The sequence below is a fragment of the Streptococcus sp. oral taxon 061 genome (assembly GCF_964211575.1).
Taxonomy (GTDB): domain Bacteria; phylum Bacillota; class Bacilli; order Lactobacillales; family Streptococcaceae; genus Streptococcus.
This window is the reverse complement of sequence record NZ_CAXOQQ010000009.1, coordinates 1-57,671: the sequence shown is the minus strand read 5'-3', so window position 1 is coordinate 57,671 and position 57,671 is coordinate 1. Positions and strand designations below refer to the sequence as shown.

The following is a 57,671-nucleotide window of genomic DNA, read 5'->3' as shown; positions in this document are numbered from 1 at the left end:
AAATACTTCTGAGAAGCTTTTGCTAATAGTTTCAAGCAAAACTTCTACTTCTTCTCGAGTTTGGTTGTTCTTGACCGTAACTTGTCCGCTTTCGACCTCGCTCTCTCCAAGAGTGATAAGAGTCTTAGCAGCAAAAACATCGGCTGACTTAAACTGAGCTTTGAGCTTGCGATTGAGGTAATCACGCTCGGCTTTGAAGCCTTGCTGACGGAGAGCTTGTACCAACTCCAAGGCTTTCAGATTAGCCTCTTCACCAAGGACAGCAATATAGACATCTAGGGCATTTTCGATAGGAAGTGCCACGCCTTGTTTTTCAAGGACTAGAAGAAGACGCTCTACACCAAGTCCAAAACCAAAGCCAGCAGTCTCAGGACCCCCGAAGTAAGCAACCAAGCCATCGTAGCGACCACCTGCACAGACTGTCAAGTCATTGCCATCAATCTCTGTGATAAACTCAAAGATGGTGTGGTTGTAGTAGTCCAGACCACGCACCATGTTGGTATCGATGATATAGTCTACTCCGAGATTTTCCAACATCTGACGAACAGTATCAAAGTGGGCTTGGCTTTCTGCATCCAGGTAATCCAAGATAGAAGGTGCATTCTCCACTGCTACCTTATCTTCCTTTTCCTTAGAGTCCAAGACACGAAGAGGATTTTCTTCCAAACGACGTTGACTATCCTTAGACAAGGTCTCCTTGAGCGGTGTCAAGTAGTCAATCAAGGCCTGACGGTAAGCCGCACGACTCTCAGGATTTCCAAGAGTATTTAGATGCAGTTTGACACCTTGAACACCGATTGCTTTCAAGAAGTGGGCTGCCATAGCGATCGTTTCTACATCGGTAGCTGGATTGCTAGAGCCAAAGCACTCCACACCAATCTGGTGGAATTGACGCAAACGGCCTGCTTGTGGACGCTCATAGCGGAACATAGGGCCCATGTAGTAGAACTTACTTGGCTTTTGAACTTCTGGTGCGAAGAGTTTGTTTTCCACATAGGAACGAACAACAGGCGCAGTTCCTTCTGGACGGAGGGTAATATGGCGGTCACCCTTGTCATAGAAATCATACATTTCCTTGGTTACGATATCGGTTGTGTCTCCAACAGAACGACTGATGACTTCGTAGTGCTCGAAAATAGGGGTACGTACTTCTGCGTAGTTGTAGCGTTTGAAAATTTCACGCGCAAAGCCTTCAACGTACTGCCACTTGGCAGACTCAGCAGGTAAAATATCCTGCGTTCCTTTTGGTTTTTGTAATTTCATAGGGAATCCTCTTTAAACTTAATAGTCCTATTTTACCATAAATAAAGGGATTGGGACAGTCGGAGGAGTAAAGAAATAGCTTTGGTCTATTCCTTTTTCATCTAGTTCCCGGACAAATAGCAAATGTAGGCCAGCATTTACAATCTGCCACAAGCATGGTACAATGAAAACCATCAGATATACGAAGGAGAATTTATGAAAAAGAATATCTTGACAACTCTTGTGGCTGCCCTTGTCTACTTTCTCTGTATCGGAGTGGGGGTTCTACTAGGAAACCTTGTCGACCACACTGGAAATATGTTTTACGCCCCTGCCTTTTCTGCTCTTGTTGGTGGTAGCGTCTATATGATCCTTTTAGCAAAAGTGCCTCGTTTTGGAGCGATTACTACGATTGGACTTGTGATTTCTCTATTTTTCCTCGGGAGCAAGCATGGTGCTGGAGCCTTTCTGCCAGGAATTATCTGCGGTCTTGCAGCAGATGGCATCGCTCACCTAGGCCACTACAAAGATAAGGTCAAGAACCTTCTTTCCTTCCTAGTTTTTGCCTTTGGTACTACTGGTCCCATCCTACTCATGTGGTTGACCCCTCAAGCCTATATCGCAACTCTAGTCGCTCGTGGAAAATCTCAGGACTATATCGATCGCATTATGGTTGCACCGAATCCTGCTAATATCCTCCTCTTTATCACAAGTGTTCTCATCGGCGCTTTACTTGGTGCCCTGATTGGACAAGCACTTAGTAAGAAATTAGCACATAAAACATCATAAAAAAGAGCCAGATGGCTCTTTTTTATTTATGACTTAATTTCTTGGTCAAGAAATCTCCCAAAAATTGGATAGAAAAGATAATCAAGATAATGATGAGGGTTGCAAGAATAGTCACATCGTGATTGTAACGGTTAAAACCATAAGCGATAGCTACGTTACCGATACCTCCAGCCCCAACTGCTCCCGCCATAGCTGTTTCACCGACTAGTGAAATCAAGGTTACAGTCGTCACGCGGATCAAATCTGGAAGTCCTTCTGATAGGTAAACACCCACAATGTCCCAGAATGTTGCTCCGCTAGCTTGAGCCGCTTCAATGACACCACCATCAAGCTCTGATAAAACTACTTGAACCTGACGAGCAAAGAAGGCAAAAACTGCAAAAGATAGAGGTACGATAGCTGCATTTGGCCCAATACTTGTCTTCACAATCAAGTGAGAAAGTGGTGACAAGATAGCCAAAAGGATGATAAATGGAACTGCACGGAAAATTGACGTGATCTTGTCTAAAATCCAGAAAACAACTTTATTTTCCAAGACACCACCTGGAGCTGTCAAGACAAGGAAAAGCCCTGCAACCAGTCCTAAGAAACCTCCGATGATAAAGGAAAGAACCGTCATATAAAGGGTCAAGTAGATAGCTGTCCCCCAGCCAGCTTGACCAGACCAACCCATCTTGTAGACGTTTGGTAAGTATGCTTTAATCAATTCTGCCATCTTACTGTCCTCCCTTCAATACTTTTAGTTGCACACCAGCCTGACGAATGGCCTCTTGAGCGCTTGCCAAGGCTTCTTTTTCCCCTGACAAGACAACAACAAGCTCACCCACAGGAGTACCATCCAAAATTTCAATGTTCCCATAGAGAATATTGGCTGTTACTTGGTAGTGTTTGTATAATTCATTCAAAAGTGGCTCATCTGTAGAAGCGCCTGCATACTTGAGTTGTACCAAAATGCTATTTTCAGATAAGTGCTCCACGATTTCTTGCTTTTCAATCTTGACCATAGCTTCATCGATACCAGTAGCCGTTGAGATAAAATCCTGGGTCAATGGCTGCTTAGGATCTGAGAAGATTTCAAGAACGCTACCTTCTTCAATCAAGCGGCCATCCTGCATAACTGCCACACGATTAGCAATGTCTTTGACAATCTGCATCTCATGCGTAATCAAGACAATAGTCAAGCCTAGTTTACGATTCAATTCTTGCAAGAGTGACAAGATTTGTTTTGTCGTCTTTGGATCAAGAGCTGAAGTTGACTCGTCCGAAATCAAGATTTTTGGATCATTAGCTAAGGCACGCGCAATGGCTACACGCTGTTTTTGACCTCCAGATAATTGTGAGGGATAGTTTTCGGCACGGTCTGCAAGACCAACCAAGTCCAACAACTTAGCCACTTTAGCCTTCTTATCTTTCTCACTGAGTCCAGAGTGTTTGAGGGCAAAGGCTACGTTTTCCTCTGCTGTCTTCTGACTCATAAGGTTAAAGTGTTGGAAAATCATCCCAATATCCTGACGTTTGCGACGTAATTGCCCGGCAGTTAAGGTTTCTTTACCATCGAAAATCACATCATCATCTACAGTAATTCGACCTGCAGATGGTTTTTGTAATAGGTTAATAACACGAACCAGGGTTGACTTTCCTGCTCCAGAATATCCAACGATTCCGTAGATATCTCCTTCTTGGATGTGAATGGTCACATCCTTAACCGCTGTGACAGTTCTTTTCTTTTGATGAAAAGTCACATCGATTTGATCTAACTTGATAATATCTCTACTCATAGCTCCTAATCAGCTCCTCTACTAATTCAATATGGGTATAATAATCTGCGATTCGCACATTTTCATCTCCACCATGGTCTCGGCTATTGGCATTTCCCAAACCGAAAGCGACCATGGGGACTTCTAAGGCATCAAAGACTGTATGCATGGGACCTGTCCCAGCCGTTGTCGGCAATACAGAAACTCCCTGTGGATAGAATTTCTTGGCCAGCTCAATCACGTTGAGAATGGACGGCGCACTCATATCACTTCGATAGCTCATCTCACCCAAAGTATAGTACAATTCTACCTTATCAAAGCCGTTTTTGTCTAGTTGTTTCCGAATTTTCTCTAAAACATCATGTGGGTCTAAGCCAGGAACCAAGCGGACTTCTAGCTTAGCGCTAGCTTCTGCTGGTAGAATCGTTTTAACTCCTTGACCTTGATAGCCTGACTGGATCCCTTCGATATTAAGCGCTGGCTCAAAAAAGAAACGTTTTAGAAAGGCTGTGCGTTCCTCTTGTAACAGTGGTAATTCCAAACCATAAATCTGGCTGATCTCCTCTGGGTTTCGTTGGGCATAGGTTTCAACCAAGGCTAACTCACGTCCGTTCGGCTCCTGCACATCATCGTACAAGCCCTCAACTAAAATACGCCCATCTGCAGCTCGCAAACTGGTCAATGCTTGAATGAGATACCATGGAGCAGACTCCACAATACCACCATAGCTGGAGTGGATATCCACGTCTGCACTCTTAACCTTGGCATCAAAGGTCACAATCCCCTTATTTCCGCCTGAGATTTCTAGCTGCTCTAAGGCATTTTTTGTCCCTTGTTCCCAGACCAATAAATCTGCACCACGAAGTTTGTCAGCATGCTTTTCTAGATATTTATCCAAATCCATAGAGGCCGATTCCTCAGCCCCTTCCATGATGAAGCTAATATTGACAGGAAGATCATCATGGTGCTGCATATACTTTCTCAGTGCACTCAGTCTAGCTGTGATATGTCCTTTATCATCATCAACGCCACGTCCATACATAATCCCATCACGGACAGAAAGAGTAAACGGTTCCTCCGTCCACACTTGATCACCATCTGCCGGTACCGTATCGTAGTGGTTGTAGAAAATGATAGTCTTGGCATCTGGGCGTGAACTTTTAAAATGGGCCATAACAAAAGGTGCTGTATAACTTTCATCAATCTCAACCTCTGCACCTACACGCTTAAAAATCTCACCTAGATAACGGGCAACTTCTTTAAGACCAACTTGCTGAGCAAAAACTGATTTTTTGGAAATCAAAGTACGCAAAACCTCAAAATAATGTTGTGCTACATGATCCTTTTCAAATTTATCAATTTGTTCTTGTGGGCTAGAAAAAACCATTTTCTCTCTACCTTTCTACTAGGGCTTGTACCTTTGAGTAAGTACAAGTGAATGTTCATTTTGCTTAAATCTCAATATAAAAGCAAGAGGTGGAAAATCTCTCTCCCACCTCTTTATGTTTTATTACCAAACTGGTTGATCCAAGCCGTCTGAAGTTTCTTCGATGACTTTTTTCACTTCATCTGTATGGTAAGCTGCGATAACTTTCTTGATTGCATCAGCTTTAGGTGATGTTTCCCAATCTTTTTTCGCAACGATGATGTTATACCATTGTTTTGAGTTTTCGTCAGCTTGCTCTTTAAAGAGTGCTTTCTTGTAGTCCAATTTTGCTTCTGTAACGAACGTGTTGTTTACAACAGCTGCATCAACTGATGACAATGAACGAGCTGTTTGGCTAGCGTCCAATTCAGTGATTTTCAAGTTCTTTGGATTTTCTGTGATGTTTGCGATTGTCGCAAGTGCAGTTCCTGAAACATCCAACTTAATCAAACCAGCTGATTGAAGCAAGTAAAGAGCACGGCTTTCGTTTGTAGCATCGTTAGGTACTGCGATTTCACCGTTTGCTGGGATGTCTTCGACTTTAGTGTACTTGTTTTCACTTCCGTTTAAACCTGAGTAAAGACGGATTGGTGAGATGTAAGTATCTGCAATCGCAACAAGGTCTTTACCGTTTTCTTTGTTCCAGTTATTCAAAAAGTTGTAGTGTTGGAAAGCGTTCAAGTCAACTTCCCCATCAGCAGTTGCTTTATTTGGTTGTGAGTAGTCTGTAAACTCTGTGAATTCCAATTTAATTCCGTCTTTTTCAACCAATTCTTGGATTTTATCCCAACGCGCTTCTTCTGAACCGCTACGGTTTACAGTTGCGATTTTAATTGTTGTTCCCTCAGCTGCTTTTTGACCTGAAGATGCACAAGCTGCAAGTGTAAAACCTGCTACTGTAGCGACTGTCGCTACGCCTAACCATTTTTTAATGTTCATTGTTTTTTTCTCCTTATAAATAATTCTGTAATAGTATCTCATACTTTATTTGAATAAGCAAATTGTTATTAGATAGGCAGACATATAGCTTGAAACTATATGTCGAAAGAGTGCAAAATCATCCATTTACTAAAGAATGGATGATTGCTAAACACTATTTAATATCAGCTTCTGCTGGCAGGTAAGAGCCACCAAAGAACTGTTGAGATAGTTTTTCAAGAGTTCCGTCTTTATATAGTTCTTGGATACGTTTGTCAACAAATGATTTCAACTCATCTTGACCTTTTGCAAGAAGTGGATAAACGTAAGGTTGTTGGTCGCTTGGAAGTTCGATGACTTTCAAGTTATCCAAACCTTGGTTTTTGATAACTGTTTCTACACCGATTTTGTCAAAAATCTTGTAGTCAAATTGTCCATCGCTCAAGCGAGACATGATTTGTTGGAAATCTGCCTTAGTATAATTAAGGATAGTTGGATTGTCCGCATGTTCTTTGTTGTATGCTTCCAATTGTTTAGCTGAGGTTGTTCCTTGAACGACTTCAGTAGATTTTCCACCGATATCATCAAGAGACTTGATGCTAGTGTCGTCCTTCTTCACAACAAGAACGTTAGGGTTTTTAGCAGTTGGCGCTGCGTATAGGTATTTCTCTGCACGTTCTTTGGTATAACTGAGGTTGTTAACGGCCATTTGGTAACGATCGCTATCAAGGCCTGGGAAAATCCCTGACCACTCTGTCTTTTCAAACTTGACAGTATACTTGTCTGAGTCTTTAAAGATAGCACGAATAAGCTCAATCTCGTAACCTGTCAATTCACCATTTTCCTCATAGATAAATGGTTTTGGTGATCCATTAGTTGCTACAACGATTTCTTTCTTACCAGATGTTGCTTCACCAGATGCAGCATCTTTCTTCTCACCACCTGAGCAAGCTGCTAATACACCTGCAGCAACAAGCCCTAGGGCAGCAAGTGATGAATATTTAACGATTTTTTTCATGTCATTTCCTCCAAAATAGAATACTGTATTATCTTAACAGAAAAAAGGAATTTACGCCATTATATGATATCTATCTCTGTGATAAGTTTTCTTTATGACTGATTTAAAAGACCAAACGGAGGACTGCTATCAAGGCTACTCCAAAGATAACCGTCCCCACCAGATTGCGGTAACGAAAGGCTACAAAGGCTGTTGGAAAAACTGCTAAAAAGTCTAACCACTTTATCTGTGGGAAACTTCCAACTTTTCCTGTTACTACACTTGAAAGAATCAAGGCGAAGATAATAGATACAGGTAAAAATTTCAAAAAACGCTCTACGATTGCTGGCAATCCTTTGTACTTAGCAAGGATGAAAGGAATCATTCTCGGAATCCAAGTCACCAAGCCAGACAAGATAATTGCCATTAAAATATACTTACTGACCATCCAAAATCACCCCCATCGTACAACCTAGCAAGGTCGCAAACAGTACAGCTAGTGACTGGGACACCACTGTCAAAAGCATAAAGAAGGAAAGGGCAACAACTCCTAAAATGATGAAGAGGTTGCGCAAGGGAATCCGTTTTTGCATAATTTGAAACTGAGATACAAAAATTCCAATAAACATTCCGACCAAGGCAAAGTCAAGACCGAAAATCTCCGGATTTGGCAAAAGTCCACCTAGAGCAGTCCCGACAACAGTTCCGATAAACCAAGCTAGATAGCTGTTAAGGTTGTTTCCATGCATCCACATAGGATTAACCTTGTCCGTATGGACCAGCTCGCCCATCAAAACACCATAGGTCTCATCGGTCAAGATACTAGACATACCGATATTGTGACCTAGGCTAGTATGGCGAAAATAGGTCGACGCAGCAAGCTCAATAAAAAGAGACGGAGATTGATCAAAAAAACCGTCATAGCAATGGCTGCCACAGGTGCTTGAACTGCTATCAAGGCTATCATGGCAAACTGGGCACTCCCAGCATAGACAAAGAGGCTCATCAAGCCCATTTCCACAGGTGTTACATAGGGAGATCCGATAATACCGCAAGCAAGGCCGATGCTGATATAACCTAAAGCCGTCGGCACAGCAGCCTGTACACCTTCCCAAAATCCTTTTTCTTTCATAAACCTCCTCACTATTCATTCCTTCATCAACTGCTTTCTAAACAGTCATAGCAAAAATTATTATAACACATTCATAAAATAGAAAAAAGTTTAGAATTTGAAGTTAATAAAACACTGTTTGTTTTTGTCATCAAATAGCTGCTATCTTAATAAGCTCTCTCATTTGTCCAAACAAAAAAGCCAGCCTCAAGCTGACTCTTTATTTTATGGTATCAAAAGCGAGGCTGGGTTTGGCATTTAGCTCCAAGCCTGCAAAGTTTTCTTTGTTCCACTCGCTGACGCTAGCATAGGCAATCATACCCGCATTGTCTCCGCAAAGACGTAGAGGTGGAATGATAACCTTGACATCGGTGATTTCAGCTGCTAGGCGTTCTCTGAGACCTTTGTTAGCTGCCACACCACCAGCCACAACTAGAGTTTTAACAGGATATTTCTCCAAGGCTTTCTTGGTTTTTGCCATGAGAATATCCATAACTGCTGCTTGGAAGGAAGCGCACAAATCCTCTGTGGACAAGTTTTCTCCCTTTTGCTCGGCATTGTGGTGCAAATTGATAAAGGCAGACTTCAATCCAGAGAATGAAAACTCCAGATTGTCCTCCTTGATCATGGCACGAGGGAAGTCATATATATCCTGACCTTTATGAGCCAACTCATCAATCTCACGACCTGCTGGATAGGTCAAGCCCATGACACGACCGACCTTATCATAGGCCTCACCAACTGCATCATCACGTGTTTCGCCAACAATCTTGTAATCACCAGCCTCAGACACATAGACTAACTCTGTGTGGCCACCACTAACCAAGAGGGCTAGCAAGGGAAACTCCAAAGTCTCGACACTTTGAGCTGCCATGAGATGACCAGCCATGTGATTCACAGGAATCAGAGGAAGTCCATGAGCCCAAGCAAAGGCCTTGGCAGCTGACAAACCAACAAGCAAGGCTCCGACCAAGCCTGGTCCGTAAGTAACCGCCACAGCTGTCACATCGTTTTCAGTAATTCCTGCTTCTGCTAACGCCTCCTCGATACAAGCTGTAATGACCTCGACGTGGTGACGACTAGCCACTTCTGGCACTACGCCACCAAAACGTTTATGACTCTCAATTTGACTAGCAATGACATTGGACAAGAGCTCGTCATCATTTTTCAAAACGGCGACACTGGTCTCATCACAGGATGTCTCAAATGCTAAAATATATCTATCCTTCATCTATTTCTCTCTTCATGATAATGGCGTCCTCGACTGGATCATGGTAATAGGCCTTTCTCTCAGCGATGACAGCCATTTTTTCTTTCTTGTAAAATGCTTGCGCTCGGTGGTTGGACTTTCTAACTTCGAGGAAAATCTCCTTATCTGTCGGCAATGTTGCAAACAAGGCTGAGGCTATCCCCTGACCTTGATAGGCTTTTTTGACAGCAATTTGCAAGACTTCTGCTTCAAAAAGATTATCCTGAATTGCTAGAAAACCTATCACTTCTTCCCCATCATAAGCTAGAGCATACCAAGCCTGGTCTTGAGACAGGTCTGCTCGGATTTGTTCCAACGTCCAAGGACTAACGGGATAAACATCCGTCATCACTTCGTAGATAGCTTGTGCTACGTTAGGCTGCTGTTGGATTCGTTTAATCTCTATCATAGGCGTTTAATGTAGGAGTCGCCAGACTCGGCGTGGTTCTTGAGCCAATTTTCCTCAGCTTCGACACGTTTGAGATAATTCGGCACAAAATCGTGTAAGGAGTCTGCTTCCTTGTCCCAAGCCCAAAGAGCTAGATTCGCTACGTTTGGTAAGGTTTCTTGGTAGCTAGCCTGCGACAATTGTTCTTGAATCTGCTCCACAAAGGCTCCAACTTCTCCGACAAAGGTTACCTGATCAGCATCCTTAACTTTCTCTAAAACTTCTGCAAAAGACAAATGAGCTTCAGGAAAAACGGGATGGGTATTTTCATAAAATCCTGCATAAACATTGTTGCGACGCGCATCCATCAAAGGAACAACCAAACCTTGCTGCTGGCTCGGTACCAGAGCTAAAAGGCTAGACATCCCAACTAACTCAATGTTCAGGGTATGAGCCAAGGTCTTGGCAGTTGCTACTGCGATTCGCAAGCCAGTATAACTACCAGGCCCCTCTGCTACTACGATTCGATCCAAATCCTTTGGCGTCAAATCTAGACTGGCCATCAAAAAATCGATGGCAGGCATGAGGGTAATACTGTGATTTTTCTTGATATTAATCGTCGTCTCGGCAAGAAGCTGCTTATCCTCTAAAATAGCGAGAGAAAGAGCCTTGCTGGACGTATCAAAAGCTAATACTTTCATAACACATTCCTATCTTTTTGTCTGTTTACTATTATACTACAAAAGCTGACACATGGGAATTTTCTTTGTTTTAAAACAAAATTGTCCTGCCAAACAGACAGGACAAGCACTCAAGAATTCAAACCAAAGTAAAATACGAACCAGACCACATAGGTCACCATGAGAAGGAAAAACGAATACAGAGTCACGAAGCCAATCTTCCAAATGAGTTTGGCTTTCCTATACTCTAGCCGAGTATACAAAACATTTCCTCCGTAAACACAGGCAACGAATACCGCAAAGGCCAGAAGACGAATGATAATAGCTAGTTGAAACATATCCTGCCCTCCTTCATAAGGAAAAACCTCTTTTCTAACTTTATTATAGCACTTGATTCCAAAGTCTTCAAATACTTGTATCGGGCACAATGAAACACATTTCAAGCTCCTTACTTTCATGTTTCCTGCTTTTACTAATTCCCCTTTTTATGTTATAATTGAAATAATTGTAACGAATCAAGGTCAATACAGGCAGAAAATGAAATAGAAACAAACAGCTTCAAGCTGGTAATTTTTTGAATACAGCTGACCTGAAAACAGAAAGGAAACACATGATTTACAAAGTTTTTTATCAAGAAACAAAAGACCGTAGCCCACGTCGTGAAACAACACGCTCACTTTACTTAGACATTGATGCTAACTCAGAACTTGAGGGACGTATCATTGCCCGTGAACTTGTTGAAAAAAACCGTCCAGAATTCAACGTTGAATATATCGAGCTCTTGTCAGACAAATTGCTAGACTACGAAAAAGAAACTGGCGCATTCGAAATTACGGAGTTCTAATATGGCCTATACTCTTAAACCAGAAGAAGTGGGCGTTTTTGCCATTGGTGGTCTAGGAGAAATCGGTAAAAATACATACGGAATCGAATACCAAGACGAAATTATCATCGTTGATGCAGGGATTAAATTCCCCGAGGATGATCTTCTTGGTATCGACTACGTTATCCCTGATTACTCTTACATTGTCGAAAATATCGACCGCGTCAAGGCTCTCTTGATTACCCACGGACACGAGGACCATATCGGTGGGATTCCGTTCTTGCTCAAGCAAGCAAATATCCCTATCTATGCAGGTCCGCTAGCCCTTGCTTTGATCCGTGGAAAACTCGAAGAACACGGACTTTTGCGCAATGCTACACTTCACGAAATCAACCACAACACTGAGTTGACCTTTAAAAATCTTAAAGCAACTTTCTTTAGAACAACTCACTCGATCCCAGAACCTTTGGGAATTGTTATCCACACACCTCAAGGAAAAATCGTCTGTACCGGTGACTTTAAGTTTGACTTTACACCAGTTGGTGAACCTGCAGACTTGCACCGTATGGCAGCCCTAGGTGAAGACGGAGTGCTTTGCTTACTCTCTGACTCGACAAATGCTGAAGTGCCAACCTTTACAAACTCTGAGAAGGTTGTCGGCCAATCTATCATGAAGATTATCCAAGGTATCGAGGGACGTATCATCTTTGCATCCTTTGCCTCAAATATCTTCCGTCTCCAGCAAGCGACTGATGCTGCTGTTAAAACAGGTCGTAAGATTGCTGTCTTCGGACGCTCTATGGAGAAAGCCATTGTCAATGGGATTGAACTTGGTTACATCAAGGCCCCTAAGGGAACCTTTATCGAGCCAAATGAAATCAAAGACTACCCTGCGGGTGAAATTCTTATCCTCTGTACGGGTAGCCAGGGTGAACCTATGGCCGCTCTCTCTCGTATTGCTAACGGAACTCACCGTCAGGTGCAACTCCAACCTGGTGATACGGTTATCTTCTCATCTAGTCCAATCCCAGGAAACACCACTAGCGTTAACAAGCTGATTAACATCATTTCTGAAGCTGGTGTTGAAGTTATCCATGGTAAGATTAACAACATCCATACATCTGGACACGGTGGTCAGCAGGAACAAAAACTCATGCTCCGCCTCATCAAACCAAAATACTTCATGCCTGTCCACGGTGAATATCGTATGCAGAAAGTTCACGCTGGACTTGCCGTAGATACTGGAGTTGAGAAGGACAATATCTTTATCATGAGCAATGGTGATGTCCTTGCCCTTACTGCAAACTCTGCTCGTATCGCTGGTCATTTCAATGCTCAAGATATCTACGTCGATGGAAATCGTATCGGTGAAATCGGTGCGGCAGTCCTAAAAGACCGCCGAGACCTATCCGAAGATGGTGTCGTACTTGCTGTTGCAACGGTAGACTTTGAGTCTCAGATGATTATTTCTGGACCAGATATCCTTAGTCGTGGTTTCGTCTACATGCGCGAATCTGGCGACTTGATCCGTCAGAGTCAACGCATCCTTTTCAATGCTATTCGTATCGCTTTGAAAAACAAAGATGCCAGCGTCCAATCAGTCAATGGTGCTATCGTAAACGCCATTCGACCATTCCTTTACGAAAATACTGAACGTGAACCAATCATCATTCCGATGATTCTCACGCCAGATGAAGAATAATAAAATAAAACTCTCTGAAGCTTAAAAGCTTCAGAGAGTTTTTCTTATTTAACAATAAGCTCGTAACGAGTTTTGCTGGTGAAAGTTTCACCTGCTTTGAGAATCACCTGATCTTTAAGGTCGCTGTGAATGGCATCTGGTAGAGCCTGTGCTTCAAGAGCAACCCCATTATGCTGAATCATTGGTTGACCAGCGATGATGACACTCTCATCCACAAAGTTTGCTGTATAAACCACAAAGCATGGAGCTTCAGTCTTAAAGAGCAAGAATCGACCTGAATTTTGGTCATACAAGAAACCAGCATTGTCATGTCCTTTAGGAAGAGCAAATGGGTGATCCAAGCCAGATACGATTTGGATTTGCTCATCTTCTTCTGCAAATATATCTTTCAACAAGGCACCATTGTAGATATGTTTGACCACATCACGATTAGCATCTGGAGTTTTAGTTGGTACTCCATCAGGAGCGATTGGATAGATACCCTCAGTGTTCAATTGGAAAACATGGCGGTCAACCGTCTGAGTGAAATCGCCAGACAAGTTAAAGTAGCTATGGTTGGTCGGATTGACCAAGGTATCCTGGTCCGTCGTCACCTTGTAGCTAACTTCGTAAGCACCAGTTTCTTCCAAGTGGTAGCTAATCCAAATTTTAAGGTTTCCAGGGAAACCTCCTGTACCGTCTGTTCTTTCTGTGTAAAGAGTCAAACCATGGTCGCTCACCTCGACTAGCTCAAACAAACTAGAATCCCAACCTGTTGAACCGCTGTGGTTACAGTTGCTTGCGTTATTGACTTCGAGTTCATAGGTTTTCCCATTCAATTCGAATGTCGCACCTGCGATACGACCTGCAACTGGACCTACACTCGCTCCATGTTTAGGACTGTTACCTACATAGCTGTCAAGATCATCAAAGCCTAGGATAACATTGGCAAAATTACCAGCCTTATCAGGAGTTACATAGCGTAGAATCGTTGCACCATAGGTCATGATTTCTAGTTGATAGCCTGCTTCTGTTTCAAAGCGATAAGCGACAACATCCTTGCCATCAACTTTCCCAAATACACGTTCTGTGTATGCTTTCATCCTTTTCTCCTTATTATTTGAATTCGTGAATAATAACACCTTGAACGACGCGGTTTACTGTACCTGTAGGTGATGGTGTATCTGGTCTATTTCCAACCTTAAGCGAAGTCAAGAGAGCAAATAATTGACCATAAACAATATAAGGGAATACACGGTAAACGTCATTCAAGACACCGCCACAGCCAAGTGCTACTTCCTTAACGTTCTCAAGACCAAAGGCTTGATCGCTCAAGAGAACAACACGACGAGCAATTTGGTCACCTGCAACTTCACGAACCAAGTCTAAGTCATACTTACGAGTATAGTCTGTTGTAGTACCAAAGACTAGAACTACAGTATCTTCATTGATAAGAGATTTTGGACCATGACGGAAGCCAACTGGGCTTTCATACATAGTTGCAACCTGACCAGCAGTCAATTCCAAAATTTTCAGTTGTGCTTCATGAGCAAGTCCGAAGAATGGACCTGCACCTAAGTAAATCACTCGGTTAAAGTCTAGGTCAACTAACTCTTTCACATCTGCCACATTGTCAAGAACTTTACGAGCAAGACTAGAAAGCACTTCAAAACGTTCAGCTTTAACAGCAAATTCAGTTGGATCGAAAACCAAAAGCGCTGTCAACATCATTGAAGTAAAGCTTGATGTCATAGCAAAGCCAGCATCGTTAGAAGCTGCCGGTTGCAAGAGCAAGAGGTTGCGATCGTCACCGTGGGCTTGAAGTGCTAATTTCCCTTCAGCCGCACATGTGATTGTTACTTGATAAAGCTCATCAACTAAGGCTTTTGCCAAGTCAACTGTTGCTACACTCTCAGGTGAGTTTCCACTACGTGCGAATGATACCAAAACAGTTGCCACGTTTTTTTTCAAATAAGTTTGTGGGTTTGCAACGATATCAGTTGTCGCAATAGCATTGAAATTCCATTTACGTTCGTCATAGACTTCCTTGAAGTATGGAACCAAGGTATCACCTACATAAGCTGAAGTTCCAGCACCAGTCAGGATAACCTTGATGTAGTCATGTTTATCTGCAATTCCTTGCAAGAAGGCTGCAATTTCATCACGGCGGGCTTGATAGGATTCAAAAGCTTCCTTCCAAACATCTGGTTGTTGGTAAATTTCGCGTGTGGTGATCTCTGATCCCAACTCAAGCAAATCTTCTTTTGTATAATCTAGCATTGAAAACCTCTAATCTAATATTGTTTCATGATTAAAAACATGGGAATGGGAGTCGCTCCCATTCCCATGTATATTCTCTATAAGATAGTTTGTTACATCTTATTCATCTTCATCGTCGTCGAAGCTAGCCAATAAATCATTAACTTTCACAATGCTTTCTGAAGCACGACTCTTATAGTCCGCATCCATGCCAGTTAGGCTTGCATTGATAAATTCAATGACCATCGGAAGGTTCATTCCTGCATAAAGTTCAATGTCACGACCTTCCATAATCAAACGGCTCACCACGTTACATGGAGTTCCACCAAGAAGATCCGCAAAGACTAGGAAATCATCCAATCCTTCAACAGCAGCTTCAAATTTAGCAGTAAATTCTTCTGGTCCATCTTCTGGAAGAAGAGCAACCGCATGAATGTTGTCTTGTGGTCCCATAATCATTTCTGTGCTACCTTTAAGTTCTTCACAGAAACGACCGTGGCTCACTAAAATCAATGATTTAGTCATAAATTATGCGCCCATTCCAAGTGCAAATTTACCAAAGGCAGAAAGAGCCAAGGCAAGCACGATAATGATACCGATAGCTTTTGTAGAGTTCATACCTTTCTTACCAAGCAACCAGAAGATAAATGCAGTGAAGATTGCTGGAAGCAAACGTGGGAAGATTGAGTTCAAGATGTCTTGGAAGTCAATCATCTTTTCACCGATTGGTAATTTGTATGAAATTTCAAAGTTGATCATTGTTGCTACAAGAGCACCCATCATGAATACACCAAGTACAGATGCAGCTTCAATCAAAGCTGTCAAAGTACTTTGCATGTTGTTGATAAGGTTAACCCCTTCTTTGTATGCAAATTCCAACTGTTTCCAACGGAAGATGTCATACGCTACTGCAACTGCAATCCAAAGGAAGATACCCCAAGGTTGACCAGCAATAGCCATTGTTGCAGCGATAGATCCCATGATAGCAGGTACAAGTGAACCAAAGATAGTATCTCCAAGAGGAGCGAATGGTCCCATCAAACCTGTCTTGATACCGTTAACCGCATCTTTTGAACCAACGCCATCTTTTTCTTCCATAGCAAGGTCAAAACCAGCGATAATTGTGTGGAAGAATGGTGAAGTGTTGAAGAATTGAGTATGAACTTTCATCATTTCTTTCAACTCAGGAGTTCCATCTCCATACATTTTACGCAATTGTGGCAAGATCATGTAAAGGTAACCTGATGCTTGCATACGTTCGTAGTTCCATCCCAATTGGAAAGTGAACAAGCTACGTTTGTTAATTTGATTAAAATCTTCTTTTGTTAATTTGTAATTAGAATTCGTCATCTTCAATTTCCCCACTTTCTGATGGTGTAGAAGGTGCTGCTACAGCAACTTTTTGGCTGTTCTTGAAGTGAACAACCGCAAGGAAGATACCTACGATAGAGATACCGATCATAGACAATCCTTTGAAGTTGTTAACAAAGCCAATTTTTTCAGCAACTTCAGCAGGAAGAGTGCCAATGATTCCAGCAACTGCTCCACCAAGACTTGTTACGTTTGAGTAAAGAACAGTCAACATAGCTGTCAAACCGAATCCCATAGCAAGGTAGTGAAGGTTACGTTTAACTGGAAGGTAACGAAGCAAGATAGCGAATCCAAGACCTGGAAGCATACGACCTGCAAGAGTCAAACCGTCTGCAACCCATTGGTATTCTTTAACAAGGTTTACAACACCTTGTACGAATTCTCCACCGAAAGCAAGGGCGAAGAATACTGGAAGGGCACGAGATAGAGCCCAAGGAAGCGCACCAAGAAGATAGTTACGTTCGATTCCTTTGTAGTCAAAGCGTTCAATCGCAGCGTCAATACGGTGTGCGAAGAATGTAGTAGTCATACGACCAAGTACGTCGAAGTAAGTCAAAAGTGCTGCTACTGGTACAGCGATTGTAGTGATCGCAAGGTCTGTTTCTATACCTTGTGAAACTGAGAAAGCTGTCGCAAGAACCGCACCAGAAGTTGCGTCGATACGAGAAGCACCACCGAAGGTACCTACCCCAAGTACGAACAACTGCAAGCTACCACCGATAAACAAACCAGTTGTCAAATCTCCCATAACTAAACCAGTAATGAAACCAGCGAATACAGGGGAACCTGCAGAAGAAACGATCGTCAACTCATCACAGATTTGATAAGCTGAGTACAAAGTGAGAAGTAAAATTTGCCACCATTGTATCATAACAATGACCTCCTAAAAATTTTTTCCTATTTTAATAAGCTCAAAAAGTCTGAAACTGGATCATTTGGAACCATTTGAGCAGTAAGTTTTACACCTTTTTCCGCCAATTTGTGGAAATCTTCTACGTCTTTATCTACAACGTTGATTGAACGTGTGATCGCACGTGTTTCTGGTGTTTGAGACATATTGCCGACATTGACAGTTTCAAGTGGCACACCTGCTTCTACCAAACCGAGGAAACGGTCAGGTTTGCGTGCTACAATCAAAAGACGTTGGCTATCGTATTTACCAGCAAGGATATTCGCTGCTGCTTTATCAACTGGCAAAATACTAAGTTTTACACCTGGTGGTGTTGCAAGTTTCAAGCCGCTTTTTTCAACGTCGTTGTTCACAACATCATTGTCAACGACCATGATACGTGAAACATTAAGTTTAGCAGACCAAAGGTTTGCTACTTGTCCGTGAATTAAGCGCCCATCTATACGGCATCCTACAATTGTCATAAGTTTTCCCCCTTTATAAGTTTTAGTGTAGGTTTACAAGTTAAATGTATGTGTTCCTTATACTCCCCTTCTGTTTCAAAGATAATGATGCGGTTGGCACCTTCTTTGAGATAGCTATGTGGAATATAAAGAGATAAGGTTGGACCGACATTCCAGAAACGACCTAGATGATGTCCGTTGATATAAGCAATCCCTTTACCAAACTCAGATAAGTCTAAGTAGGTATCCTTTGGCGCCTCAATTTCAAAGTCATAAGCGTAAAAGGCAGGTTGCCCTTCTGTCCATCCCTTAGAGAAATCAATATTCTCTGGGTTATCAAGAGGAAGTGGATATTGCTTCCAGTTGAGCAAGAAATGCAAATCTTTACAAACACCTGTGCGAATTCCTTTTCGCTGTGTATCTGCTAAGAATTTGTGTCCATAGTTGACACGCCCCATATTTTCAATGAGGATGTCAAATCTAGAGAGCGCTTTCTTTTTACCTTGATAAAAAATATCTTCACCGATTTCTGTTTGGTACTGTGTTGCCACTCGTTTACCATCGATAAAGAGTTGAGCTCTATCACGTCCGTCAATAATTCGAATGCGTTCTTCATCCGCATCCCAACTTGCTTCCGTACGATAGAGTAGGTAGCCGTAACCTTGTCCTAGCTCTTCCATTTTCTTAGGGTAGAGACTTTCAATCGGACTGGATAGGCTATCCAAGGTTTCGAAAAGAGAAACTTTCTCGACCAGTGGAATGTTTTCTACTTCCATACTCTCTTTGTAAAGCGGTTCAGATTGCGGATACTCAGGATAGTAAGTCGCCATCATTTCTTTCACTGCGAAATATTTAGCAGTTGGGTTTCCAGCTTCATCAAGAAGAGCGTCGTAATCATAAGATGTTACTTGTGGTAAATCAATGGTTCCTCGAGCTGAACAACCATTCATAAAACCAAAGTTGGTTCCGCCGTGGAACATGTAAAGGTTAATAGAGCCTTGCTCTAAAACCTCGTGGACAGCTTCTGCTAATTCCTCAGGTTCACGCTTGATGATTGGTTCTTTCCATCGATTGAACCAGCCATCCCAGAATTCCATACACATGAGTGGCCATTTCTTGCCGTGCTCATCAAAGAATTCTTGCATCTGTGAGAAATTATAATCAGCCTTGGAACCAAAGTTCCCTGTCACAAAGAGATCATCCTCAATTAAGGTTCCAGCCTTAAGAGTTGCTCGCCATGGTCCATCTGATGTGAAAAGCGGACATGTAACTGCTCGTTCTTCCATCAAACGTCGAATTTCCCTCAAGTAGGTCTTGTCCTCGCCATAGGATCCGTACTCATTTTCGACTTGCATCATGAGAATGTTTCCACCGTTTTCCAATAATCTCGGAACTAGACGTGGAAGCAACTGATCATAGTAGCGACCAACCGTGTCAATGAAAGCTGGGTCAGATGACCGTATTCTCATATCCTTGGTCAAGAGCCATGCTGGTAAACCACCGAATTCCCATTCTGCACAGATAAATGGAGAAGGACGTACTATTGCATATAAGCCCAAATCTTGTGCAGTTTGAAGAAATCTCTCTAAATCAAGATTGCCTTCAAAGTTAAAGTTATCTTCAGAAGGTTCATGCATGTTCCAAGCAACATAAGTCTCAACCGTATTGAAACCTAGTGCCTTGAGGTTATACAATGAATGATGCCAATCTTCCGCAGGAACTCTAAAATAGTGAATGGCGCCAGACAAAATCTTGAATGGTTTCCCATCCAGATAGAAATCATCTTTAATTTCAAATCTTGCCATTCTTCCTCCCCTAAAAGCGAAAAGTTTGCGCTTTCATGTATTGTTATATCAACTATAAACTAATCGGGGATTAATGTCAATACTTTTTGAAATTTTCTTTAAAATTTTTCTATTTTTTTACTGAATCTTTTCTAAAACTCTTCTCAAATCCTATAAAATCAACATTCTGAAAAACTAATGAAATTAAGGAGGAAAACACGAATTATTTATATCTATCCTAAATTCTTATTCCGATATTTTAATTTTTTTAAGTGCTTTTCAGCTATTTTTAAGAATTTATGTTAAAATGATAAGTGGAGAAGGAAAAAAATGAGGTGAAAATATGGCAATTCCAAAGTATCAATACATTAAAGACGAATTGAAAAATAAGATCATTTCTGGTCAATTTGCTAGTGGAGATAAGTTCTACACTGAAGCAGAATTGATTTCCATGTATGATGTTAGTTCAATCACAGTAGTTCGCGCCTTGAACGACCTTGCCAAAGATGGATATATTGTCCGCCAACAAGGGAAAGGAACTTTCGTAGCTCGTGCACGTAAACACAAACTCGTTGAATTTTCTGATGTGGAAATCTTCGAAACCAAAGATGATAAAGTAACTGTTCTTTCTATCGAACGTGGGAACGATCTTAAATATTTAGAAAAACTTGGCCTACGCGGCGATCAATTCTATTATAAGATTGAACGTGTTCGTGAAACAAATGGTGTTACCTATATCTATCACAATTCATACATTCCTGAACAATACATCAATGCCAACTATCCAAATCTTGAATACTATAGTTCTATCTATACTCGTTTCAAATTGGACTACCACATTCACATGAATGACGAGCATTTTGAAGAAATTAACGAAATTGTATTTCCAACTCCAAAACATGCCGCTTCTATTTTAGGAATCGACACTAAATTCCCAACTGTTTTCCAAACTAAGACAACTCAGCTTGAAGCAACCGGTCAAGTTTTGGAATACATCGAAACTTATAAACGTTCTGATTTCTACAAAATTAAATTCATTTCTTGTGACCGTGGTCACTAATTTATAAAAATCCTGAGGCAACTGTCTCAGGGTTTTTATATACCCATTATAGCATCAGCTCCCTTCCCTGAGAATAGCATTTCAAGCAATTCTATAATTAGTAACCTTTTTACTAAAAAATAGTCAAAATTAGAAAAATATATCTTAATTTATAAATTATTCTATTTTTTATAGTAATTTCCTCAAAAACTTGACTTTATTTTAGTTAGAACATAAAATAGAGTTAGTATGTGAAAACGCTATCAAAAATATTAAAGGGGAGGTTTTTTAATGAAACCAGAAAATAAACAGCGCTTCTCTATTCGTAAATATGCAATCGGAGCAGCTTCTGTATTGATCGGCTTTGCCTTTCAGGCTCAAGCCGTTGCTGCCGACGGAGTCGTACCTGCTCCAACAGAAAATCAGCCTGCTATCCAAACTACTGGAGAAGTCACTCCACCAACGAGTGAAGAAAAACTCGAAACTGCTCCAACAACAGAAAATGCTACTCCAGCTGCTCCAGTAGCAACTACTGAAGCTCCAAAAGTTGAAGGTGCTCCTGCACCTGCCGTAGCAGAACCAGTCACAGCAGAAGAAACTCCAGCTAAACCAGAAATTACTGAAGAAGTTAAGAAGACAGAATCTGAAAAAGAAAAAGAAAAAGAAGAAAACAAAGAAGTTGCTAAGGTCGAAGCACCTGCAGTCGCTACAGAACGAGCAGCTCAAGTGAATGAAAAACTGGCTAAAAAGAAAATTGTTTCTATCGATGCTGGACGTAAATACTTTTCTCCAGACCAACTGAAAGAAATCATCGACAAAGCCAAACACTATGGCTATACTGATCTTCACCTTTTAGTCGGAAATGATGGCTTGCGCTTCATGCTTGATGATATGTCTCTAACTGTAGGTGACAAAACTTACGCAAGCGATGATGTCAAACGTGCTGTTGAAAATGGAACCAATGCCTACTACAATGATCCAAATGGTAATCATCTAACTGAAAGTGAAATGACCGACTTGATTGGTTATGCTAAGGATAAAGGAATTGGACTTATCCCAACAGTCAATAGCCCAGGTCATATGGATGCTATCCTCAATGCCATGAAAGAACTTGGCATTGAAAAACCTAACTTCAACTACTTTGGTAAAGAATCAGAACGTACTGTTGACCTTGACAACGAAAAGGCTGTTGCCTTTACAAAAGCTTTGATTGATAAATACGCTGCTTACTTTGCTGGCAAGTCTGAAATCTTTAACATCGGTTTGGATGAGTATGCTAATGATGCTACTAATGCCAAAGGATGGAGTGTTCTTCAAGCCTATAAATGGTATCCAGAAGATGGTTTCCCAGACAAGGGTTATGATAAATTCATCGCCTATGCTAATGACCTAGCTCGTATCGTCAAATCTCACGGTCTGAAACCAATGGCCTTCAATGACGGTATCTACTATAATAGCGATACTACTTTTGGTACCTTTGATAAAGACATCATCGTGTCTATGTGGACTGGTGGCTGGGGCGGTTACGATGTCGCTTCTTCTAAACTACTTGTTGAAAAAGGGCACGAAATCCTCAATACTAACGATGCTTGGTACTACGTTCTCGGCCGTAATGCTGATGGACAGGGTTGGTACAACCTTGATCAAGGTTTGAACGGTATTAAGAACACACCGATTACTTCTGTTCCAAAAACTGAAGGTGCCGATATCCCTATCATCGGTGGTATGGTAGCTGCTTGGGCCGACACTCCATCTGCCCGCTACTCTCCATCTCGCCTCTTCAAACTCATGCGTCAATTTGCAAATTCAAATGCTGAATATTTCGCTGCTGACTACGAGTCTGCTGAACAAGCTCTTAAAGAAGTGCCAACTGACCTTAGTCGCTATACTGCAGAAAGTATTGCTGCCGTTAAAGAAGCTGAAAAGGCTATTCGTTCTCTTGATAGCAACCTTAGCCGTGCTGAACAAGATAGCATTGACCAAGCGATTGCAAAACTCCAAGAAGCTGTTAGCAACTTAACCTTCACACCAGAAGCTCAAAAAGAAGAAGATGCCAAACGTGAAGTTGAAAAACTTGCCAAAAACAAGGTTATCTCAATCGATGCTGGACGTAAATACTTCACTCTAGACCAACTCAAACGTATCGTAGATAAAGCCAGCGAACTTGGTTACTCTGACCTTCATCTCCTCCTTGGAAATGATGGACTTCGCTTCCTCTTGGATGACATGACAATCACTGCAAACGGCAAGACCTATGCAAGTGACGATGTAAAAAATGCCATCATTGAAGGAACAAAATCTTACTACGACGATCCAAATGGAACAACTTTGAACCAGGCTGAAATCACTGAGCTTATCCAATATGCTAAGGATAGAGGCATTGGAATTATCCCTGCTATCAACAGTCCTGGCCACATGGATGCTATGCTTGTCGCTATGGAAAAATTGGGCATTGCAAACCCTCAAGCTAACTTTGACAAGGTTTCAAAAACAACCATGGACCTTGAAAACGAAGAAGCAATGAACTTTACAAAAGCCCTTATCGGCAAATACATGGACTTCTTTGCAGGCAAGACTAAGATCTTTAACTATGGTACAGATGAGTATGCCAACGACGCTACTAACGCTCAAGGTTGGTACTACCTCAAGTGGTATGGACTCTATGGTAAGTTTGCAGATTATGCTAATGGTCTAGCTGCCATGGCTAAAGAAAAAGGTCTGCAACCAATGGCCTTTAACGATGGTTTCTACTATGAAGATAAGGACGATGTTGAGTTTGATAAAGATGTTATCATCTCTTACTGGTCTAAAGGTTGGTGGGGTTATAACCTTGCGTCTCCTCAATATCTAGCAAGCAAGGGCTATAAGTTCCTTAACACTAACGGAGACTGGTACTATATCCTCGGTCAAAAACCTGAAGATGGTGGAGGCTTCCTCAAGAAAGCTATCGAAAACACTGAAAAAACTCCATTCAACCAGCTAGCTTCAACTAAATATCCTGAGGTTGATCTACCTACTGTTGGTAGTATGGTAGCTATCTGGGCGGATAGACCAAGCGCTGAGTACAAAGAAGAAGAAATCTTTGAGCTCATGACTGCATTTGCAGATCACAACAAGGACTACTTCCGTGCTGACTACAAAGCGCTACGCGAAGAACTTGCTCAAGTCCCTGAAAACTTAGAAGGATATAGCACAGAAAGTCTAGATGCTCTCAAGTCTGCTAAAGATGCTCTTAACTACAACCTCAATCGTAATAAACAAGCTGAATTGAACACACTTGTAGCTAATCTCAAAGCTGCTAGACTCGGTCTCAAACCAGCTGCAACTCACTCAGGAAGTCTTGATGAGAGTGAAACTTCTGCTGCAGTTGAAAACCGACCAGAACTTATCACAAGAACGGAAGAAATCCTGTTTGAAACTGTCAAGAAGGAAAATCCTAACCTTCCAGCAGGACAAGAAAAAGTTGTAACTGAAGGTGCCAAAGGCGAACGTACAATCTACGTCTCAGTTACTACTGAAAATGGTAAGGAAACTGAAACAGTTCTTGAAGAAAAAGTCACAAAAGAAGCTGTTAACCAAGTGGTTGAAGTTGGAACTCCTGTCACTCACGTAGGAGACGAAAAAGGAGTTGCTCCTGTTGCAGATGCCAAACCACGTGTTGTCATCGAGGACGAAGAAATTCCATTTACAACAATCACTCGTGAAACGGATGCCTTACCTAAGGGAGAAACTCGTGTCGTAACTGAAGGCGTCAAGGGTCGTCGTAGTCATTTCTACTCTGTGTCTACTGCTACTGACGGAAGCGAAGTGAAAACACTGGTTACTAGTGTTGTCGCTCAAGAACCAGTTACTCAAATCATCGAAGTTGGGACTCCTGTAACACATGTAGGAGACGAAGAAGGAGTTGCTCCTGTTGCAGATGCCAAACCACGTGTTGTCATCGAGGACGAAGAAATTCCGTTTACAACTATCACTCGTGAAACGGATGCATTACCTAAGGGAGAAACTCGTGTCGTAACTGAAGGTGTTAAGGGACGTCGTAGTCATTTCTATTCTGTGTCTACTGCTGCTGACGGAAGCGAAGTGAAAACATTGGTTACTAGTGTTGTCGCTCAAGAACCAGTTACTCAAATCATCGAAATTGGTACTCCTGTAACACATGTGGGAGATGAAAAAGGTCTAGCTCCTGTTGCGGAAGAAAAACCAGCACTAGAGATTCCAAATATACCGGCTCCTGTTGCAGAAGAAAAACCTAAATTAGAAATTCCAAGTAAACCAGCTCCAGCAACTGTTCCTGCCGAGGAAAACAAAGCTCTTCCTCAAGCCCCAACTCCTGTGGCAAAAGAAAATAAACTTCCTGAGACAGGAAGCCAAGGTTCAGAATGGTTGATTGCTACAGGTCTCATGGCTGCACTCACAGCTTATGGACTTAGCAAGAAAAAAGATTAAGCATAAATAAAAAGCGAGATACAATCTCGCTTTTTTGTTTTATGATTAGTCACCCAAACCAATACGTTCGAAGATTTCATCCACTCGTTTGGTGTAGTAAGTTGGGTTGAAGATTTCGTCGATTTCTTCTTGAGTGAGACGTGAAGTCACTTCTGGATCTGCTTCAAGAAGTGGTTTGAAGTCGACTTGGTTATCCCATGATTGGGCTGTCTTCGGTTGAACAAGGTCGTAAGCTTGTTCACGCGTCATACCTTTTTCAATCAAAGCCAACATAGCACGTTGGCTAAAGATAAGACCGAACGTTGAGTTCATGTTGCGAATCATGTTTTCTGGGAAGACCGTCAAGTTCTTGACGATATTTCCAAAACGGTTGAGCATGTAGTCAATCAAGATGGTCGTATCTGGTGTGATGATACGCTCAGCAGACGAGTGAGAGATATCACGCTCGTGCCAGAGAGCCACGTTCTCATAAGCTGTAATCATGTGCCCACGGATAACACGCGCAAGACCTGTCATGTTTTCAGAACCGATAGGGTTGCGTTTGTGAGGCATTGCTGATGAACCTTTTTGCCCCTTAGCAAAGAACTCTTCCACTTCACGTTGTTCAGATTTTTGCAGACCACGGATTTCAGTAGCCATACGCTCGATAGAAGTTGCGATGCTAGCAAGAACTGCAAAGTACTCAGCGTGAAGGTCACGAGGAAGCACCTGTGTAGAGATTTCTTGAGCACGGATACCAAGCTTGTCGCAGACGTATTGCTCCACAAATGGTGGGATGTTGGCAAAGTTACCAACCGCACCAGAAATCTTACCAGCTTCGACTCCAGCAGCCGCATGCTCGAAACGCTCGATGTTCCGTTTCATTTCGCTGTACCAAGTAGCCAATTTAAGACCAAAAGTTGTAGGCTCAGCGTGCACACCGTGAGTACGACCCATCATGATGGTGAACTTGTGCTCCTTAGCCTTATCAGCGATGATGTTGGTGAAGTTTTCAAGGTCACGACGGATGATGTCGTTGGCTTGCTTGTAAAGGTAACCGTAGGCAGTATCGACTACGTCAGTAGAAGTCAAACCATAGTGGACCCACTTGCGCTCTTCACCAAGAGTCTCAGAAACCGCACGTGTGAAGGCAACCACATCGTGACGAGTCTCTTGCTCGATTTCCAAAATACGGTCGATGTCAAAGTCCGCCTTTTCACGAATCAAAGCCACATCTTCCTTAGGGATTTCTCCCAACTCAGCCCATGCCTCATCAGCCAAGATTTCCACCTCAAGCCAAGCACGGTATTTATTTTCTTCACTCCAAATATTCGCCATCTCAGGGCGAGAGTAACGTTCAATCATGGTTAAGATATTAAGGCAACAAGAAGCAACTAAGTTTTAGGAAACCAACAACGTATATCTGCGTCTGAGACGGATTATATAAATTCCGGGTTTTCCTCTCGAATTCAGTTGTACTTGCTTGTGCCAATCCTTTCTATAAAAATTTTTAATTATTTTTTCCTAGTAGTAATCATAACGGTCTTCTTCATAAAAGGCATCTTCCCATGAACTTTCGTAGAAATCTCGACGATCTTCAATAATTTCCAAATATAGTTCTTCTTCATCCTCAATATCAGGATAAAAGTCTTCACCAAATTCAACTCTAATTTCTCGCTTAATTTTTACTAACAGTTCACCTGAAGCACCAATATTACTTCCTGGAGATGTTACTGCTTCCTTAGTATCATCATCTCGCCCCCAGTATTCAAAGTAATCATATTCAATATTACAGTCAAATATAGCCAAGTATTCAACTCGATATGAACCTCCACCTAGATCATTCAAACTAATTTCATCAATAGAAAAGAGATTAGCAACATTATATATTTCATAAAATTCATATGCATCTTCTGGCTTTATTCCATTACCCTGTGTGCTTTCAACCTCTTTCTCTAATGCTCTAACAAAATTGAATGCTTCATCTTCAATGGCTTCTTTCAAAGATTTATATTTAATTTCCGAAATAGTTGAGCTACCAAACTTAGTTTCTAGCTGTCCATTTAATTCATATAAAAAGTCAGATAATTTTAGCTTTTTTATCTTTTCCCCTACTATATCTTTAAATTCCAACAAAATCTCATACCTTGGTCTTTTGGAATCTGTACGCTTCTGTTTCTTATTTGCTTCTTCCCCCTCTATAATTTCATTCCAATCCTCTTTAGTATCGTCTGAAACAAATATAACTGGTTTAGACTGAGATTGAGCATGTTTTAATATTTGTTTCCAAATTATTAAATCCCCGTATACCTGGATACTTTGTTTTTCTTCTGTATCCATATAACCTGGTGGAATAGAGGCCGAATATCTTAATTCCCCCTCACGAATTATGTCCATAAGTTCGGGAAATGAATAACCATCGCCGATTGTAAAATTATTCTCAATAAATTCTTTCAGAGTATCTTGTTCAATTTGATTGGTTATTTCAGTAATACGGGCTTCTTTCTCATCCTTAAGCTTATCTTCAAAATCACTAAAAATTTTAGAATTTTCTATATCAGTAAGTTTCAAAGTAAAATTGTTAACCTCTGTTTTAAATTCTTCAATAAACGTGGACGAAAAGTACGGATGGGTTTGTCTGTTCCCAAATTGTTGTTCAAAGTTCTTAATCGCATTGTTAGTATCTGTTATCGTCTTTTTTATCATTTCTTTTTGATAAATTATCTTTGCAAAGAATCCAATACTTTCATTCTTATTAAAAACATTTTGATAACCTAATGTTTGTTTTTTTATTATGATTTCACGATTTTTATCATATTCAAACTTAACATGATTGGGTAAAAATATCCTGTCCTTAAAATGATAATTACATTTTTCAAGAATTTCAACAGCTGAATCTGTGCTGTAAAAATATAATTTTAAAAGTGACGATGTGTCAAAAACAAGAATTGCATTCTCATACATGAAATCTTCATCTGTTTCATATAGCTCACTTATTTCATTCCAGTTCATATCCTTCCTCCTAAAACTCCTCTACCTTATCCGGTACATCACTAAACAATGTCACATGTCCCATCTTGCGGTTGTGCTTTGCTTCTAGTTTACCATATAAGTGGAGGTGAGCGCTTGGATTTTCTGTGACATATTTTTCAGCAGCCTCGACATGCTGGCCGAGGACATTGAGCATGACGGCAGGCGCATGTAGTTGGATAGCAGGCAACGGTGCTCCGAGAACACCCAAAATATGCGTGTCAAACTGGGAGAAATCACAAGCTTCAATCGAATAGTGCCCTGAGTTGTGGGGGCGTGGGGCAATCTCATTAACGATAATATCATCAGCTGTCGCAAACATTTCCACACAAAGAGTTCCAGATAGGTTGAGCTGTTCTGCGATTCGCACTGCCATAGCTTTGGCTTTGTCTGCTAGACTCTCAGAAATGCGAGCTGGAACAATGGTTTTAGACAGGATATTATTGCGGTGGATATTTTCCTGAACCGGGAAAACTGTCACGTCCTTGCCATTTCCTGATACAATGACAGAAATTTCAAGGTCAAAGTTGACAAATTCCTCTAAAACACAGTCTGCTGAGTCTGCTAACGCATATGCTTCTACCAAGTCTGCTTCTGAGCGAATGACCTTTTGTCCATGCCCATCATAGCCACCAGTCGCAGTCTTGAGAACATAGTTTTTCGATAGGTCAATATCTGCCAAATCTTGGCTTGAAGTCACGACCTTGTATGGGGCCACAGTGACTTTGGCCTTGTTTGAGAGAAAGTCCTTTTCGAAAATACGATTTTGAGAAATACGGAGCAAGTCCGTTCCTTGAGGGAGTTGTCCATCCTTGATGACAGCATCTAAACCATCTGCATCAACATTTTCGAATTCATAAGTGAGAACATCACAGCGCTCTGCCAATTGACGAAGTGCGTCAACATCATTATAAGGCGCTACGATGATTTCCGCCACGCGAGAGGCCGGGCAATCAGCCGCAGGATCCAGCGCGATAACCTTGTGCCCCATGTAGATAGCAGAAATGGCCATCATCTGACCCAGCTGACCACCACCGATAATTCCGATTGTTTTAGATGAGCTCATTCGTCGACTCCTCTGCGATTTTTCCTTGTTCTTCTGCGAAATCTGCCAATGCTGTCGCAATAGCCTGATCCTCTACTGAAAGGAGACGGAGGGCAAAGAGGGCCGCATTGGTCGCACCTGCTTCACCAATAGCCATTGTCGCAACAGGCACGCCACCCGGCATCTGAACAATCGAGTAAAGAGAATCCACGCCACTAAGAGCACGTGATTTGACGGGTACACCGATGACAGGAAGGGTTGTTTTGGCAGCTACCATACCTGGCAAATGGGCTGCGCCACCCGCACCTGCGATGATAACCTTGATGCCACGGCTACGGGCTCCCTCCGCATGTCTAAACATGAGGTCTGGTGTACGGTGAGCGGAAACAACTTTCTTTTCGTAGACTACACCGAAGCGGTCTAGGACTTCTGCTGTTTTTTGCATGGTTGCCCAGTCGGATTTTGAACCCATGATGATGGAAATAATTGGTTTAGTCATAATTTTTCCTTTTTCTTCTTTTTTGATAATGGTCTTAGGTGGTGGGAACGGAAGCAAACCTTCGGTTTCATTCCTAAAATTTGAGCCTAAGGTCTCAAATTTTCCCTAGACCAGAACAGATACTGTTCTGGTATTTTCACCATGGCGACCATTGTCGTGTTTGGCGACTGCGTCGCCTTTTCTTATATCTTTATCTTATTGCCTTGCTTCCGATATCCGTACGATAGAAAAGGCCTTCTGTGTTTTGTTTGTTGAGTTGGTTGTAGATAATGTTTTGCCCGTCTTTGACAGTATCTGCTGTGGTGACTAACATATAGACACGTCCACCGTTTGAGAGGAGGTCTTCCTCATTTTCAGCAAATTTAGCTCCGGCATAGTAAGTGATGATGTCGCCTTCTGTCTTGGTAGGAAGCTTGACACCTTTCTCATAAGCGAGTGGGTAGCCGTTTGATGCTACAACCACGCCCAGTGTCACACCCTTGTTCGTCCAAGTAATAGCTGGCTCTTTGCCATCCAAAATGTCAGTGATATTTTGTGCAAAATCGGATGTTAAACGAGGAAGGATAATTTGCGTTTCAGGATCTCCAAAACGAGCGTTAAACTCGATAACTTTGGGTCCATCAGCTGTTAAAATAAGCCCTGCGTAAAGGACACCAAGGTAAGGACGCCCTTCGTGGATCATCCCCTCAAGGACTGGCTTAACAATAGTCTCCACTGCCGTGTCAACCACACTCTGTGGTAAGTGTGGAACTGGCGCATAGGCACCCATCCCACCAGTGTTAGGCCCCTTGTCGCCATCATAGGCACGTTTGTGGTCCTGAGCCGTTGGCATGATGTAGAACTTGTCACCATTGACAAAGGCAAAAAGTGAAAATTCCTCTCCTGCAAGAAACTCCTCGATAACCACACGCGCACCTGAGTCGCCGAATTTATTGTCCAAAAGCATCTCGTGAGCAGCTTCGACTGCTTGCTCAACTGTCTCAGCAACGACGACACCTTTCCCAAGGGCCAAACCGTCTGCCTTGACGACGATTGGAGCACCTTTTTCTTCGATGTAGGCCTTGGCTTCCTCAAAGTCTGAGAATGTGCCATAGGCTGCTGTCGGAACATCGTATTTGACCATGATTTCCTTAGCAAAATCCTTAGACCACTCCAGCTCAGCCGCAGCTTTAGTCGGACCAAAGGCTTTGAGACCAGCTGCATTGAAATCATCCACGATTCCAGCAGCAAGAGCGTCATCTGGACCAATGAAGGACCAATCAATATCGTTGGCTTTTGCAAACTCAATCAATTTAGAATGTTCGGAAATAGAGATATTTACCAATTCCAGACCATCCAGAGTCATCCCGTCATTCCCAGGAGCTACAAAGACTTTTTCAACATCTTTTGACTCAAGCAACTTCTTAGCAATGGCATGTTCACGACCACCCGAGCCGACAACTAACAGCTTCATCTTTCAACCTCTTTTGCGAATTATTTACTAATATTATACCATAAACGTTCGTTTTAATCTTGTTTCGTTTCGCTTTTAAAGCAAAAAAAGGAAAGAAACTGTTTTCTTCCCTTTTATTTTCTTAATGTCTAAAATGTCTCACGCCTGTGAAGACCATAGTCAAGCCGTATTTATCAGCCGCTTCGATTGACTCTTGGTCACGGACAGAGCCCCCTGGCTGGATGATAGCCTTGATACCTGCTTTAGCGATTTCTTCCACGTTATCCGCAAATGGGAAGAAGGCATCCGAAGCAAGGACAGCACCGTCAAGGTGATCTTTAGCTTGATCAATGGCGATACGGACTGAAGCCACACGGTTGGTTTGACCAGGACCGACACCCAATGTCATGTGGTCATTAGTCACGATGATTCCGTTTGATTTGACATACTTGATAGCTTTCCAAGCAAACTCAAGGGCAGTCGCTTCTGTCTCAGTTGGTTGGCGTTTGGTTACCACTTGCCAGTCAGCTGGGCTTTCTTTGATCACGTCTTGGTTTTGAATGAGGAGTCCACCGACAACACCTGTGTATTCTGCTTCCACTTCACTAGCATCTTGTGCGTCAAATGGCAAGGCAAGAATGCGCAAATTTTTCTTTTTGTTGGTCAAAATAGCTAGTGCTTCATCCGTATAGCTTGGTGCGATGATGATTTCAAGGAAAACACCGTGCATCTTCTCAGCTGTCGCAGCATCTACCTCGCGGTTAAGAACAACGATTCCACCGAAAATCGATACTGGGTCAGACTCATAAGCGTAATCCCAAGCTGTTTCGATGTCATCAGCCTGACCGATACCGCACGGGTTCATGTGTTTCAAAGCAACAACGGTTGGACGATCTTTGAAATCGCGAATGATACGGATCGCTGCATCAGCGTCACGGATATTGTTGAAGGACAATTCCTTACCGTTGAGTTGTTTAGCTGAAGCAATGGAGTAATCCGTTGGCAAGGCTTTTTGGTAGAAGTCTGCGTCTTGTTGAGGGTTTTCACCGTAACGCATTGGTTGCTTGAGGTCATAGGTCAAAGTGAGTTTTTCAGGTTTTGCTTCACCCACTTGAGCTGTGAAGTATTCTGCAATCAAAGCATCGTAAGCTGCTGTGTGACGGAAAACCTTAGCTGCCAAACGTTGACGAGTTTCGTAAGTGGTTTCGCCTTTCGCTGCCAATTCGTCAAGCACAACAGCATAGTCAGCAGGGTCTACAACAACTGTTACGCTAGCGTGGTTCTTCGCTGCTGAACGAAGCATTGATGGACCACCGATATCGATGTTTTCAACGGCATCCGCATAAGTCACGTCTGGTTTAAGAATGGTTTCCTTGAATGGGTAAAGATTGACCACAACAAGGTCAATCAATTCGATTTTGTTATCCTTGGCTGCTTCTAAGTGACTATCCAGGTCGCGACGAGCGAGGAGACCGCCATGGATATTGGGGTGGAGGGTCTTGACACGACCGTCCATCATTTCCGGGAAACCAGTCACATCATCGATAGCAATGGTATCAACACCGGCATTATCAAGGGCAACTTTGGTACCACCTGTTGAGATGATATCCCAACCAAGTTTTTTAAGTTCTTGGGCAAATTCAACAATGCCCGCTTTATCTGAGACTGAAATAAGTGCTCGTTTTGTCATGTTCTTTCTTTTCCTTTTTAAAAAAGTTCTTTCTTTGCTACAGTAGAAAATTTTTTTCAGCTCGTGGGCTTTCTTATTTTCGTGCAGCCCCCAAACTATCCAAGACTTCTGGATAGAGCTTGTACTCTGTTTCGTGGATGCGAGTTTCGAAAGTATCAAGGGTATCCCCTTCAAGGCGTGGCACACGGACTTGTTTAATTACCTTACCGGTATCCACACCAGAGTCCACCCAGTGAATGGTCACACCAGACTGGTCAACGCCTGCATTCCAAGCATCCTCAATGCCATGAGCACCTGGAAATTCTGGCAGGTAAGCCGGGTGAATATTGATGATACGGCCTTCATAAGCTGCTAGTAAAGTTGGACCGACGATTTTCATATAACCCGCCAAACAGACTAGGTCAATCTCGTGCTCATCCAAGAGCTCGACAATAGCTCCTTCGTAGTCTGCCTTGCTCTCAAACTCCTTGAGTTCGAAGGCATAGGATAAAACTCCAAGATTTTCGGCACGTTCTAAAACGTAGGCATCCCGGTGATCTGAAAAGACAAATTCTACTGGAAATTGTTCCGCAATGACCTGAAAGTTTGAACCATTCCCAGAAGCAAAAACAGCAATCTTTTTAGCCATTATTTAATCACCACACTTGCATCTGTCTTCTTGACAATCCGACCGATTTCATAAACAGGTTCGTCGAGAAGTTCTTTGACACGTTCCACATTTTCTGGTTTTACTGCAAGCATGAGACCAATACCCATGTTGAAGATTTCAAACATTTCTTCGTGTTTGATTTGGCCATATTTTTCAAGGGCTTTGAAAATTGGAAGGACTGGTACTTTACTTTCGTCAATTTCAGCAGCCAAATCATCTGAGAACATACGTGGCACATTTTCGATGAAACCACCACCTGTGATGTGGGCAATTCCATTCACCAATTCTTCTTTGATGAGTGGCAAAGCCGCTTTGACGTAGATGCGAGTTGGCTCAAGAAGAACGTCCTTAAGTTTTTTGCCTTCCAATTCTGGGAGGACTTCTTCACCTGTGTAGTCAGCAAAGACACGACGGACGAGCGAGTAACCATTTGAGTGGATTCCGCTTGAGGCAAGTCCAAGAAGCACATCACCTTCAGCCACTTTTGAACCGTCGATGATTTGAGATTTTTCAGCCACACCGACCGCAAAACCTGCCAAGTCATAGTCGTCTTCGCCATACATACCAGGCATTTCAGCCGTTTCACCACCGATGAGGGCCGCACCTGCTTGTACACAACCTTCAGCCACACCAGCAACCACTTGTTCTAGCTTAGCTGGTTCATTTTTCCCAGTCGCCACATAGTCTAGGAAGTAAAGGGGCTCTGCACCTGCAGCGATGATATCGTTGACACACATAGCCACACAGTCTTGTCCGATAGTATCGTGTTTGTCGTACTTGATAGCAAGCATAAGTTTAGTACCAACACCATCTGTTCCTGAGATCAAGACGGGCTCTTTGACACCAGTTTTTGAAAGGTCGAACATACCACCGAAGCCACCGAGAGCTCCCATAACACCTGCACGCTCCGTACGTGCCACGTGTTTTTTGATCCGTTCAACAACTTCATAACCCGCTTCAACGTCCACACCAGACTGCGCATAAGCATTTTTATTCGTCATTTGTTTATTCCTTTTCCTTTCCTTCAATGGGGAATTTTATTTGTAAAAACTCGTTTTTTCTTCCAAACTTCTACGATATTCTTCTTCATAATCATAGAGAGGAGTTGGATAGTTCCCATCAAAGTAAGCCACACATAGACCGCCATTTGGCGCGTCTGTTTCAATTCCAATAGAGTTAATCAAGCCATCAATCGAAAGATAAGTCAGGCTATCCGCACCAATGATTTGGCAAGTTTCCTCAACGGTATGATTAGCCGCAATCAACTCCTGACGTGTCTGGATATCAATCCCGTAGAAACATGGATAGGCAAGAGCAGGACTACCAATGGCAACATGCACTTCTGACGCTCCCGCTTCTTTCAAGAGTTGGACAATGCGACGAGATGTTGTTCCACGTACAATTGAGTCATCAATCATGACCACACGTTTGCCTTTCACGACACCAGAAACGGCAGAGAGTTTCATACGAACTCCTTGCTCGCGCAATTCTTGAGTCGGTTGGATAAATGTCCTTTGCGTGTATTGGTTCTTGATGAGCCCCATTTCATTTGGCAAACCTGATTCTTCCGCAAATCCCATAGCTGCGCTGAGTGAGGAATTTGGTACCCCAACTACGATATCAGCTTCATGCTTGAACTCACGCGCCAATTGCGCTCCCATTCTCTTACGAGCCGTATGGACATTGACACCATGGATATTGGAGTCAGGACGGGCAAAATAGATATACTCCATAGAGCAAATCGCCAACTGAGTATCGTTTGTATAACTGTCATACTGGATACCACTGTCATCAACAATGACAATCTCGCCTGGTTTTACATCGCGAATCCACTCAGCACCGATTACTTCGAAGGCACAGGTTTCAGATGAAACCACTACTGCTCCATTGGCCAATTTCCCTATAGAAAGTGGACGGAAACCGTTTGGATCTAAAGCTGCAATCAGCTTGTCTTCAAACATTAAGAGATAGGCAAATCCACCTTTGACAAGGCTGAGCGCTTCTTTGACTTTCCCCAGCAGGCTAGGATTGTGGCTTCGGCGAATAAGGTGAGCCAAGATTTCAGAGTCAGAGGTTGAGCTAAAAATTGCTCCTCTTTGTTCTAGTTCTGTCTTAAGAGATGTAGCATTGGTCAAATTCCCATTGTGGGCAAGACCAAACTGCATATCATGAAAGCGAAAGAAGAAGGGTTGAATATTGTCAACAGACGCTTCCCCAGCAGTCGCATAGCGCACATGTCCAATAGCTCCTGCTCCTGTCAGTTTATCCAATTTCGCTGGATTTCTAAAAACTTCTGATAGAAGCCCCATATCACGATGACGCTTCAATTTCCCTTGGTCATTGGAGAGGATTCCTGCCCCCTCCTGACCACGGTGCTGAAGACTATGGAGTCCAAAATAGGTTAATTTGGCAGCGTCTGGGTGGCCCCAGATACCAAAAACACCACATTCTTCATTAAGAGATTTTACTTCGTATGTCATTTTTTATACCTAATTTTTATTTGTGTATCATTCCTTAACGATACTAGAGCGGAATGATACGGCAGAAGCTCGTTTCACTCGCAACAATAAATCATTTGCAATTGTCGTAAGTTAGATCTACTTGATTTTACATTTACTGATGGTTATCTATTAGAAAATCTGCAAAGCCTATTTTCCAGTAAAGTATTTAACCGCTGATGCAAAGAGATATTGGTCTTTATTCCCTGGAATATTTTGGAAAAGACCGTCTTCGAAACGTTCTGAGTGACCCATCTTACCAATAATTTGACCGTTCTTGCTTGTGATACCTTCAATCGCATTGACAGAACCATTTGGATTGTATTTAGAGTCCATGCTTGGTTTGCCTTCGAAGTCAACATATTGGGTAAAGATTTGACCATTGTCACGAAGTTCTGCAAATTCCTCAGCTGTCACGACAAACTTACCTTCACCGTGTGATACTGGGATGGCATGGATGTCACCAACTTTCACGCCAGCAAGCCATGGTGAGTTCGTGTTAGCAATCCGTGTTTCAACCATCTTAGCCACGTGTTGGTTGGCATCATTGTAGAAGAGAGTTGGACTAGTACTGTTTGCATCTTCAAAGTTACCATATGGAAGAAGACCAGATTTGACAAGAGCTTGGAATCCGTTACAGATACCGATAATCAAACCACCACCTTCGATGAAGCTATCGATAACTGCACGTACTTTTTCGTTAAGCAAGATATTAACGATGAATTTAGCTGATCCATCAGGTTCGTCAGCGGCTGAGAAGCCACCTGCAAAGAAGATAATGTTGGCTTTTCCGATATTGTCAACCATTGTGTCAACAGACTTGACAATAGCCTCTTCGTTGAGTGTGACAAATGGTACTAAGTTGACTTTTGCACCTTCTTTTTCAAAGGCCTTAGCTGAATCGTACTCAGAGTTAGTACCTGGGAACACTGGGATGTAAACCACTGGTGTCTCAACTGTTTCTTTAGCTTTGATGACAGCATCTGATGTCACCGCAGGTACTTCTTCCAACTCAGTTGCTTGTGCAAATTCCGTTGGGTAGACCTCTTCCAATTTACCTTGGAAGGCACTGTCAAGTTTATGTCCATCAAGCGTTACACCATTGACAGTAAGTGTAAAGTCAGCTGCTGTTTGTCCAATCTTCTTAACTCCCGCAATTTCTTCAGGAGATGTGAAGATGAATCCACCCAATTGAGCTGTCAGGACAGTCTCAAGATTTTCAAGGGTTACAGTGGCACCGATATGGTTACCAAATGTTGCAAGGGCAAGAGCTTCAAGGATACCACCATATTTGACCGCTGATGCAGCTGTCACTTTGTGGTCAGCTTGGATGGCTTCAAACTTAGCAAAGTTAGACTTGATAAGATCAAAGTCAATTTCTTGTGCCAAAGCTTGACCTGGGATGTAATAGATATTTTCACCAGCAGCTTTAAATTCTGGAGAAAGGACCTTACGACTATCTGCAGTTGTGACACCAAAAGCAACCAAGGTTGGTGGTACTGTCAATTCTTCAAAGGTACCAGACATGGAGTCCTTACCACCGATAGATGGCAAACCAAGTTGAATCTGAGCTTCAATGGACCCAAGAAGAGCTGCTACTGGTTGACCAAAACGCTCTGCTTGTTTATCCATACGCTCGAAGTACTCTTGATAAGAGAAACGAGCCTTAGACCAGTTTGCACCAGCAGCAACCAAACGAGCGGTTGCTTCGATGACCGCATAAGCAGCACCATGATATGGAGACCATTCTGCTACATAAGGATTGAACCCTTGCGCCATAACAGAAGCAGTTGTTGTCACACCATGTTGGACTGGCAATTTCTGTACAGAAGCTTCAGTTGGTGTGATTTGGTAGCGACCACCGAGTGGGTGATTAACAGTTGAACGACCAACTGAGCTATCAAAGATGGTTTGCAAGCCTTTTTGACTAGCATGGTTAAGATCAGCCAAGACTGCAAGAGTATCCGCTTCAAGGGTTTCGGCAGATGTTTGGCGTTCTTCTGGAAGATTAACATCTTTGTCAACTACCTTAGCATCCACAACTACACGCACACCGTTTGTATCAAGGAAACGACGTTCCAAATCAACAATCGTTTCACCATTCCAGTGCATGACAAGATTTGGTTTTTCCGTCACTGTCGCGACGACAACCGCGTCAATATTTTCTTTATTACATGCTGCAATGAAGGCAGCTACATCTTCTGGACGAACTACCACAGCCATACGCTCTTGAGATTCAGAGATGGCAATTTCGGTACCATTCAAACCTTGGTATTTCAATGGCACTTTGTCTAGATCAATTTCAAGACCATCTGCCAATTCACCGATAGCCACACAGACACCACCAGCACCAAAGTCATTTGATTTCTTGATCAGACGTGTCACTTCCCCATTACGGAAAAGACGTTGAATCTTCCGTTCTTCGATGGCATTCCCTTTTTGAACCTCAGCACCAGCCGTTTCAACAGATTCAACCGTTTGAACTTTAGATGAACCTGTCGCACCACCGACACCATCACGTCCAGTCTTACCTCCGAGCAAGATAATCACATCACCTGCTTCAGGTTTTTCACGGACAACATTTTCCTTAGGAGCCGCACCGACAACGGCACCTAGCTCCATACGTTTCGCAACGAAACCAGGGTGGAAGTATTCACGAACATAAGTTGTTGCAAGACCAATTTGGTTCCCATATGAAGAATAACCGTGAGCCGCTGTTTTAGAAATTACTTGTTGTGGCAATTTACCAGCACGAGTCGCTGAAATTGGAGCTGTAATATCGCCAGCACCTGAAATACGCATGGCTTGGTAAACGTAAGAACGCCCTGACAATGGGTCACGAATGGCCCCACCGATACAAGTAGCCGCTCCACCAAATGGTTCGATTTCCGTTGGGTGGTTATGGGTTTCGTTCTTGAACATGAGAAGCCATGGTTCTTTGACACCATTGACATCCACTTCAATTTCAACAGAGCAGGCATTGATTTCATCAGATACTTCCATGTCATCCAAACGGCCATTGGCACGCTCATAACGGCCAAAAATAGTGGCCATATCCATCAAGGTTTGAGGTTTTTCTGTACGTCCCAACTCATCACGCATGGCAATATACTTGTCATAAGTCGCTTGCAATTGTTTTTGGAATTTAGAAGCTGAGAAGTCGATGTTTTTCAACTCAGTCTCGAATGTTGTATGACGGCAGTGGTCAGACCAATAAGTATCCAAAACCTTCAACTCAGTCTCAGTTGGCACACGTCCAATTGACTTGAAATAGTCTTGAATGAAGAGGAGGTCATCCACTTCCATGGCCAATCCTTGCTCTGCCTTATACTGTGCAAAATCTTCTGCCGTATAGCTTTCAAAGAAATCCAAGCTTGGAATGGTCTTGTCAGACTCAGAGAAATCCTGTTTCGCAATGCCAAGAGTGATATCTTTGAAACGAGAATCCACTGGGTTCAAGAGGTAGTTTTTGACAGCTTCCAATTCATTCGCATCAATATCCTTATTGACCAAGTATAATTGTGCTGTATTCACCGTTACATCATTTGAACTACCAAGTAAAAGCAAAGCTTCCTGTGAAGATGCTGCACGTTGGTCAAATTGACCAGGCAAACTTTCAATAGCAAAGAAAGCATAATTCTCAAGATCAGCCTTAACCGCAGCTTCATCCAAAACAGTATCGGTCACTTGCTCAGAGAAGATGTGTTTTTCCGCACGCGCAAACAAGTTCTCTGCCAAATTAAAGACATCGTAAACCTGAACAATACGAAGATCATTCAACGTTTTCAACTGAAGATTATGCTGTAATTCTTTTACTAAAGACTGAGATTTTACACGAAAATCAGCTTTTTTCTCAACGAAAATACGTTTATCCATTTTATTTCCTTTATTTCTATTCAAATAGGTTATCGAAGACGAAGGTTTTGCCTTTCAAACAAGTTACTTCAAGCCCTGCAATTTCTCCAACACAATCTTATATACATCCGTTAAACTGCCTAAATCTCTACGGAACACATCCTTATCCATATGGTGCCCTTCCGCATCCCAAAGGCGGCAGTTGTCTGGTGAGAATTCGTCTGCCAAGATAATCTTGCCATCCTTATCAAAACCAAATTCCAATTTGAAGTCAATCAATCGAAGACCAATTTGTGCAAACCAATCTTTCAGCAATTCATTGATACGACGCGTTTCTTCCTTGATATAAGCAATTTGTTCATCATTGGCAATATCCAAGAACTTCACATGCTCATCATTGATAAATGGATCATCCAACTCATCATTTTTGTAGTAAAATTCAACGATTGGAGTTTTCAAGTCCAAACCTTCTTCAACACCGAACCGTTTTGAGAAAGAACCTGCCGTCACGTTACGAAGCACAACCTCCAAAGGAATGATGGTAACCTTCTTGTTCAATTGTTCGGTATCAGAGATACGTTCGATAAAGTGAGTAGCCACACCCGCAACATTCAATTTTTCAAAAATAAGAGACGAAATCTGATTATTGAGCACACCTTTGCCTTCGATGGTCTCTTTACGAGCACCATTCAGCATGGTAGCCTGGTCCTTATAAACGGACCTAATCACATGTTCGTCTTCTGTAGTATAGATGTCTTTAGCTTTTCCCGTATAAATAAGTTTACTGGACATTTTCTTGTTCGCCTTTCGTATTACTTGAGCTCATTTTATCACAACGATAAGTAAAAATCAAATATTTCACGAACGAAAACGCATTCCATCCTGAGTTTTATAAAAACTGTAAATCGTTTTAGGATTACAGTTTTTAAATATTATTTAAGAAAAAGTGATCATTATTCCCAATTCAAGAAATCATCCAAATAATAGCGTAAATAACTTTTCTTGCCTGTAATTATCTGTAAACGGCCTTCTAAACCATACCTAAGCTTTTCAGCTTGTTCTTGAGTTATTTTTGTTTCCGCTTCTATTTTAAAGAAATTTCCTTGGTCAGTTCTCGTTGCAATTGTATCAATACTAGTGATAGTAGAAATAAGTCTCACTTGACCATTAGCGTCATTAGTCGTGGTAAAGCGTACAGAATCTCCAATCTTGATTCTCACAATATCTTTTGAACTAAGATAGGCCGTCAATTTTGTTTTCCCTTCTCTATCTAATAGTGGATATAATTTAGCCAGTAATGTTCCTTCTGTGACTACCGCAGATTGATTCCTTTCAGGATTGAGATAAAGAACTCCGTCTTCCTGGGCTCTTATTGTTCCTGTTTCGAGTAAGCTAGTTTGATTTTTTTTGCCTATTTCTCCTTCTAAATCATCTTGCTCTAAAGCTATCTGCTCTTGTACAGTCGAAGAATTCTGAGAAAAGAGACCTATATTGGGTTGTGTAGTACTGTTCTTAAGGTTACTTGTTTTACTTTGATGATTTCTAAAACTCTCCAACTGATTAACATTAGCTTCATCCTGAATCACATCTCCAACCTCCTGATACTGAACAAGTAAATCTCCTCGTTGCACTTGTTTGTTCTCTTCCAGATAATTAACTACCATCCGCCTATTACTAGTTGATTGGATATTAGCAATGATACGACTAGGTTCAACTGTAGCTTTCGAAGATAAACTAATTTCCTTTTCTGCAAACATTGCAAATCCAAACGTAAACACAACCAAAAGTGACATAGGAAAAATCACTCGGCTGGAAAAATTATGATAACGTCGATTATAAAATTCCGCACTTTCTAAAAATTCAAGATGCATTCTTTCTCCTTTCTAACAGTTAACTAAATGATTATAAAAACTATTTCGAGCAAGCAAGTCAGCATGATTCCCCTCCTCTACAATCTTACCCCGATCCAAAACGATAACCTTCTCCACCCGTTCAGCAATAGTTAAACGGTGAGCGATGAAAATCAAGGTCTTATCTAGATTCATGAGGTTGTCTACTATCCGTTTCTCTGTTAAGATATCTAGACTGCTCGTCGCCTCATCCAAAATCAAGATAGGAGCATCTGTCAAGAGAGCACGCGCCAAAGCAATCCTCTGGCGTTGACCACCAGAAATTCCTGTACCATCAGAAGTCAATTCTGTCTGGTAATTCAAGGGCATACGCTCAATATCTTCACGAATTTCTGCTAATTCCACCGCACGCACTATATCCTCCTGAGTAGTTCCCTCTTTAGCTCCAAGCAGGAGATTTTCTAAAATTGTTCCATTGAATACATAGGGTTGTTGAGGTAAATAGTTGATATGTTGGCGCAGAGACTTTTTATCAATATGATTTAAATTCATATCCCCAAGTCTGATTTCTCCCTGACTTGGGTTGTAAAAATTAACCATCATCTTAGCTAGAGTCGACTTCCCTGATCCTGAAATCCCTACAAGAGCTATTTTAGAACCCTGTTTGATTGTCAAATTGATATCTGATAAGATATCTTGACCATAATCATACTTGTAGTGAATTCCCTTAAAAGTCATATCTCCTTGAACCATACTCAAATCCTCTACCATTTTCTGTTCTTCAAACTCGGATTTGACCAGATAGACCTCGTTGAGACGACTATTAGCAACTTGAGCTGTTTGAATCTTACTCTGAAGGTTGATGATATTTTCTAGAGAATTCGTAAAATAATAAAGAAGTGTATTATAGGTAATTAACTGTCCTAAGCTCATTTTCCCATCCATAACAAGATTGGCCCCCATCCATAAAATACAGACATTTAGAAAAAGTTGAGCAAGTTTTTTAAGAGCTTTTTGCTGACTTTCTGCTCTACTATAAGTAAAGGATCTTTTCAGATAATCCACAAATTCCCTATCAATCTTTTGGTAGCGTGTTTTTTCGCTAGCCAAGGATTTAATCGTTTCAATACCATTGATATCCTCTATAACGGATGATGATAGGGTTGCATTTGCTTCCATAGTATCCCGGTTCATCTTTTCAAAAGGTTTCATAAAAGCAAAAATAATTGCAGCATAAATGGGAAGACCCAATAAGCTTATGAAAAAGAGACTACTATTTTGCAAAAATAAGATTATGGAAATAATCAATACCGTAGATATATCTAAAAAAATTGAAATAATGGTTGAAGCTAAGGCATCTATGATACTATTGGCATCTGTAAATCGAGACACGATTTCCCCCGTCCGTCGAGTCGCAAAAAAAGACACAGGTAGATGAAAAACATGTTTGATATAAGATAAAATAACATCAATCGATAGACGTTGCCCAAGGACAATTAATAGGTAATCTTGAGCAAAAGACAAAATCTGCTGAAGGGCATACACGATAACAAGACATATAGAAACAACACTTAGGGTCGAAGAGGTCTGATTTGGTACATAGGTATCAATAATAGATTGTAGATAGTATGAACCAACAATATTAATCAAGGTTACTAGAACTGTCGCTAAAATGATATTGATGATCAAACCTTTCTGATTTATCAAAATAGGCAGAAAAGAAGTAAGACCCTGATTCTTGTCCTTATGTGGCTGATAATTTGGGGAAGGAGCCACAAAGATAGTTGTTCCTGTCCATTCTTCTTCAAATCTTTCGCGCGATAGTTTTGTCAATCTAATCCCTGGATCTGGGTCAGCTATATGAATATTCTCCTTATCCCGTCCGGTTACTACATAGTAATGAAGTAATTCTCCTTCCTTAAGTACGTGTACGATAAAAGGAAATGTCAAATCAGGCAAATCGAACAGGCTCATATCCGCTTGAATAGCCTGTGTTTCAAACCCAAGTTCCTCCGCAACTTTCACTAGCCCCAAAGCTGTCGTCCCATTTATAGTCGTTTTGGCTAACTCTCGTAGACGTGCTAATGAATAATAGCTTCCAAAATAGCCAAACACCATGGCCAACGAAGCCACTCCGCAGTCCTTCTGATCCATCTGTGAGCGGTAGTGTTTTTTCCTAAATTTCATATTCTTATCCTTTTTCTTAACAATCTAATTAAAAGTTCTGTAAGATTATTTTAGCCAAACAAAGTAAGAAATAGGTAACTCTTTCTAAAAAAACAATATCTGTACTCAAACTGTACTGATATAAGTTTAAGTGTTCATATGAATAAACAAATTTGTCAAGATAAATGCTTTACCTATCACAAAAAAACCATATCAGCACAGTCTACATAAAAAAGCAACATGCCAGGCATGTTGCTTTTTCTTATGTTCTATTTTTAATGATTGCTAATACGTCTGCGACACTTTGGAGATTGTCAATTTCTTCATCACTGATCTCAATTCCAAATTCATCCTCAATGGTTAGGACAAATTCCATCAAATCTACTGAATCAGCATCCAAATCATCCTTTAAGCTCAAGTTTTCGGTTACGACAAAGTCTTCTCCTTGACGCTCTTGAATGATGGTTACGATACGGTCAAAAATTTGTTGATCTGTCATATTATTCTCCTTATTCCTCTGAAAATTCACGCGCAGTTTGGGCAACTACATCTGTCTCAAGCATGGTACGAATCTGGCGTATTGTGCTATAGACAGCCTTGGCATCACTTGAGCCATGAGTCTTAACTACTGGCGCCTTAACACCAAACAGAACCGCGCCTCCAACATCTGAATAGTTGAGCTGTTTTTTCAAACCTCTGAGGTTATCCTTAAGAAGGAAAGCACCTAGCTTGGCTCTAAGACCGCCACCTACAATAGCATTTTTGAGCAAGCCCATGATACCCATAGCAGTCCCTTCAATAGCTTTGAGCACAGCGTTTCCCGTGAAACCATCTGTTACGACTACATCAGCAACACCATCCATCAAATCACGTGCTTCCACATTCCCGACGAAATTCAAACTCTCGTCAGCCACTAATAGGTCATAGGCTTCCTTGCGGAGTGGATCTCCCTTGCTACTCTCTGTCCCGTTATTAAGCAAACCTACACGAGGTTTTTCAATACCACGAACATTCTTAGCGTAGAAAGAACCTAGAATTGCGTATTGATGGAGGTGATGAGCTGTATTTTCGGCATTAGCTCCGAGATCCAGCATATCAAAACCCTTACCATCAATCGTTGGCAATGTTGACATAAGCCCAGGTCGGTCGATATTTTTGATACGACCAACAATGAAAAATCCTGCAGCTAGCAAAGCACCTGTATTCCCTGCAGAAAGAACAGCATCTGCCTCTCCATCTTTGACAGCCTTGGCCGCCAAAATCATACTGGCATTTTTCTTCTTACGGATAGCTTTTGTTGGCTCGTCGTCTGAGTCAATCTTCTCATCTGTATGGATAATGCTGACGCGCTCTGTAGCTGTTAGATATTGCTTGATTTTGCTTTCATCTCCGTAAAGTTGAATCTCAATATCTGAAAAGTCAGCAAGGGCTTGATTAACTCCCTCTACAATAGCTTGCGGTGCGTAATCGCCACCCATTGCATCAACTGCGATTTTTTTCATTTGTCTTCCTCTTTCAGTAGTTGTCCCCAGTCGGCTAGGGAATCAATAAATTTCTTTGATTTCAGATGAATGCCGACATATTCCTCGTAGATTTGGTCCATAAACTTACGCAAGTCCTGCTTGATTTCGGCCTTAAGTGAGATAGTCTCCAAGGTCTCAAAATCAATGGCTTGAAATTGATTGAGCAGATAAGGAATATTGGGATTTAAATGACATCGTTTCTCATCTTCATGGTAATGATCGGGACAAAGACAACCCCCGTATTTGAAGGAGAAGTCAAAGGCTTGCCCCACACGATGACAAAAGGTACACTCATTAAAGTTGAGACTGATTCCAAAACGTGTCAATATTTGAATTTCAAAAATATTTGTCAAAACTTGATAATCCAGACCCTCTTCCATCAGCTCTAAAGTCTTTTGCAAAAAAGCAAATAAGGGAGCATCTTCTTGGTTATCCTGCAAACTCGCATCTGCCAAGGCCGCAACATAAGTCGCATAAGCCATAACAAAGAGATCGCTATTGATTTTCGGAAAAGTCTTCACCTCATGATAATCTTCTATATAACTAAGTCCATCGTCATTGACTTTTAGGAGAAAATGGGCTAAGACTAAAGGTTGAATGACAGGAGCTAGTTTGGATTGGCCGGCGTGTTTGACAAAAAACATGCGCTTCCCTGCCTGTTCTGTAAAGATTTTAACAAGCTTATCATCCTCTCGAAAATTTCGATTGTAAAGTACTAAACCCTGACTCGTAATCGATTGAATCATGCTTCTCTCATGTACTCCTCAAGTCGTTTCATAGCTTCTCTGATGGTTCCCATGCTAGCTGCATAAGATAGGCGAACATAGCCTTCTCCATACTGACCAAAGGCAGCACCAGGAATAAAAGCAACAGCCTTCTTCTGGGCAAAATCCTTCAGAAAAGCAAAGGAATCTTGATTATAGCCTGCTGGAATCTTAGCAAAGATATAAAAAGCCCCATCTGGTTTAATAATCTCAAAACCAAGGTCAGTCATCTTGTCGATAATATAGTCCCGACGCTGGATATATTCCTTCTTCATCGGTTCTGCATCATCTTTACCAGCTGTCAATGCTTCTACTGCAGCATGTTGCGCCATGGTGTTTGCAGCAGTTACCAAATACTGATGACTCTTGATGAGTTGAGCTGTGAAGTTTGCTGGTGCAAAGATAAAACCTAAACGCCAACCTGTCATGGCATGGGATTTAGAAAGACCGTTAATAATAATTGTCTGATCTCTCAACATAGTCCCCAAAGATACATGATTTTCCCCTGTATAAGTCAACTCTGAGTAGACTTCATCACAGACTACGAAAATCTCATACTTACGTAAAACAGCTGCCAAGGCTTCTAATTGCTCGCGACTATAAGTAATTCCTGTAGGGTTGGCTGGATAGTTGAGAATAACTGCCTTGAGCTTGTCACCTTGCTCTAAAATCGCTTTTTCTAGCATTTCTGGAGTTAAGACAAAACCATTCTCAGTCGTATCAATCTCGACAATCTCTGCACCAACTAGATTAACTATTGGCTCATAGCCAGGATAGGCAGGAGCTGGCAAGAGAACCTTGTCTCCTTCCTCCAAAATAGCTGTCAGAGTAGCTGATAGAGCCTCTGTCGCACCAATTGTGACCAGGATTTCATTCTCTGGATTGTAGTCTAGCTGATATTTCTCTTTTACAAAATCACTCGCCGCCTGACGCAAGGTCAACAAACCACTCATCCCTGTATAGTAGGATTGATCTTGGTCAATGGCTCGCTTTGCAGCTTCCTTGACATGATCTGGTGTTGTAAAATCTGGTTCTCCCAAGGTCAATCGCAGTACTCCAGGAATCTCTGAAATAGCCTGGTCAAATTGACGAATCAAGGAAACTTGTATCTTATCTAATTGTTTATTAAAGCGTTTGGTTAAGTCCATATATATCCTCCTTGATCAAAGAACATATATCTATTATACTACAAAAGCTCTCTGACCGCAAAATTCCATTTATTTTCAACCTTATTCCTACTTTCTATTTTACTTTTCTGATAGACAAGATTATAATAAGAAGTGCTTATTTTCGGAGGTTTTTATGTCATTTCTATCAAAGAATTGGGCAGGACTGTTAGCCTGTCTGATTATCTCAATCATCTCTTGGGTTTTAGGAGGCTTTCTGCCTGTTGTGGGAGCACCAGTTTTTGCCATTTTTATCGGTATGTTGCTCCATCCCTTTCTCTCTAACTACAAACAACTGGATGCAGGCTTGACTTATAGCTCTAAAAAATTACTCCAGTATGCTGTTATCTTGCTTGGATTTGGCCTCAATATATCTCAAATTTTCGCAGTTGGAAAATCTTCCCTCCCTGTTATCCTTTCAACCATTTCTATCGCCTTAATTGTAGCTTTCTTTTTCCAACGCTTGTTTAACCTTGATACCAAGCTAGCTACCTTGGTTGGTGTAGGCTCTTCTATCTGTGGCGGTTCTGCCATTGCTGCGACAGCTCCTGTTATTCACGCAAAGGAAAAAGAAGTGGCCCAAGCAATCTCAGTTATCTTTTTCTTCAATGTCTTGGCAGCTCTTATCTTTCCAACTCTAGGTTCTTGGCTCCATCTTTCCAACGAAGGTTTTGCTCTCTTTGCGGGTACTGCGGTCAACGATACGTCCTCTGTGACAGCTACTGCTAGCGCCTGGGATAGTCTTTACCAAAGCAATACTCTCGAGTCTGCCACTATTGTCAAACTGACACGCACCCTGGCTATTATCCCTATTACTCTCTTCCTCTCCTACTGGCAGAGCCGTCAACAAGGTAACAACCAAGGAGTGAAGCTTAAAAAAATCTTCCCCGTTTTCATTCTCTACTTTATCCTAGCTTCTCTGCTAACTACTCTTCTCACATCATTCGGTGTCAGCAATAGTTTCTTTTCACCTCTCAAGCAACTCTCCAAATTCCTCATCATCATGGCGATGAGTGCTATCGGTCTCAAAACCAACCTCATTGCTATGATCAAATCCAGTGGAAAATCCATTCTTCTTGGAGCCCTTTGCTGGATTGCTATCATCCTGACTAGTCTTGGTATGCAAACACTCATCGGCATTTTCTAATACTCTTCGAAAATCTCTTCAAACCACGTCAACGTCGTCTTGCCGTACTCAAGTACAGCCTGCGGCTAGTTTCCTAGTTTGCTCTTTGATTTTCATTGAGTACAACACAAAAGGTAGCCTTTAGGCTACCTTTTTATTGTTCAAGAATTAAACGTGTATGTTCTCTCTTAATACAACGGTTCATCACGATATCATCGCATCCTCCAGCACGCAAGATTTCTTCTGCTTCCAAACTTTCAAGTCCTAGTTGTGCCCAGAAAATCTTGGCATCCGCCTTGAGAAAGTCTCGTGCTACATCAGGTAAAAATTCACTGCGACGATATACATTGACGATATCTACAGGGAAAGGAATTTCAGCTAGACTGGCATAAGCCTTTTCTCCCAAAATCTCGCTACCTGCAGCTTTAGGGTTAACTGGAATAATTTTATAGCCACGAGCCTGCATTTCTTTAGTCACTCGATTGCTAGTTGTTTCCTCACGATCGGATAAGCCTACTACAGCTAGAGTTTTACTGGTTGCTAGATACTGACGGATCACGCCATCGCTTGGATTGATAAATTCTTGAGTCATAGAAACCCTCCTTTTTCATCAGTATAGCATATTTTGAAAAGGCTTGCAGTTATTGGCTACAAAAAATTTCCTAGCAAGAGAAAAGTCTGCTAGGAAATTCGTTTATTCAAGTGAAAGTTTAGATTTTTTTCTCGATACTAAATAATGGAGAAAGAGGACGTTTTTCATGGATACGTACAATAGCATCACCTAGGAGATGAGCGATAGAAATTTGTTCAATCTTATCAATCAAACGTTCTTCTGGAAGATAGATAGTATCCAAAACAACCAATTTTTTAATGGCTGATTTTTGGATGTTATCCATAGCTGGTCCTGAAAGAACTGGGTGCGTACAACTTGCGTAAATTTCAACAGCTCCTGCTTCTGCTAGAGCATCAGCCGCATGACAAATGGTTCCAGCTGTATCAATCATATCGTCAATCAAGATACAAGTCTTACCTTCTACCTTACCAATGATATTCATCACTTCACTGGTATTCATCTTGTCTACACTGCGACGTTTATCAATAATCGCAATCGGAGTTTTCAAGAATTCTGCTAATTTACGAGCACGAGTGACACCACCATGGTCTGGACTGACAACAACATAGTCAGAACCAACCATACCACGACGCTCAAAGTAATCCGCAATCAAAGGAGCACCCATCAAGTGATCCACCGGAATATCAAAGAAACCTTGAATCTGCGCAGCGTGCAAATCAATCGTCAATAAACGATCAACTCCAGCTACTTCAAGCATATTTGCCACGAGTTTTGCAGTGATTGGTTCACGCGCTCTAGCCTTTCTATCCTGACGCGCATAGCCATAGTAAGGCATAACAACGTTGACAGATTCTGCACTGGCACGTTTCAAAGCATCAACCATAATCAAAATCTCTAGTAGATTGTCATTTACAGGTGAGCTAGTTGATTGTAAGATAAAGACATGTTTCCCACGAATAGATTCTTCGATGTTAACTTGAATTTCTCCATCTGAAAATTGACGAACAGTCGATTTCCCCAACTCTATCCCAATCTCTTGCGCCACACGCTCTGCCAATTCTCTATTTGAAGAAAGGGCAAACAGCTTTAAATCAGAAAAAGACATGTTTTCCTCCGGTATTTATGTATCACTTGTGTTTTTCACAACATTTTTCCATCTACCATTGTAGCGCTTTTTTCTCGATTTTTCAATAAAAAATAAGACAAGAGTAGACTTTTATACTCTTATCTTATGCTATTTTATATTAGTGATATCAAAGGTAAAAACTTGTCAACCTTCTCATCCTACTTCATGCTACTCTAGAAACTTTTAAATAGAAAGTTAGTATATCTCCCTCATACTACCTGTATCTACATCATAAACAGCTCCTGAAATAATGACATCATCTGGAATTAAGGGACATTCTCGCAACAACTTCATATCCTCTCGAACACTCTCATCGATGTCTTGAAACGGTAAAAAATCCTGCCCAGATACATCAACTCCCAATTCACATTTCAAGTGCTCTTGAAAATCCTCGTTATTGAAGGTTTGAGCCCCGCAGTCTGTATGATGAAGAACTACAATCTCTCTTGTACCCATCTGTTGTTGAGAAATCACAAGCGAGCGAATCATATCGTCCGTCACTCGACCACCCGCATTCCGTAAAATATGGGCATCTCCCAGAGCTAACCCCAGAGCTGGCGCAACGTGTAGACGCGAATCCATACAAGTCACGATTGCAACCTTGGTCTTGGGTTTAATGGATAGATGCAAATCTCCATGTAGTTCTACATAAGCTTGATTGGCTTTTAAAAAATTTTCAAAATAGGACATGACAACTCACTTTCTAGTCTGCCAGATAATTTGAACACCAAATTATTTATCTCCTATCTTACCATCTTTTCTTTGTCTTGTCAGCTGTCAACTTTCATATAAAAAAACTGGGACAGAGACATCCAGCAACTAGCTTGGGGTTCTGTCCTAGTTTTTTTAATATTATGAGCCTTTTTGGATATACTTGTTAAGAGAGCCTGCAAAGCTCTGAAGATTGAGACTTTGTACATAGACTTCACCGGTACCTCGGAAGGTATTCACCACTCCTTCGCCTGTACCAATAGACTGCCAGAAGCCATTTTCTAAGTGGATATCATAGTCCAGAGATTGACTCCAAGCCACCACATGGGCATTGTCAATCGTTATTTCTTGGTTTTGCAACTCAATTTTCTTAATAGATCCAAAGGCATTGGCCAAAAGAGTTCCCTGACCTTGGGTTGTCATCACAAAGAGGCCGCCTTGCCCTCCGAACAGAGCTTTCCCAATAGACTGGCGCTCCATTGTATAGAAAGCTGTACCATCAAGAGCTAAAAAGGCCCCATCATTCAATCGATATTGCTTTTCGCCTAGCTCAAGAGCAATCACTTGACCAGGAGTATCTGGTGCTAAAGCAAGGTTGCCGTTGTCAGACTCTGCAACAGCTTGAGTGATAAAGGTACTTTCACCAGAAACCATTGAACGCCCTACAGCTTTGACAAAACGTCCCAAACCAGAACCGCTTGCATTGAGCTGGGTATTGAGACTTACATTAGGTGTGTGGTAGACCATGCTACCGCGCTGAATAAAGACCGTTTCCCCCTGATTGAGCGACAACTCTACCAAAGGAAACTGCATTTGACTATCCATAGAAAATTTCATCAGAAATTCCTCCTTATTTTTAATAAATGTTAGCAATAAAATAATTAGTCATCTAAAACTGACCATAACGATTAGGAGAATACTTTTTTCAAGACTTCCTGAATAGTCGTCACCCCAATCACCTGAATTTCCTTAGGTGGCTTTATACCTGTTAGGGAGTTTTTTGGTACATAGATTTTTGTAAATCCAAGCTTAGCAGCTTCATTGATCCGTTGTTCGATACGATTTACGCGCCGAATCTCTCCCGTCAAGCCCAACTCTCCTACAAAACATTCCTGGGGATTGGTTGGCTTATCCTTGTAGCTAGAAGCAATAGCAACTGCAACAGCCAGGTCAATAGCAGGCTCATCTAATTTGACACCACCAGCTGATTTGAGATAGGCATCCTGATTTTGAAGCAAGAGACCAGCCCGTTTTTCCAAAACAGCCATAATCAAGCTAGCACGATTGAAATCAAGCCCTGTCGTCGTACGCTTAGCATTTCCAAACATGGTCGGCGTCACCAAGGCCTGCACTTCCGCAAGAATTGGACGTGTTCCTTCCATTGTCACAACGATGGACGAACCAGTCGCTCCATCCAAGCGTTCTTCCAGAAACACTTCACTTGGATTGAAAACCTCAACCAAGCCACCTGACTGCATCTCAAAGATTCCAATCTCATTGGTCGATCCAAAACGATTTTTGACTGCTCTCAAGATACGGAAGGTATGGTGGCGTTCCCCTTCAAAGTAAAGCACCGTATCCACCATATGTTCCAACATTCGAGGTCCCGCCAAGGTTCCTTCCTTGGTCACATGGCCGACGATAAAGATGGCGATGTTATTGGTCTTGGCCAGCTGCATGAGTTCAGCTGTCACCTCGCGTACTTGAGAAACCGATCCTTGCACTCCAGAAATCTCAGGAGACATAATGGTCTGTATAGAGTCGATGATGAGAAAATCAGGCTGGATTCTCTCTACCTCAGCTCTCACGCTCTGCATATTGGTCTCAGCATAGAGATAAAACTCGCTATCAATATCCCCCAAGCGCTCTGCACGGAGTTTAATCTGCTGTGCAGACTCCTCACCACTGACATAGAGGACTGTTCCTACTTGAGACAGCTGGGTTGATACTTGTAAGAGAAGGGTTGATTTCCCAATCCCTGGATCCCCACCGATAAGGACAAGACTTCCTGGTACCACTCCGCCTCCAAGCACACGATTGAACTCCTCCATCTCTGTCTTGGTTCGATTGACATTAATAGATGTTACTTCAGCCAGTTTCATGGGCTTAGTTTTCTCACCCGTCAAGGACACACGCGCATTCTTAACCTCTGCAACCTCAACCTCCTCAACAAAAGAAGACCAAGCTCCACAGTTTGGACAGCGTCCTAAATACTTTGGTGAATTATATTCACAATTTTGACACACAAATGTCGCTTTTTTCTTAGCTATAATTCTAATCCTCTCATTATAAAATCTCTTATTCTTTTCACGTCAGCAACTATCTTGTTTCAGAACAGTAAGGCCACCATCATCCGCATGGACATAATACCGACCATCAGGACTGAATCCAAAAATATAGGGTAAATAACCTTTATAAATTTGACTTTTAGCTTCCTCATCTTTCCCCCAATAAATAGTTAAAATGGGATACTCTTCAGATTGGTCTTTATCCATTGTCACTCTGATGTCTTTGCCATTATCCAGAGGGAGATTTCCACCGTATTGACCAGAGATAGGGATAGGTGAATCATATCCCTCACACATGGCTACTAACTCTACCTCATCGTAATCCCCGTCTATCGGAGTTACTTGCCCATTTTCACTGTCAATGATTGACATGTAGTCTGAAGAAATGCAAAGAATTTTATGATAGGCATCAGGGAGAAATGCTAGGTAAAGAAATCCTCCAATACTGATCTCATAAATCTTCTTATACCCTAGACAATTCTCGGCAGTAAAAGCTTGAAAATCCTTATAGCTCATTCATTGTGCTTCTTTCTATATCTCTATCTCACATTCAATCACTTGGCAAAAATCAATCTTCTCGTCTGGTACAAATTGGCGCATGAGCATTCGATGAGTGACAACAACGACTGTCTGATAGTCTCGATACTTGCGCATAGATTTTAGAAACCGAGATCTCATTTCCTCAGCTGTCTCATATTGAAAGGGACTATTAGGAGGTAAGGATCCATTATTTTCTAGAAACAGAGTGCGAGCTTTTTCAAAATTCTCTACGCCACTTTCATAGACTTGCCATTCATGCAATAATGGCTCCACTCTCAAAGGAAGTCCAGTAGCACAAGCCACATAGCTAGCAGTTTCTAAAGCTCTTGTGACTGCAGAAGAAACTAGTAGATCAGCTGAGTGTAGCAAAGAATTTTTGCTCAGTTCCTGAGCTTGCTGCCATCCCTTCTCAGATAAGGGCGCCAAATCCATCCCGAATCCAGTATAGGAACGCTCCTCTAACACACGATAATCTGGCTCTCCATGACGTACAAAGATAATCTTCATCTTAGTGCCCAGTTGATCCAAACCCACCAGTACGAACTCCGTCTGCCTCATCTCCATCTGCGATTAAAAATGGTGCAAAGACAGCCTGAACCACACGTTCCCCAACTTCAAGAACAACCTCTTGGTCTGTAATATTCTTCATCTGTGCAAAGATATGTCCCTCATTACCTGGATTGCCATAATAGTCTCCGTCAATGACACCCACAGAGTTAATCAAGACCAGACCCTTCTTGCGAGGATTAGAGGAACGGTCGTAAAGATAAAGCACCTCTCCAGCTTGCATATAGGCCTTGACCCCAGTTGGTACGAGGACGATCTCACCTGGTGCAATCACCGTGCGTTCTGCAACCTTTAAGTCGTACCCAGCTGCATGCGCTGTCTCACGCTTTGGGAGCAAATTTTCATCTGTAAAACTAGAAACTAATTCAAAACCACGAATTTTCATATTATTCCTCTTTTTAATCATTTATTCTAGGCTATTTTATCTTATTTATTCGAAAAAAGCACGAAAAAAGAGCACACAATTCACACTCGCTTAGGGCTGCTGGATTCCTCCCCTGACCCGCTTCACGCAGAACTGTTGCTCCACTGTTTATTATACCACATTCTCCTCTATTTTTAAAGAGAAATTATTTTTTACGTCTATTACGGAAAAAGTCCTGCATAATCCCTGCGCAATCATCCTCTAAAATCCCCGTTTCAACCTCTACACGATGATTGAGACGTTCATCCGTCAAGATATCGTACAGACTCCCAGCAGCACCAAATTTTTGGTTTTTAGCCCCGTAAATAACCTTTGGAATACGAGCAAGACCAATTGCCCCACTACACATGACGCAAGGCTCAATGGTCACAAAAAGGGTACAATCGAGCAAGCGCCAGCTCTCTTCACTCAGATTAGCATTCTCTATGGCCATAATTTCCGCATGCATGACTGCCCGTTGCAACTCCTCACGAGCATTATGCCCACGACCAATAATTTGTCCGTCCTTAACAATGACACAACCAATGGGGATTTCATCATGCTCTAAAGCAATCTCCGCTTCCTTTAAGGCCTCTCTCATAAAAACTTCTTTTTCTTCAAGCGTGTAATCCATTTCTTCTCTCTTTCCTAGCTATCAACTCTACAATTATACCATGTTTCTTAGGACAAAAAAAGCCACCGAATGCGGTGACTTTATAGGGAGATTATTATGAAAAAGAAAAGTTTAGGAAATTTGTTACAACAAGTTAGGAGGTCTTCTTGTAACTGTCTTTAGTATATCCGACCTGTCTTAAACAAATCTTAAAAAATCTCCTATGACCAAACACTTTCTAAAATATTTGTCTGTTCACGACCAGGACCTACTGAGAATGTTGAAATACGAACACCCACCAATTCGCTAACACGGCGAACATAGTTGCGTGCATTTTCAGGAAGGTCTTCCAAATTACGTACTCCAGTGATATCTTCAGACCAACCAGGCAATTCTTCGTAGATTGGTTTACAACGTTTCAATTGTTCGAGACTAGCTGGGTAGTAATCAATACGTTGACCATCAAGATCATAAGCCACACAGATTTTTACTGTATCCAAGCCACTCAAAACATCGATAGAGTTCAATGATAGGTTTGTGATACCAGAAACGCGACGGCTGTGACGCATAACAACTGAGTCGAACCAACCTACACGACGTGGGCGGCCTGTAGTTGTTCCATATTCATGACCAATTTCACGGATACGATCGCCAACTTCATCAAAAAGCTCAGTTGGGAAAGGACCATCACCTACACGACTTGTATAAGCCTTACATACACCGACAACTTTGTCAATCTTGCTTGGACCTACTCCAGAACCAATTGTCACACCACCAGCCACAGGGTTTGATGAAGTAACAAATGGATAGGTACCTTGGTCGATATCTAACATAACACCTTGTGCCCCCTCAAAGAGAACCCGTTTACCATTATCAAGCGCGTCGTTCAAGATGACAGAAGTATCAGTCACATATTGCTTGATTTGTTGGCCATACTCATAGTATTCTTCAAAAATATCATCAATTGAAATAGGTTCACTATCATACAATTTTACAAATTGACGATTTTTCTCAGCAAGATTACGTTCTAAACGTTCACGGAAGATTTCTTTATCCAAAAGATCCGCAATACGAATTCCAACACGAGCTGCCTTGTCCATATAGGCTGGACCAATTCCTTTAATTGTCGTCCCAATCTTGTTATCACCCTTAGCTTCTTCTTGAAGACGGTCTAACTCAATGTGATAAGGCAAAATAACATGCGCACGATCAGAAATTCTAAGATTATCTGTTGTAACACCTTCTTCATGCAAATAAGACAATTCTTTTACAAGAGATTTAGGGTTGACAACCATCCCATTACCAATAACAGAGATTTTCTCTGGGAAGAAGATACCTGAAGGAATCAAGTGCAATTTAAATTTCTTTCCATCAATAACAATTGTGTGACCTGCATTATCTCCGCCTTGGTAACGAGCAATCACTTCCGCATTAGCTGAAAGAAAATCTGTAATTTTTCCTTTACCTTCATCACCCCATTGGGTACCTACAACAACAACTGAAGTCATAATAAATTTTCGTCTGAGCCAAAAGGCTCGTCCTTTCTCATATACATGGTGGGACTCTCACCCACAATTATATCTTACAATTTATTATAAGAAAAAAACACCATTTTATCAAGGATAAACACTAGAAAAGATTAGGGTTTTCCTTTGATTTTAAAATAAATAAAGTAAAAATTTAAGATTATACTATATATTTTTTATTATATATAAATTAACGTTCGTAATAAATGAAAATAACTGTATCTACTAACAATAATTGAATGTTTGTCCAAGTAAATGATTAAGATAGATCCGGTATGCTGCTCTAAAATGACATAGAAGAAAATCCTTCTCATTCTTTATCCTAAAACGAATTAAATAATAAAGTAAAAATTTAAGATGGAGTAATTCCCATTCATCAGTACTTTGAAATAAAAATGAATATTCATTTTCGACTTGCTTTAGAAAAATCAAAGATCGATCATAATATTTTTGAAGCATATAAAAAACCTTTCTTATTGATAAAACAAGTCTATCAGAAAGACTAAATAAATAGATAAATATTTCTATAAAGTAAAAATTTTAAGCTGAACAAACTTAAAACAAAGAAAAGAAGTAAAAATAGATGGAAAAAAGCTCTAAAAAATCCAGAAAAATAAACCCAAGAAAACAAAAAAACGTTCCTTAGAACGTTTAACTACTCCGCCAGTAGGACTCGAACCTACGACATCATGATTAACAGTCATGCGCTACTACCAACTGAGCTATGGCGGATAA

At 41.6% G+C, this 57,671-nt stretch carries 52 protein-coding genes, 1 tRNA gene, 1 other RNA gene and 1 pseudogene (1 of these 55 running past the window's edge); 6 read left to right on the top strand and 49 right to left on the bottom strand.

The window, feature by feature from the left end; all coding sequences use genetic code 11:
- On the bottom strand, positions 1 to 1,263 hold the 5' portion of the coding sequence (gene hisS / locus AB8E63_RS07620; RefSeq protein ID WP_368910656.1) for a histidine--tRNA ligase. 15 nt of this gene lie to the left of the window's left edge; only the first 1,263 of its 1,278 coding nucleotides appear in the window; it begins with the start codon at positions 1,261 to 1,263; its stop codon lies beyond the left edge, outside the window.
- Between the two features lie 195 nt (positions 1,264 to 1,458).
- Between hisS and AB8E63_RS07615 the strand changes: the two genes are divergently transcribed.
- Positions 1,459 to 2,031 (top strand): MptD family putative ECF transporter S component, encoded by a 573-nt coding sequence (locus tag AB8E63_RS07615; RefSeq protein ID WP_368910655.1) that lies wholly within the window; start codon positions 1,459 to 1,461, stop codon positions 2,029 to 2,031.
- Between the two features lie 22 nt (positions 2,032 to 2,053).
- Here AB8E63_RS07615 and AB8E63_RS07610 read toward each other — a convergent pair whose 3' ends face one another.
- The 11 genes and pseudogenes from AB8E63_RS07610 to AB8E63_RS07560 all read right to left on the bottom strand — a co-directional run bounded on the left by AB8E63_RS07610 (position 2,054) and on the right by AB8E63_RS07560 (position 10,895).
- A complete protein-coding gene (locus tag AB8E63_RS07610; RefSeq protein ID WP_320693698.1) occupies positions 2,054 to 2,746 on the bottom strand; it encodes a methionine ABC transporter permease in 693 nt (230 codons plus the stop codon).
- 1 nt (position 2,747) lies between these two features.
- On the bottom strand, positions 2,748 to 3,809 hold the full coding sequence (locus AB8E63_RS07605) for a methionine ABC transporter ATP-binding protein (RefSeq protein WP_368910654.1): 1,062 nt from the start codon (positions 3,807 to 3,809) through the stop codon (positions 2,748 to 2,750).
- Entirely contained in the window at positions 3,802 to 5,175 is a 1,374-nt protein-coding gene (locus tag AB8E63_RS07600; RefSeq protein ID WP_368910653.1) for a M20/M25/M40 family metallo-hydrolase, read from the bottom strand. The genes AB8E63_RS07605 and AB8E63_RS07600 overlap by 8 nt, the downstream gene beginning before the upstream one ends.
- Positions 5,176 to 5,298: 123 nt before the next feature.
- Positions 5,299 to 6,153, bottom strand: a complete 855-nt coding sequence (locus AB8E63_RS07595; RefSeq protein ID WP_368910652.1) for a MetQ/NlpA family ABC transporter substrate-binding protein — start codon at positions 6,151 to 6,153, stop codon at positions 5,299 to 5,301.
- 154 nt (positions 6,154 to 6,307) lie between these two features.
- Positions 6,308 to 7,150, bottom strand: a complete 843-nt coding sequence (locus tag AB8E63_RS07590) for an amino acid ABC transporter substrate-binding protein (RefSeq protein ID WP_368910650.1) — start codon at positions 7,148 to 7,150, stop codon at positions 6,308 to 6,310.
- Positions 7,151 to 7,253: 103 nt separating this feature from the next.
- A complete protein-coding gene (locus tag AB8E63_RS07585) occupies positions 7,254 to 7,577 on the bottom strand; it encodes an AzlD domain-containing protein (protein ID WP_281335527.1) in 324 nt (107 codons plus the stop codon).
- Positions 7,567 to 8,261, bottom strand: a pseudogene (locus AB8E63_RS07580) (AzlC family ABC transporter permease). The gene AB8E63_RS07585 and the pseudogene AB8E63_RS07580 overlap by 11 nt, the downstream one beginning before the upstream one ends.
- A gap of 199 nt (positions 8,262 to 8,460) precedes the next feature.
- A complete protein-coding gene (gene tsaD / locus AB8E63_RS07575; protein WP_368910648.1) occupies positions 8,461 to 9,471 on the bottom strand; it encodes a tRNA (adenosine(37)-N6)-threonylcarbamoyltransferase complex transferase subunit TsaD in 1,011 nt (336 codons plus the stop codon).
- A complete protein-coding gene (gene rimI, locus AB8E63_RS07570) occupies positions 9,461 to 9,898 on the bottom strand; it encodes a ribosomal protein S18-alanine N-acetyltransferase (RefSeq protein ID WP_368910647.1) in 438 nt (145 codons plus the stop codon). Before rimI ends, tsaD begins: the two co-directional genes overlap by 11 nt.
- A complete protein-coding gene (gene tsaB / locus AB8E63_RS07565; protein WP_368910646.1) occupies positions 9,895 to 10,578 on the bottom strand; it encodes a tRNA (adenosine(37)-N6)-threonylcarbamoyltransferase complex dimerization subunit type 1 TsaB in 684 nt (227 codons plus the stop codon). The genes rimI and tsaB overlap by 4 nt, the downstream gene beginning before the upstream one ends.
- Positions 10,579 to 10,688: 110 nt before the next feature.
- Positions 10,689 to 10,895, bottom strand: coding sequence for a hypothetical protein (locus tag AB8E63_RS07560; protein ID WP_368910645.1), 207 nt, complete (start codon positions 10,893 to 10,895; stop codon positions 10,689 to 10,691).
- Between the two features lie 272 nt (positions 10,896 to 11,167).
- Here AB8E63_RS07560 and AB8E63_RS07555 point away from each other — a divergent pair, with 272 nt between their 5' ends.
- Together AB8E63_RS07555 and AB8E63_RS07550 are read left to right on the top strand one after the other, a co-directional pair.
- On the top strand, positions 11,168 to 11,401 hold the full coding sequence (locus AB8E63_RS07555; protein ID WP_049496700.1) for a DNA-dependent RNA polymerase subunit epsilon: 234 nt from the start codon (positions 11,168 to 11,170) through the stop codon (positions 11,399 to 11,401).
- A gap of 1 nt (position 11,402) precedes the next feature.
- Positions 11,403 to 13,082, top strand: coding sequence for a ribonuclease J (locus AB8E63_RS07550; RefSeq protein WP_004250408.1), 1,680 nt, complete (start codon positions 11,403 to 11,405; stop codon positions 13,080 to 13,082).
- A 44-nt stretch (positions 13,083 to 13,126) separates the two neighbouring features.
- Here the strand turns inward: AB8E63_RS07550 and AB8E63_RS07545 are convergent, their stop codons facing one another.
- The 7 genes from AB8E63_RS07545 to AB8E63_RS07515 form a co-directional block, all read right to left on the bottom strand.
- Positions 13,127 to 14,164, bottom strand: a complete 1,038-nt coding sequence (locus AB8E63_RS07545; protein ID WP_368910642.1) for an aldose epimerase family protein — start codon at positions 14,162 to 14,164, stop codon at positions 13,127 to 13,129.
- Between the two features lie 13 nt (positions 14,165 to 14,177).
- Positions 14,178 to 15,341 (bottom strand): SIS domain-containing protein, encoded by a 1,164-nt coding sequence (locus AB8E63_RS07540; RefSeq protein WP_368910641.1) that lies wholly within the window; start codon positions 15,339 to 15,341, stop codon positions 14,178 to 14,180.
- Between the two features lie 99 nt (positions 15,342 to 15,440).
- On the bottom strand, positions 15,441 to 15,845 hold the full coding sequence (locus tag AB8E63_RS07535) for a PTS sugar transporter subunit IIA (RefSeq protein ID WP_000167445.1): 405 nt from the start codon (positions 15,843 to 15,845) through the stop codon (positions 15,441 to 15,443).
- Between the two features lie 3 nt (positions 15,846 to 15,848).
- Positions 15,849 to 16,670 (bottom strand): PTS system mannose/fructose/sorbose family transporter subunit IID, encoded by an 822-nt coding sequence (locus AB8E63_RS07530; RefSeq protein WP_000185293.1) that lies wholly within the window; start codon positions 16,668 to 16,670, stop codon positions 15,849 to 15,851.
- Positions 16,657 to 17,562: a PTS mannose/fructose/sorbose/N-acetylgalactosamine transporter subunit IIC gene (locus AB8E63_RS07525; RefSeq protein ID WP_036755372.1), complete on the bottom strand. Its 906-nt coding sequence runs from the start codon at positions 17,560 to 17,562 to the stop codon at positions 16,657 to 16,659. Before AB8E63_RS07525 ends, AB8E63_RS07530 begins: the two co-directional genes overlap by 14 nt.
- 26 nt (positions 17,563 to 17,588) lie before the next feature.
- The gene (locus AB8E63_RS07520) at positions 17,589 to 18,065 is read right to left on the bottom strand and encodes a PTS system mannose/fructose/N-acetylgalactosamine-transporter subunit IIB (RefSeq protein WP_004250394.1); all 477 of its coding nucleotides are present in this window, start codon (positions 18,063 to 18,065) and stop codon (positions 17,589 to 17,591) included.
- On the bottom strand, positions 18,062 to 19,849 hold the full coding sequence (locus AB8E63_RS07515; protein ID WP_368910639.1) for a beta-galactosidase family protein: 1,788 nt from the start codon (positions 19,847 to 19,849) through the stop codon (positions 18,062 to 18,064). Before AB8E63_RS07515 ends, AB8E63_RS07520 begins: the two co-directional genes overlap by 4 nt.
- Before the next feature lie 322 nt (positions 19,850 to 20,171).
- Here AB8E63_RS07515 and AB8E63_RS07510 point away from each other — a divergent pair, with 322 nt between their 5' ends.
- Complete coding sequence (locus AB8E63_RS07510; RefSeq protein ID WP_006153065.1) at positions 20,172 to 20,888, top strand: GntR family transcriptional regulator; 717 nt, start codon at positions 20,172 to 20,174, stop codon at positions 20,886 to 20,888.
- Between the two features lie 270 nt (positions 20,889 to 21,158).
- The gene (locus AB8E63_RS07505) at positions 21,159 to 25,316 is read left to right on the top strand and encodes a family 20 glycosylhydrolase (protein WP_368910638.1); all 4,158 of its coding nucleotides are present in this window, start codon (positions 21,159 to 21,161) and stop codon (positions 25,314 to 25,316) included.
- 45 nt (positions 25,317 to 25,361) lie between these two features.
- Here AB8E63_RS07505 and purB read toward each other — a convergent pair whose 3' ends face one another.
- The 17 genes from purB to AB8E63_RS07420 all read right to left on the bottom strand — a co-directional run bounded on the left by purB (position 25,362) and on the right by AB8E63_RS07420 (position 47,444).
- Positions 25,362 to 26,660: an adenylosuccinate lyase gene (purB, locus tag AB8E63_RS07500; RefSeq protein ID WP_036756530.1), complete on the bottom strand. Its 1,299-nt coding sequence runs from the start codon at positions 26,658 to 26,660 to the stop codon at positions 25,362 to 25,364.
- Positions 26,661 to 26,819: 159 nt separating this feature from the next.
- The gene (locus AB8E63_RS07495; protein WP_368910636.1) at positions 26,820 to 28,307 is read right to left on the bottom strand and encodes a PIN-like domain-containing protein; all 1,488 of its coding nucleotides are present in this window, start codon (positions 28,305 to 28,307) and stop codon (positions 26,820 to 26,822) included.
- 10 nt (positions 28,308 to 28,317) lie between these two features.
- On the bottom strand, positions 28,318 to 29,391 hold the full coding sequence (gene purK / locus AB8E63_RS07490) for a 5-(carboxyamino)imidazole ribonucleotide synthase (RefSeq protein ID WP_368910635.1): 1,074 nt from the start codon (positions 29,389 to 29,391) through the stop codon (positions 28,318 to 28,320).
- A complete protein-coding gene (gene purE / locus AB8E63_RS07485) occupies positions 29,378 to 29,869 on the bottom strand; it encodes a 5-(carboxyamino)imidazole ribonucleotide mutase (protein ID WP_025170212.1) in 492 nt (163 codons plus the stop codon). Before purE ends, purK begins: the two co-directional genes overlap by 14 nt.
- 190 nt (positions 29,870 to 30,059) lie before the next feature.
- Positions 30,060 to 31,322, bottom strand: a complete 1,263-nt coding sequence (gene purD / locus AB8E63_RS07480) for a phosphoribosylamine--glycine ligase (RefSeq protein ID WP_368910634.1) — start codon at positions 31,320 to 31,322, stop codon at positions 30,060 to 30,062.
- 121 nt (positions 31,323 to 31,443) lie between these two features.
- Positions 31,444 to 32,991, bottom strand: a complete 1,548-nt coding sequence (purH, locus tag AB8E63_RS07475; protein ID WP_368910632.1) for a bifunctional phosphoribosylaminoimidazolecarboxamide formyltransferase/IMP cyclohydrolase — start codon at positions 32,989 to 32,991, stop codon at positions 31,444 to 31,446.
- Positions 32,992 to 33,064: 73 nt separating this feature from the next.
- A complete protein-coding gene (gene purN, locus AB8E63_RS07470; protein ID WP_368910631.1) occupies positions 33,065 to 33,619 on the bottom strand; it encodes a phosphoribosylglycinamide formyltransferase in 555 nt (184 codons plus the stop codon).
- Entirely contained in the window at positions 33,619 to 34,641 is a 1,023-nt protein-coding gene (gene purM, locus AB8E63_RS07465; protein WP_036756560.1) for a phosphoribosylformylglycinamidine cyclo-ligase, read from the bottom strand. The genes purN and purM overlap by 1 nt, the downstream gene beginning before the upstream one ends.
- A gap of 36 nt (positions 34,642 to 34,677) precedes the next feature.
- Complete coding sequence (gene purF / locus AB8E63_RS07460) at positions 34,678 to 36,120, bottom strand: amidophosphoribosyltransferase (RefSeq protein WP_368910629.1); 1,443 nt, start codon at positions 36,118 to 36,120, stop codon at positions 34,678 to 34,680.
- Between the two features lie 168 nt (positions 36,121 to 36,288).
- Positions 36,289 to 40,014 (bottom strand): phosphoribosylformylglycinamidine synthase, encoded by a 3,726-nt coding sequence (locus AB8E63_RS07455; protein ID WP_368910628.1) that lies wholly within the window; start codon positions 40,012 to 40,014, stop codon positions 36,289 to 36,291.
- A 63-nt stretch (positions 40,015 to 40,077) separates the two neighbouring features.
- Positions 40,078 to 40,785 (bottom strand): phosphoribosylaminoimidazolesuccinocarboxamide synthase, encoded by a 708-nt coding sequence (gene purC, locus AB8E63_RS07450; protein WP_368910627.1) that lies wholly within the window; start codon positions 40,783 to 40,785, stop codon positions 40,078 to 40,080.
- 161 nt (positions 40,786 to 40,946) lie between these two features.
- Positions 40,947 to 41,864, bottom strand: a complete 918-nt coding sequence (locus AB8E63_RS07445) for an HlyD family efflux transporter periplasmic adaptor subunit (RefSeq protein WP_368910626.1) — start codon at positions 41,862 to 41,864, stop codon at positions 40,947 to 40,949.
- Between the two features lie 12 nt (positions 41,865 to 41,876).
- Positions 41,877 to 44,030: a peptide cleavage/export ABC transporter ComA gene (comA, locus tag AB8E63_RS07440; protein WP_368910624.1), complete on the bottom strand. Its 2,154-nt coding sequence runs from the start codon at positions 44,028 to 44,030 to the stop codon at positions 41,877 to 41,879.
- 241 nt (positions 44,031 to 44,271) lie between these two features.
- Positions 44,272 to 44,508, bottom strand: a complete 237-nt coding sequence (locus AB8E63_RS07435) for an acyl carrier protein (RefSeq protein ID WP_368910623.1) — start codon at positions 44,506 to 44,508, stop codon at positions 44,272 to 44,274.
- A gap of 10 nt (positions 44,509 to 44,518) precedes the next feature.
- On the bottom strand, positions 44,519 to 45,511 hold the full coding sequence (plsX, locus tag AB8E63_RS07430; RefSeq protein WP_368910621.1) for a phosphate acyltransferase PlsX: 993 nt from the start codon (positions 45,509 to 45,511) through the stop codon (positions 44,519 to 44,521).
- Entirely contained in the window at positions 45,508 to 46,278 is a 771-nt protein-coding gene (gene recO, locus AB8E63_RS07425) for a DNA repair protein RecO (protein ID WP_006150509.1), read from the bottom strand. Before recO ends, plsX begins: the two co-directional genes overlap by 4 nt.
- On the bottom strand, positions 46,275 to 47,444 hold the full coding sequence (locus AB8E63_RS07420; RefSeq protein WP_368910620.1) for a pyridoxal phosphate-dependent aminotransferase: 1,170 nt from the start codon (positions 47,442 to 47,444) through the stop codon (positions 46,275 to 46,277). Before AB8E63_RS07420 ends, recO begins: the two co-directional genes overlap by 4 nt.
- A 154-nt stretch (positions 47,445 to 47,598) precedes the next feature.
- Between AB8E63_RS07420 and AB8E63_RS07415 the strand changes: the two genes are divergently transcribed.
- Positions 47,599 to 48,609: a YeiH family protein gene (locus AB8E63_RS07415; RefSeq protein WP_368910618.1), complete on the top strand. Its 1,011-nt coding sequence runs from the start codon at positions 47,599 to 47,601 to the stop codon at positions 48,607 to 48,609.
- Positions 48,610 to 48,742: 133 nt separating this feature from the next.
- Here AB8E63_RS07415 and AB8E63_RS07410 read toward each other — a convergent pair whose 3' ends face one another.
- The 13 genes from AB8E63_RS07410 to AB8E63_RS07350 all read right to left on the bottom strand — a co-directional run bounded on the left by AB8E63_RS07410 (position 48,743) and on the right by AB8E63_RS07350 (position 57,668).
- Positions 48,743 to 49,180, bottom strand: a complete 438-nt coding sequence (locus AB8E63_RS07410; protein WP_024053793.1) for a CoA-binding protein — start codon at positions 49,178 to 49,180, stop codon at positions 48,743 to 48,745.
- Positions 49,181 to 49,298: 118 nt separating this feature from the next.
- Positions 49,299 to 50,267, bottom strand: a complete 969-nt coding sequence (locus AB8E63_RS07405; RefSeq protein ID WP_368910616.1) for a ribose-phosphate diphosphokinase — start codon at positions 50,265 to 50,267, stop codon at positions 49,299 to 49,301.
- Positions 50,268 to 50,483: 216 nt separating this feature from the next.
- Entirely contained in the window at positions 50,484 to 50,978 is a 495-nt protein-coding gene (locus AB8E63_RS07400; RefSeq protein ID WP_281137612.1) for a carbonic anhydrase, read from the bottom strand.
- 162 nt (positions 50,979 to 51,140) lie between these two features.
- Positions 51,141 to 51,836, bottom strand: coding sequence for a TIGR00266 family protein (locus AB8E63_RS07395; protein WP_024054220.1), 696 nt, complete (start codon positions 51,834 to 51,836; stop codon positions 51,141 to 51,143).
- Positions 51,837 to 51,907: 71 nt separating this feature from the next.
- A complete protein-coding gene (gene radA, locus AB8E63_RS07390; RefSeq protein ID WP_368910660.1) occupies positions 51,908 to 53,272 on the bottom strand; it encodes a DNA repair protein RadA in 1,365 nt (454 codons plus the stop codon).
- A 39-nt stretch (positions 53,273 to 53,311) separates the two neighbouring features.
- Entirely contained in the window at positions 53,312 to 53,803 is a 492-nt protein-coding gene (locus AB8E63_RS07385; RefSeq protein ID WP_006153147.1) for a hypothetical protein, read from the bottom strand.
- Positions 53,804 to 53,818: 15 nt separating this feature from the next.
- On the bottom strand, positions 53,819 to 54,385 hold the full coding sequence (locus AB8E63_RS07380) for a histidine phosphatase family protein (protein ID WP_033686024.1): 567 nt from the start codon (positions 54,383 to 54,385) through the stop codon (positions 53,819 to 53,821).
- Positions 54,336 to 54,779 (bottom strand): dUTP diphosphatase, encoded by a 444-nt coding sequence (locus AB8E63_RS07375; RefSeq protein WP_368910614.1) that lies wholly within the window; start codon positions 54,777 to 54,779, stop codon positions 54,336 to 54,338. Before AB8E63_RS07375 ends, AB8E63_RS07380 begins: the two co-directional genes overlap by 50 nt.
- A gap of 52 nt (positions 54,780 to 54,831) precedes the next feature.
- Positions 54,832 to 54,931, bottom strand: an RNA gene (gene ffs / locus AB8E63_RS07370) — signal recognition particle sRNA small type.
- 32 nt (positions 54,932 to 54,963) lie between these two features.
- The gene (tadA, locus tag AB8E63_RS07365; RefSeq protein ID WP_368910612.1) at positions 54,964 to 55,431 is read right to left on the bottom strand and encodes a tRNA adenosine(34) deaminase TadA; all 468 of its coding nucleotides are present in this window, start codon (positions 55,429 to 55,431) and stop codon (positions 54,964 to 54,966) included.
- A 200-nt stretch (positions 55,432 to 55,631) separates the two neighbouring features.
- A complete protein-coding gene (locus AB8E63_RS07360) occupies positions 55,632 to 56,918 on the bottom strand; it encodes an adenylosuccinate synthase (protein WP_368910611.1) in 1,287 nt (428 codons plus the stop codon).
- Positions 56,919 to 57,161: 243 nt separating this feature from the next.
- Entirely contained in the window at positions 57,162 to 57,395 is a 234-nt protein-coding gene (gene comW / locus AB8E63_RS07355; RefSeq protein ID WP_368910610.1) for a sigma(X)-activator ComW, read from the bottom strand.
- A 199-nt stretch (positions 57,396 to 57,594) separates the two neighbouring features.
- A tRNA-Asn gene (locus AB8E63_RS07350) sits at positions 57,595 to 57,668 on the bottom strand.
- Positions 57,669 to 57,671: the final 3 nt, after the last annotated feature.

Coding starts and splice junctions, on each gene's coding strand:
- AB8E63_RS07615 (WP_368910655.1), top strand. CDS start 1,459: ATGAAAAAGAATATCTTGACAACTCTTGTGGCTGCCCTTGTCTACTTT.
- AB8E63_RS07610 (WP_320693698.1), bottom strand. CDS start 2,746: ATGGCAGAATTGATTAAAGCATACTTACCAAACGTCTACAAGATGGGT.
- AB8E63_RS07605 (WP_368910654.1), bottom strand. CDS start 3,809: ATGAGTAGAGATATTATCAAGTTAGATCAAATCGATGTGACTTTTCAT.
- AB8E63_RS07600 (WP_368910653.1), bottom strand. CDS start 5,175: ATGGTTTTTTCTAGCCCACAAGAACAAATTGATAAATTTGAAAAGGAT.
- AB8E63_RS07595 (WP_368910652.1), bottom strand. CDS start 6,153: ATGAACATTAAAAAATGGTTAGGCGTAGCGACAGTCGCTACAGTAGCA.
- AB8E63_RS07590 (WP_368910650.1), bottom strand. CDS start 7,150: ATGAAAAAAATCGTTAAATATTCATCACTTGCTGCCCTAGGGCTTGTT.
- AB8E63_RS07585 (WP_281335527.1), bottom strand. CDS start 7,577: ATGGTCAGTAAGTATATTTTAATGGCAATTATCTTGTCTGGCTTGGTG.
- tsaD (WP_368910648.1), bottom strand. CDS start 9,471: ATGAAGGATAGATATATTTTAGCATTTGAGACATCCTGTGATGAGACC.
- rimI (WP_368910647.1), bottom strand. CDS start 9,898: ATGATAGAGATTAAACGAATCCAACAGCAGCCTAACGTAGCACAAGCT.
- tsaB (WP_368910646.1), bottom strand. CDS start 10,578: ATGAAAGTATTAGCTTTTGATACGTCCAGCAAGGCTCTTTCTCTCGCT.
- AB8E63_RS07560 (WP_368910645.1), bottom strand. CDS start 10,895: ATGTTTCAACTAGCTATTATCATTCGTCTTCTGGCCTTTGCGGTATTC.
- AB8E63_RS07555 (WP_049496700.1), top strand. CDS start 11,168: ATGATTTACAAAGTTTTTTATCAAGAAACAAAAGACCGTAGCCCACGT.
- AB8E63_RS07550 (WP_004250408.1), top strand. CDS start 11,403: ATGGCCTATACTCTTAAACCAGAAGAAGTGGGCGTTTTTGCCATTGGT.
- AB8E63_RS07545 (WP_368910642.1), bottom strand. CDS start 14,164: ATGAAAGCATACACAGAACGTGTATTTGGGAAAGTTGATGGCAAGGAT.
- AB8E63_RS07540 (WP_368910641.1), bottom strand. CDS start 15,341: ATGCTAGATTATACAAAAGAAGATTTGCTTGAGTTGGGATCAGAGATC.
- AB8E63_RS07535 (WP_000167445.1), bottom strand. CDS start 15,845: ATGACTAAATCATTGATTTTAGTGAGCCACGGTCGTTTCTGTGAAGAA.
- AB8E63_RS07530 (WP_000185293.1), bottom strand. CDS start 16,670: ATGACGAATTCTAATTACAAATTAACAAAAGAAGATTTTAATCAAATT.
- AB8E63_RS07525 (WP_036755372.1), bottom strand. CDS start 17,562: ATGATACAATGGTGGCAAATTTTACTTCTCACTTTGTACTCAGCTTAT.
- AB8E63_RS07520 (WP_004250394.1), bottom strand. CDS start 18,065: ATGACAATTGTAGGATGCCGTATAGATGGGCGCTTAATTCACGGACAA.
- AB8E63_RS07515 (WP_368910639.1), bottom strand. CDS start 19,849: ATGGCAAGATTTGAAATTAAAGATGATTTCTATCTGGATGGGAAACCA.
- AB8E63_RS07510 (WP_006153065.1), top strand. CDS start 20,172: ATGGCAATTCCAAAGTATCAATACATTAAAGACGAATTGAAAAATAAG.
- AB8E63_RS07505 (WP_368910638.1), top strand. CDS start 21,159: ATGAAACCAGAAAATAAACAGCGCTTCTCTATTCGTAAATATGCAATC.
- purB (WP_036756530.1), bottom strand. CDS start 26,660: ATGATTGAACGTTACTCTCGCCCTGAGATGGCGAATATTTGGAGTGAA.
- AB8E63_RS07495 (WP_368910636.1), bottom strand. CDS start 28,307: ATGAACTGGAATGAAATAAGTGAGCTATATGAAACAGATGAAGATTTC.
- purK (WP_368910635.1), bottom strand. CDS start 29,391: ATGAGCTCATCTAAAACAATCGGAATTATCGGTGGTGGTCAGCTGGGT.
- purE (WP_025170212.1), bottom strand. CDS start 29,869: ATGACTAAACCAATTATTTCCATCATCATGGGTTCAAAATCCGACTGG.
- purD (WP_368910634.1), bottom strand. CDS start 31,322: ATGAAGCTGTTAGTTGTCGGCTCGGGTGGTCGTGAACATGCCATTGCT.
- purH (WP_368910632.1), bottom strand. CDS start 32,991: ATGACAAAACGAGCACTTATTTCAGTCTCAGATAAAGCGGGCATTGTT.
- purN (WP_368910631.1), bottom strand. CDS start 33,619: ATGGCTAAAAAGATTGCTGTTTTTGCTTCTGGGAATGGTTCAAACTTT.
- purM (WP_036756560.1), bottom strand. CDS start 34,641: ATGACGAATAAAAATGCTTATGCGCAGTCTGGTGTGGACGTTGAAGCG.
- purF (WP_368910629.1), bottom strand. CDS start 36,120: ATGACATACGAAGTAAAATCTCTTAATGAAGAATGTGGTGTTTTTGGT.
- AB8E63_RS07455 (WP_368910628.1), bottom strand. CDS start 40,014: ATGGATAAACGTATTTTCGTTGAGAAAAAAGCTGATTTTCGTGTAAAA.
- purC (WP_368910627.1), bottom strand. CDS start 40,785: ATGTCCAGTAAACTTATTTATACGGGAAAAGCTAAAGACATCTATACT.
- AB8E63_RS07445 (WP_368910626.1), bottom strand. CDS start 41,864: ATGCATCTTGAATTTTTAGAAAGTGCGGAATTTTATAATCGACGTTAT.
- comA (WP_368910624.1), bottom strand. CDS start 44,030: ATGAAATTTAGGAAAAAACACTACCGCTCACAGATGGATCAGAAGGAC.
- AB8E63_RS07435 (WP_368910623.1), bottom strand. CDS start 44,508: ATGACAGATCAACAAATTTTTGACCGTATCGTAACCATCATTCAAGAG.
- plsX (WP_368910621.1), bottom strand. CDS start 45,511: ATGAAAAAAATCGCAGTTGATGCAATGGGTGGCGATTACGCACCGCAA.
- recO (WP_006150509.1), bottom strand. CDS start 46,278: ATGATTCAATCGATTACGAGTCAGGGTTTAGTACTTTACAATCGAAAT.
- AB8E63_RS07420 (WP_368910620.1), bottom strand. CDS start 47,444: ATGGACTTAACCAAACGCTTTAATAAACAATTAGATAAGATACAAGTT.
- AB8E63_RS07415 (WP_368910618.1), top strand. CDS start 47,599: ATGTCATTTCTATCAAAGAATTGGGCAGGACTGTTAGCCTGTCTGATT.
- AB8E63_RS07410 (WP_024053793.1), bottom strand. CDS start 49,180: ATGACTCAAGAATTTATCAATCCAAGCGATGGCGTGATCCGTCAGTAT.
- AB8E63_RS07405 (WP_368910616.1), bottom strand. CDS start 50,267: ATGTCTTTTTCTGATTTAAAGCTGTTTGCCCTTTCTTCAAATAGAGAA.
- AB8E63_RS07400 (WP_281137612.1), bottom strand. CDS start 50,978: ATGTCCTATTTTGAAAATTTTTTAAAAGCCAATCAAGCTTATGTAGAA.
- AB8E63_RS07395 (WP_024054220.1), bottom strand. CDS start 51,836: ATGAAATTTTCTATGGATAGTCAAATGCAGTTTCCTTTGGTAGAGTTG.
- AB8E63_RS07385 (WP_006153147.1), bottom strand. CDS start 53,803: ATGAGCTATAAGGATTTTCAAGCTTTTACTGCCGAGAATTGTCTAGGG.
- AB8E63_RS07380 (WP_033686024.1), bottom strand. CDS start 54,385: ATGAGGCAGACGGAGTTCGTACTGGTGGGTTTGGATCAACTGGGCACT.
- AB8E63_RS07375 (WP_368910614.1), bottom strand. CDS start 54,779: ATGAAAATTCGTGGTTTTGAATTAGTTTCTAGTTTTACAGATGAAAAT.
- tadA (WP_368910612.1), bottom strand. CDS start 55,431: ATGGATTACACGCTTGAAGAAAAAGAAGTTTTTATGAGAGAGGCCTTA.
- AB8E63_RS07360 (WP_368910611.1), bottom strand. CDS start 56,918: ATGACTTCAGTTGTTGTTGTAGGTACCCAATGGGGTGATGAAGGTAAA.
- comW (WP_368910610.1), bottom strand. CDS start 57,395: ATGCTTCAAAAATATTATGATCGATCTTTGATTTTTCTAAAGCAAGTC.